The following is a 55,511-nucleotide window of genomic DNA, read 5'->3' on the forward strand; positions in this document are numbered from 1 at the left end:
ACTTGGACACAGCGAGGCCGGCGAACAGGCAGACCGGGAACAGGCAGGAGACCGCCTCGAGCCACCCGAACCGCAGGAATTGGAGGCAACCGGTCACGAAGCGTGGTCGAACGGCAGCGCGAACTCTCCAACTGGTCACAGACTGGAGACGTCGCTTGCCCTCGGCTGGTTCGGACGGATACATCAACGGCAAGCGATGGGGAGGTGCCGGGATGGATCCGAAGGTGGTCTACGAGACGGGACGTCTCGTGGTGCGCGACTGGGTGGACACCGACGAGGACCGCGTGTTCGACCTCTACCGGCGGTGGGAGGTGTCGCGCTGGCTCGGCGCGGAGCCCCGGGTGATGACGGCCCGGGACGCGGCGGCCCGGACGATCCAGCGCTGGAACGAGCGCAACAGGGACCCGCTGTTCGGCGTCTGGGCGGTGGAGGAGCGGTCGACGGCTGTGGTGGCCGGGACTGTCCTGCTCATCCCACTACCCGATCCGTCCGACGGGAGCGAGAGCAAAGGCGAGGTCGAGGTGGGCTGGCACCTCCACCCCGACGCCTGGGGCCGCGGCCTGGCGACGGAGGCGGCGCGGGGCGCGATCGCGCACGGATTCAAGGGCGGTCTCGCGGAGATCTACGCGGTCGTCCGCCCGGACAACGCCGCATCGCTGGCCGTCTGCCAACGGTTGGGGATGCGTCCGCTGGGCCGGACCACCCGCTGGTACGACGCGGAGCTCGAAGCGTTCCTGATCTGACCTCGGTACGACGCTCCACGGGGTGCGACCGGATGTCGGCGGACCGCTCGCCGCCGTACGGCGGGATGCTCGGCGTACCGCGGATTGGGGTACGGCGGGGTCGGCCGCGTACTCTTGACGCCCGTGGCACTCACCATTGGAATCGTCGGGCTCCCCAACGCGGGCAAGTCCACCCTGTTCAACGCGCTGACCAAGAACAACGTGCTCGCCGCGAACTACCCGTTCGCGACCATCGAGCCCAACGTTGGCGTGGTCGGCGTACCGGACGCGCGGCTGGGCAAGCTGGCTGAGGTGTTCGGATCCGCCAAGGTGATCCCCGCCACCGTCCAGTTCGTCGACATCGCCGGGATCGTCCGGGGCGCGTCGGAGGGTGAGGGCCTCGGCAACAAGTTCCTCAGCCACATCCGCGAGTCGGATGCGATCTGCCAGGTCACCCGCGTCTTCCGCGACGACGACGTCACCCACGTCGACGGCAAGGTCTCGCCGGCCGACGACATCTCCACCATCCAGACCGAGCTGATCCTGGCCGACCTGCAGACCGTCGAGAAGGCGATCCCGCGGCTGGAGAAGGAAGCCCGGCTGAAGAAGGAGAGCGCGGTCGTCCTCGAGGCGGTCCGGGCCGCCCAGAAGCACCTCGAGGCCGGTACGCCGATCATCGCCACCGACGTGGACCGCGCCTCGATCCGCGAACTGATGCTGATGACGGCCAAGCCGTACCTGTTCGTCTTCAACTGCGACGCCGACGAACTGTCCGACGAACCGCTGAAGCAGCAGATGCGAGACCTGGTCGCGCCGGCCGAGGCGATCTTCCTGGACGCGAAGTTCGAGGCGGAGTTGGTCGAGCTCGGCGACGAGGACGAGGCCCGCGAGATGCTCACCGAGATGGGCATCGACGAGCCCGGCCTGGACGTGCTGGCCCGGGTCGGTTTCGAGACGCTCGGCCTGCAGACGTACCTCACCGCCGGCCCGAAGGAAGCCCGCGCCTGGACCATCAAGCGCGGCGCCACCGCCCCCGAGGCCGCCGGCGTCATCCACACCGACTTCCAGCGCGGCTTCATCAAGGCCGAGATCGTCTCGTACCACGACCTGATCGAAGCCGGCTCCATGACCGCCGCCCGCTCCGCCGGCAAGGTCCGCATGGAAGGCAAGGACTACACCATGCAAGACGGCGACGTAGTCGAATTCCGCTTCAACGTGTAACAACTGTTGAGGTGTGGGGCCCACGGCACGGCTTGGGTGGTGCCCGCAAGTCGTGGTGGAGTTTCGCTGCAAGCTGTCGTCGTTGAGGTCAGAGGGCTGCTACTTGCTGGACTTCGGCGAGGATTCGCTCGGAGTCATGGCGGGCTCTGGTGAGTTGGCGTAGGTGCTTGCGGAGCTCGCGGCGGACCGACCAGGCTTCGGCCAGCGGTGCAGTTCGTTGTTCACCGCCTGGATCCGCCGCAGCTCGTCCGCACAGGTCGCTCGTGTCGCGTGCAGGAATGCCAAGTGTTGCCGGGTGCCCATGAGAACTCTCGCGCGCGGACGTGAGCGTACGGGCCCCATTCTCTGTTGCGACAGGAGCGTTGCCGGGCGAGTGGGGGTTCGGGTAGCGTCTTGGGGGCGTGGTTGGGGCTGCGTCGAGACTCGCCGGAAGGCTGGAAGCCACCCCTGGTGAGTTGCGTTCCCTTGTGGCCTGTGCGAGTCCGGGTCCGAGAGGACGCGTTGTGAGACATCTGCCTGATAACCCGAGTCTTGGGTTTCTTCGTCAAGAGGCCAAGGATCTGTTGGCCGCGCTCCGTGAGTCGAATCCGGGTGCGTCGCTGGCTGTGGCGCAACGGACGTTGGCGGTCGAATACGGTCTGCGCGAGTGGGCCGAGTTGAAGGCCGAGGTGGAACGTCGGGCTCTCGAGGCGCCCGCCGTACCCGATGGGCTTGCGGAGGGGTTGGCGACCGCGTTCGGGCTTGGGCGCGTCATCATGGCGGCGACGCCGGTCTCGTTCACTCCGATGGGGCGGTGCTGGTCGATCACGACCGACGAGGGACGTTGGCTGGCCGTCACCGTGTATCCGTGGATCACAGCGGCTCAGGCCGAACTCGGTTCCAAGCTCCGCGACGCAGCCGTAGCGGCCGGCGTCACCGCGCCGAAGCCGGTGCGCAGTCCTGAAGGCCGTCTCATCGAAACCGTGCAGGGACAGAACTGGCGCGTTCATGAGTGGATCGAGGTCGGACCGTCGCCGGTGGCTCCGACCCCGACAGCCGTGGCGCGCCGGGTCGGCGAGATCTTCGGAACGCTGCATTCGCTGGCCATTCCGAGCGATACGCCCGTCCACCCGTACGTCGTCATGCGGAAGTCCGAGGCCGAATGGGCGGAACTCCTCGGGCGAGCCCGTGCCGCCGGCAAGCCGTGGGCCGAGCAGCTCGCCGCGACCTTCCCGACGGTCCGCGAGTTGCAAACGATCGAGGCCGACTTCGACGGCGCCGAGTTCATTCTGTGCAACCAAGTCGTGAACCCCGAGAACGTCCGCCTGAGCCACAACGACCAACTCGTGGTCACCGAATGGGATTTCGCCGGCTCGATGACTCCCGAGTTCGAGGTCGCTTGGGCGCTCACCCACTGGACCCTGCGACCATCCATCAACCACACCGCGATCGCCGCGTTCCGGGACGGCTACATCCACGCCGCCGGCCACTGGCCGGACCTCACGCTGTCGTCGTTCGCGACCGCGGTGACCGGCTGGCTCAACTGGACCTACAACTCGATCTGCGAATCGATCAGCCCCACCGATCCCGACCACGCCAACTTCGCCGACCGCGAGTCCACTGACCTTCTCAACCACCCCATGACCCGCGCGTCCCTCAGCGAGCTACTTGCCAGCGCTCAAAGGTAGCGGGCGCAGCGCGCGGCACGACGGGCGACGAGGTCGGTCAAGCGACCCGGGAGTGTGTCTTCGAGAGCACGTACGGCTGGGTCCGCGGCTGCGGTGGCGAATGCGTCTGGGACGGTGGCGATCAGTCGTGCGGTGCGATCGCGGATCTCGGCCTCGGGTAGCTGAAGATCGGTTGCGAGCCGAGCCCAGGGGCTGCTGGCTGGGTTGACGGCGTAGCCGCTGCCGAACTTCATGGCCAGGCGCAACTTCTGCTCGGGGATCGAGTTGTAGGGCAGTGCGGAGGCCACGTCGTAGAACGGAGCAAGCCTGACCTGGCTTCCGAGCAGGAGGAGCGAGTAGTTCTTGGCGTGCGCATCGGTGCCGGCGATGATCCAGTTCCACACCAGTGCGTCGAGGAACGACAACGTCGCCTCTCGCGCCACCGAGCGTGGCATGACTCGCTGGAAGAGAGCCGCGACGTCTTTGGGCCCTGGCCCGCCTTCGTTCTGGTACTTGCGTACCGGATGGACTCCGAGCGCCTGGCACAGATCCTCCTGATGCAGGCGAAGTTGCCGTCTATCCCGTGACAGGCGGTCGTAGCGGGCGACGACGATCGCGCTCTGGTCCTCGAACCGCTCGACGCTGCTGCGGACCGCGAGCAGTCCGGCGGCACGCATCGCGGACAGGCAGAGGTGCTCGTTGAGGTCGTGGTTGTCCAGCCCTTCGATCGCCGGCTTCACGATGTGCGTTGTTGCCGTGGGCCCCTGTGGATCACCCCATCGATCCCCGTCCCGGAGGAGGGCGGTCTTCGCCTGAGCGCCGGCCAGGCTGAACCGACCAGCATGATCCGTGCCGAGCCACGTGGTGTGGTCCCGCTTGAGATCGCGCAGTCGCTGCGCGATCTGGGCCTCGGTCAGCCAGTCCACCTCCGACACGCCGGGACCGGCCGCCACCGGTAGGCGCTCCCGTGGGATCAGCCGGACGGCGCCTGGGCAGTCTTCACCGACTGGCGTCGCCAAAAGAGCGAAGGCCGAGCCGGCCGAGACATGGAACTCGCGCGACCATCGATTCAGTACGGCGTCGTTGTCCGGCAGCAGACCCCACAACCACGGGGTGATCCGGCTGTCGGTGTGCGAGGTCACCTGGGTCGGCATGGACACCGAGATCGGTGTGGCCGCGCTCCCGTTGGCGACGTACGCCTCGTCGTACTGGAAGGCGAGCTTGCCGTTCGAGAGTCGGGTCACGGTTCCCGCGACCTCGTCGCCGAGCAGGAGCCTGAGTTCAGTCGCGGTCATGCGGCTCCCGGTTGTACTCCTCCATCAGGGAGTCGAGGTCCAGTTCGGGTGCTGCCTTCGAGACAGCCTCGCCTGGAGCGCTCACGTCCACGATGAGCTCGAGCGCCGTGAGGACGGCGAGAACGCGGCCGAGTTCGACTGTCGGCTTGCCGTTCTCGAACTCGGCGAGCCAGACCCTGGACACACCTGCGGCCTCGGCCACCTTCACCTGCGACAAACCGAGGGCGCGGCGGCGTCCACGGGCCACAGCGCCCAGTTCGCCGGGAGTCCGGATGTCCACCTTCCACCTCCTTCGTACGTCGGCAGAGCTCAGGCCGACGTACGGCGAGAGCATCGGAATGCAAACGTACGGCGACCAAAGCAGAATGTAAACGTACGCTGGCATTCGCGCGGTGTCAACGTACGCTTACAAAATCCGTGGCGATCCTGAGGGGGCGTGCCTAGGGTCGAGGCATGGTTGATGACTTGTTTGGGGTTGGGCGGTTGGCGGGGGTTTATGACGCGTTGGATGCTGGGCGGGGGGATTTGGAGCACTACGTTGCGATGGTGGGGGAGTTCGGGGCGGAGCGGGTGCTGGATGTGGGGTGTGGGACGGGGGAGTTGGCCTGTTGGCTGGGGCGGCTCGGGGTCGAGGTGGTGGGGGTGGATCCGGCCGAGGCTTCGCTGGAGGTTGCTAAGGGCAAGGAGTTTGCCGAGCGGGTGCGGTGGATTCACGGGGATGCGACGACGTTGCCGCCGTTGGAGGTTGATCTGGCGGTGATGACGGGGAACGTGGCACAGGTGTTCCTGACGGATGAGGAGTGGGCGGGGACGCTACAGGGGGTGCGGGATGCGTTGCGGCCGGGTGGGCGGTTCGTGTTCGAGACGCGGGACCCGGCGCGGCGGGTGTGGGAGGAGTGGACCCGGGAGCACACGCACCAGGTGACGCCGGTCGCGGGAGGCGACACGGTGGAGAGTTGGTCTGATCTCACCGAGGTCGCGTTGCCGTTTGTGTCGTTTCGCGGCACGTATGTGTTCGCGTCGGACGGGGCTGTGCTGACGTCGGATTCGACATTGCGGTTTCGGGAGCGCGAGGAGATCGAGGAGTCGCTGAAGGCCGCCGGGTTCCGGGTGGACGACGTACGGGAGGCGCCGGATCGGCCCGGTAAGGAGTGGGTGTTCGTCAGCTCGAGGCTGTGAGTAGGGCCGTCAGGGTGTGGTGGGCGGTGCGGGACATGACGGGGTTGGTCTCGACGTAGTACCAGAGGCAGCCGATCGCCTGGGCGAAGGACCAGCCCATGCCGCGGCGCCATTCGTTGTCGTCGCTGCCGATCGCGGTCCGGAAGGCCGCGCGGGCGTCGGTGTCGAGGAGGTTCCAGGCCGGGGCGAGGTCGATGGCCGGGTCGGCGACGGTGAAGGTACCGACGTCGATGACGCCGGCGAGACGGCGGTTCTCGGCGAGCAGGTTGCCGGGCATCAGGTCGCGGTGGGTCCAGACGTCCGGTTCGGTCCGCGGCGTGGTGCGCAGGTCGGCCCAGAGCTTGCCGAGGGCATCGACGTCGATCATCCCGCGGCTGCGTTCCAGCCCGTCGGCGACGTCGTCGTCGTGAGTGATGAGTACGCCGCCGCGCCACGGGCCGGTGAACACGCGACCCTCGGTCGGCACGGCACGCAGTGCGCGCACGAACGTCGCCAGGTCCTTGGCGAATTCGATCGAGCCGGCGACGTCGGCGTCGTACGCGATCGTACCCGGCAGCCAGCTGTAGATGGCCCAGGGGAGTGGGTAGCCGTCGCTGGGCTCGCCGATCTCGATCGGTTCGGGAGTCGGGTACGGCGAGATCGCGTGTAGTCGGCGTGCGGCGTCGGCCTCCGCCTCGAGGTCTTTGCGCGCCTCGACCGGATCGCCGGGCTGGATCGGGAGCCTGGCGACCAGGTCGTCGCCGAGCCGGAACAGCGCGTTCACCGTGCCGTGTGAGTTGACGGGTTTGACGGTCAGACCGCTCCACGCCGGGAACTGGGACTGGACGAGCCGTGTCACCAGATCGGTCGTCACGTCCAGCTGTCCAGGATGCATCGCCACGCGGAGCAGTATCCGGGACGCACGCAACCGGCGCACACCAATTAGATGAGCAGCGCGGGAGCCATGCGGGCGGAACCGATGCCCCGGTCCGGCTTGCCGAGGCGGAAGCGGACCTTGCCTTTCAACACCGTGCCGGACTCGGCCTGACCGTCCACCAGTTGCTCGCCGGGAAACAACGTGAACGTCCATCGCTCGTTGTGCTCACAGTCCGGCGGTACGGCGCCACACTGCAACACCCGCGTACCCCACAGTTGCCGGGTCATCCACTGCCTGGTGTCACTCCCCAGTACGACGAAGTCCTGCGAGCGCACCACATCCTCGTAGCTCCCGAGGGACGGGCCATAGACGCCGACCACGCTCACGACGAGGCTCCACGGGCGCGTGCTCGGCAGCGCAGCTCCCGCGGGCAGTCGCTCGTCGAACACATCCGCTGCCGGCGCACCGACTTGAGCAGCCCGTACGGCGGCATCCACGGGCCGGCGTGTGTCCAAGGCATCCGGGGTCGGTACGAGGAGTGCGCCGTACTGGACCTCGTCAGCGAAGCGTGCGGAGCTGAAGTGGGCGGTCAGTGCTGTGGTTGCCTCCTCGGCCCGTTTCCATTCGGCCGGAGAGAACTCATCGAGCAGGTACTCGCGGGTGATCGCGGGGAGGCCCCGATCGCGGACGAGCCGGGCGATCGGGGCGCACGTTCTCCATCCGCTGGTGAGCAGCCGGTTGATCTCGCTTTCGGTGAAGTCGCTCATCCCGGCCGACGTTAGTGGTCGGCGCCGACAGTCAGTGGGTGGCGAGTGGTTTGGCGCGGTCGGTGGCGAGGCGGATGGCGAAGACTGCGAGGGCGGTGCCGGTGAGGTAGCGGTGGATGCGCATCCAGGTCGGGCGGCGGGCGAGGAAGACTGCGACCGAGCCGGCGGTGATGACGAAGATCGCGTTCACCGCGACGCCGACGGCGAGCTGGACCAGGCCGAGGACCAGGCTCTGGGCGCCGAGGTGGCCGCGCGACGGGTCGAGGAACTGGGGGAGCAGGGAGATGTAGAGGATGGCGATCTTCGGGTTCAGCAGGCAGGTGAGCAGGCCCATGCCGAACAGCTTCCGCGGCCGGTCCGGCTCCAGCTCCTGGGTCGCGAAGACCGAGCTGCCGCCGGGGCGGAAGGCGTTCCAGGCGAGCCAGAGCAGGTACGCCGCGCCGGCCAGCTTCAGCGTCAGGTAGATCTCGGGGACCAGCGCGAACAAGGTGGCGAGTCCGGCGCTGGCGGCCAGCAGATACACCAGGAACCCGACGCCGACACCGGCCAGCGACACGAGCCCGGCGCGGCGGCCCTGGGCGACCGACCGAGAGACCAGATAGATCATGTTCGGCCCGGGAATGATCACCAGGCCGAGTTCGACCAGCGCGATTCCGAGCATCGCCTCACCACTGACCAGCACCCGCATCCCCTTTCGTCGACTCGAACCTAACAATCTTCGCCGCGGCCGGGCGGGGTTTTTCCCGGGCTGAGACGGCGCGCGGTACGTTGCCGGGATGAGCGACCAGACGTGCATGCGCTGTGGTGAGCAGGTGGAGTCGAGTCGCGACGACTACGAGGTGTTCGAGCGGATGCACTGGGACTGCTTCCACTACGCCTACGAGCACGACCTCAACGGCGAAGTCCCCGAGTCCGTCGACTGCGGCATGCCCGGCTGCCCGTCCGGGGAGGGCTGAAGGGGCCCCTGGTGGTAATCCGTTCGCGGGCGGGTGTCACAGTTGGTTAGCTTGGGTGTGTACGCCTGACGGTTTGAAGGAGACGGTATGAGCGACAAGTCCAGCGAGCCGGCGGACGATCTGCAGAAGAAGTTCCGTGAAGCGCTCGAGAAGAAGAACGCCCATCACAACGCACACCCGGGGTCCGGGACGCGGCGTGAGGGTGTCGGCGAGGCGCACAACGACAAGCAGAAGCGCCAGTTCCGGCGCAAGTCCGGCAGCTGATTCCGCCAACTGTCCATCCATCCGCCTGAGCCCCGGGTTGCCGCCCGGGGCTCGACCTTTTCCAGCGCCTGGCCCTGTCAGGTGAGTAGGGCGGCGAGGCGGCCGAGTTCTGGGTTCCAGCCCTGGAGGTGGTTCGCTGAGTCTTCCTCGGTGGCGAAGCCGGTGTGCGTGAGCTGCATCTGGGTGCCTTCGGGGACCTCGCTCAGGTCGACCTGGACGCGGGTCGGCTCGTCGTCGGCGCCGTCCCACTTCCAGCTGAAGGCGAGTCGGTACGGCGCGTCGACCTCGAGGTAGGTGCCGCGGACGACGTGCGGTCCCATCTCGACCACGTAGTCGCCGCCGACCCGGACGTCGGCCTGGACCTTCAGCTCCAGGTCCGGGTTGGGGCAGTACCACTGGGTGAGCAGCTCCACTCGGGTCCAAGCGTCGTACACCTTGCGAATGGTTGCCGGTAGCACTCTTACGATCCGGATGTCAGGACCCATCCCCGCCTCCTCGCAGCAGCTCTTCCAGTCGGTCGACCGTGCGGTTCCAGTACGTCGTGAGGTCGCCAAGCCAATCTTCGACCTCGGCGAACGCCTCCGGCCGGATCGTGCACACGACCGTCCGGCCCACCTTGCGCCGGGTCACCAGCCCGGCGTCCACGAGCACTCCGACGTGCTTCGTCATCGCGGGCAGCGTGATCCGGTGCGGCTCGGCGAGCTCGCCCATGGTCGCGTCGCCCCGGCTCAGCCGGCTCACGATCGCCAGCCGGGTCGGGTCCGCCAGCGCCCCGAACGTCGTCGTCAGCACGGACAACACTTCACCAACTGGTTAAGTGTATGTCAAGCCCTCACAGCACGTCGGCGAGCAACGCGGCGGCTCGAGCGGCGCCGTCGGCGGCCACGGGGCGGTAGTCGGGTGACGTGGCCAGCGCTTTGGCGATGGTCTCAGCCAGCACGAGCGGGTCGGCGGCTTCGTCGTACGTGAGGCGGTGGCCGGCGTTGTAGTGATCCAGGCGCGCTGCGACGTGGAAGTTCTGCTCGAAGTGGTGCTGCAGCGGCACGTAGATGAAAGGCACCCGGGCCGCGGTCAGCTCCATGCACGTGGTGAGCCCGCCCTGGGTGATCGCGAGGTCCGCTGAGGCGAGGTGCCGGTGCAGGTCGGGCAGGTAGCCGCGCAGCGTCACCCCCGGGAGAGATGGGAAAGCAGCGGGATCGAGACGTGGGCCGGTGACGACGACGAAGTTCAGCCCGGGCACCAGGCGGCGGGCATGGGGAACCGCGTCGAGAACTCTGTGCAGCAAGGAGGATCCGACCCCAGAACCGCCGACCGTCACCACGCATAGGAGGCCGTCCGCCGGGTAGCCCAATGTCGTCCGATCGACGCGCGACGGGACGAAACCGGTGACGTACCCGGCGAAGTCGAAGTTGCGTTCGGTCCAGTCCCGGATCGTCGGCAGCCCGGGGCCGAAGGAGGCGTCGACGATGTCGTCCGGGTCGCCGACGAAGATCGACCGGTCCCGCAGCCGGGCGAACCGGGCCCGCTGCTCGATCATCTCGGCGTTGTAGTCCGCCGTCAGCCGTGCCTCGCGGGATCCGCCGTCCGGCATCGGCAGCCAGCCGACGAAGTCCGTCATCCACGCGTACGAGAACCGCTTGAGCTCCGGGTTCTCGTGCAGGAAGTAGTCCACGTCCCAGGCCTCGTCCCCGATCACCAGGTCGTACGGCCGCTCGGCCACGACATCGGCGAAGGTGAGGAAGTTCGCCACCAGGATCTCGTCCATCCGCCGGATCGCCTGGAACGCGTGCAGGTCGTGTTCACCCGCCTCGAACTCGATGTGTCCCGATTCACTGCAGAGGTACGACGACGCCGGGTGGACCGTCTCACCGGCGTCCTCGAGCACTCGCGTCACCGGGTGCTGCGCCAGCCAGTCGATCTCCAGGTCCGGGTGGTGCGTCCGCAGTTCGCGTGCGATCGCCAGGTCCCGGCGGGCGTGGCCGAGTCCGATCGGTGACGAGAGGTAGAGCGCCCGCTTCGGCCTGCTCATCGCTCGGACCCAGGTACGTCGTACCGGCCGCGGAGCGACCCGGTCGACGAAGTCGCGGAGCAGGTGGTTCACCATGACCGGGTCGCGAGCGTGTGGTGCGTGCCCACCGCCCTCCACCGTCACCAGCGAACCACCGGTCGCCTCAGCGAGCAGTGCACCCTCGCGATGCGGCCGGACCTTGTCCTGTCCGCCATGGATTACCAGCACCGGACAGGACACCTTGGTGAGCCGGTCCGGTTGCAGGTGGTCCTGCCGAGCTACCTCGGTGTCCACCAGCCGCTCCGGACCGATCTCACCTCCCCATCCGACGCAGTCCTCGATCTGCTTGGTGGAGTGCGGTTCGTTGAAGACTTGCTCGAAGAAGAACTCGAGGAAGTCGTCGTACCCGCCTTCGGTCCAGTAGTGGCGGTTGTACTTCGCCCAGCCCTCGGCGCTGTCGTGGCGCTCGTTGAACGTCCACTGCGTGCGCTCCTCCACCATTGGAGCCAGCCTGGTCGCCGGACCGATGCACACGACTCCCAGCACGCGGTCTGGCTGCTCCAAGGCCAACTGCAACGCCCACGGGCACCCTCGTGAGAACCCGACCAGCACGCAGGACTCGGTGCCGGTCGCGTCCAGTACGGCGAGCGCGTCCGCCACGAACTCGGAGTCGCTGTACGCCGCCGCACCCACCGGACGGTCGGAGCGACCGGAGCCGCGGCCGTCGAAGGTGATTACCCGGTAGCGCCGGGACAGGTAGGGGACCTGCGCCTTCCACAGGCGGGACGGCACGATCGACCACGTCGGCAGCAGTAGGACCGTCGGTCCCTCGGTGCCGTGTACGGCGTAGCCGATCGTCACCCCGTCACGCGTCACCGTCCCCTGCAGATCCGGTGTCAGCGCAGGTCTCTCCGTCATTGCCCCTGTCCCCCCTCAAAGCCTCAATGTCTCAGGGCCGTACTTCGAACACCAGGTTGAACGGCGTCTGCGCGACCGTGCGGAACCTGGTGAACCCGGCTGCCGTGGTGACGTCCCGGATCCGTGCCGGCCCGGCCTGAGTACCCAGTGCGAGACCGACCGGTTGGGAGAGGGATCCCGGCGTACAGAGCAAGGTGGAGAAGCCGTAGTACGCACGGCCGACCGGGTTCAGGTTGTCCTCGACCTTGTCGCCGGCCATGGGCTCGACCAGCAGCCAGGTGCCGTCTGGTGCGAGTGACTCGCGCACATGGCGGGCTGCGCCGACCGGGTCGCCCATGTCGTGCAGGGCGTCGAAGGTGGTCACCAGGTCGTACCCTGACCCGCTGAAACCGCCAGCCGGTGCCACCTCGAAGCGAATCTGCAGTCCTGCCTCGGCTGCACGCAGTCGGGCGGTCTCGATCGACTCCTGGTGGTAGTCCGAGCCGACGAACTCGGACCGCGGGAACGCCTCCGCCATCAGGATCGTGGAGGCACCGTGGCCGCAGCCGATGTCCGCCACCGTCGCACCGCGCTCCAGCTTCTCCACCACGCCGTCGAGTGCGGGCAGCCAGCTGGACAGCAGGTTCGCGTTGTACGAGGGCCGGAAGAACCGCTCGCATCCGACATGGACGTCGGAGGTGTGCTCGTGCCACCCGATCCCCGCACCGCTCCTGGCTGCCTCGATCGTCTGTGTGGTGTTGTGCACCGTGCCAAGCGCGATCTGGAAGAAGCCCGGCAAGTACGCCGGACTGTCCGGGTCAGTCATCGCCACGGTCTGCTCGGGCGGCAGCGTGTAGCGGCCGGTGCTCGGGTCGTACTCCACATACCCGCCCGCGGCCTGGCCGTTGAGCCATTCACGCGTGTAGTGCTCACTGGTATTGGTGCGCTCGGCCAGTTCCCCTGGCGTGGCGGGTCCGTCGTCGGCGAGTGTCTGGTAGTAGCCGAGTCGATCACCCATCACCACCAGCGCCGCGTTCAGTGTCGCCCCCACCTCGTCCACGGCCTTGAAGACAAACGCCATCAGCTTGTCGCCGTCGATCGCAATAGTCATTTCCTACGCCCCCTTGGTCAGATCAGTACGGCGAACCTAGGCAAGGCTGCTCACTCGTCGCATCAGGTGCCCCACCTGGTGCACACTGCGAGACATGCTGATCGGGCGGGAGGCCGAACGCCGGGTGATCGAGCAGCTGGTCGCGGGGGCGCGGGTGGGTGCGGCGGGCGTGCTGCTGGTCACCGGCGAGCCCGGCATCGGCAAGACCGCGCTGCTCGACGAGGCCGCCACCCTGACCACCGGACTCCGCCTACTCCGGGCCCGCGGTACTGAGGCCGAACAGGACGTCCCGTTCGGAGCTCTCCACCAACTCCTCCGCCCCGCCCTGGCCGCCCTCAGTCGCATCCCTCACCCGCAGCAGGCTGCTCTCTCAGCCGCGCTGGCGCTCAGCCCTGGGGAGAGCACAGCCGACAGATTCGCTGTCGGTGCAGCGACGCTCAGCCTGATCTGCCGGTACGCCGAAGACGCGCCGGTCGCCGTGATCGTCGATGACGCGCACCTGCTCGACCGTCCGTCAGCAGAGGCGTTGCTGTTCGCGGCCCGGCGATTCCTCGCCGATCCGATCATGGTGCTGATCGCTGCCCGGGAGCACGAGTCTCATCCGCTCGCAGAGGCCGATCTGCCCAGCCTCCCGCTCGGTGGTGTGCGGTTGGAGGCGGCACAGCAGTTGGTACACGGGTTGCCGGTCGACCTGGTCGCCCAACTGCACCGGACAGTGGCCGGGAACCCGTTGGCACTGCTGGAGTTGGCCGGCGATCCTGACGAGCTTCACCGACTCCCACCCGGTGTACCCGTGCCTGTCCCCGCGCTGCTTGCAGAAGCCTTTACTACCAGGGCAAACCGGCTCAGCCCGGCTGCACGTACCGCACTGCTCGTCGCGGCTGTCGACGATGGAGAGCTTGGTGTCGTGGCCAGAGCGTGCAAGGAACTGAGTGTCGACATCGCAGCCCTGTCTGAAGCGGAGACCGCCGCCCTGGTAGCCATTCGCGACGGTCGAGTCGAGTTCCGCCACCCACTGGTCCGGTCGGCGGTCTACACGAGTGCTGATCCGGCTGAGCGTCGTGCTGTGCACCGGGCGGTGGCGGGAGCTACGCAGGACGCGGACCGGCGGGCCTGGCACCTGTCCGAGACAGTGCTTGGCACTGATGACGACGTGGCCGCCAAGCTGGACGTGGCGGCAGGGCACGCTGCTGGTCGTGGAGCGCATGCTGTTGCGGCGACTGCGTACGAACGCGCTGCTCGGCTGACGGAAGCATTACAGGGCCGAGCACTCAGACTGGTCGCAGCTGGAGAGGCAGCGTGGTCCGCAGGGCTTCCGGACCGGGCGGACACCCTGCTGGATGAAGCGCTGGGGCTGCGGCCGCCGCCCACCACGAAGCTCCGCGCACAGGAGATCCGTGGCGACTTGGCGGCCAAGTGCGGCTCACCTGTTCGGGCACGCGACATCCTGCTTGCAGCCGCCGCGGAATGCGACGACGAAGCCGTAGCCACCGGACTGCTCGCCGACGCGGTCAACGCCTGCTTTCGCCTCTGCGACACAGCGTCAGCACTCCAAGCGGCAGAAGACATCGACCGACTGCTGCCTGCTGTCGAACGCCCAGGTCCACGCATCATCGGCCTGATGGCCAGCGGTGTCGCCAAGATCCTTGCCGGGCACGGCGGAACCGACCAGATTCGCGAGGCAGTGGCATTGGCCCCGTCGGAGGAGCTGGACCGCGACCACCGCCGGCAGGTGTGGATGGCGATCGCACCGCTGTTCCTCCGGGAGAGTGACACCGGTAGAGCACTGCTGCAGCAGGCGATGCTCGAGCGCCGTGACCAGGTCGCGTTGGGCGCTCTACCCGGTCTGCTGTTCGTGCTGGCCCGTGACGACGCCACCACTGATCGCTGGGCCGATGCAGCTACGTCGTACGACGAGGGGATCCGGCTGGCGCGGGAGACCGGTCAAACGAGTGAACTGGCGATGAATCTGGCCGGTCACGCCTGGCTGGCAGCGCACCAAGGCCGTGAGGAGTGTCAGACGCTTGCGGCTGAGGCTCTGCGCATCTCCACCGAGCGGGAGATCCACCTGGGCACGGTCTGGTCGTTGTTCGCGCTCGGTGACTACGAGCTGGGCCGTGGTGATCCAGCGGCCGCGCTACCGCAGTACGAGCGGCTGGTCGACGTACTGGCGTCCAACGGGCTCAAGGACCCTGATCTGTTGCCCGTACCGGAGTTGGTAGAGGCCTACCTGCGGTTGGGGCGGTCCGGCGATGCAGAGTCGGTGGCGCGGGAGTACGTCGTACTGACGCAAGAGAAGGGGCAGCCGTGGTCGCTGGCGCGGGCGGCTCGAGTGAGGGGAGTGGTGGACGAGAGCGAGGAGGAGTTCGAGAAGGCGCTCGGGTGGCATGCGGAGACGCTGGACGTGTTCGAGCGGGCCCGGACGCAGTTGGCGTACGGCGCGTGGCTACGGCGAGCGCGGAGACGTGTGGATGCACGGGCGCAGTTGCGGCCAGCCGTTGAAGCGTTTGATGCGCTGGGAGCCGCCGGCTGGGCTGACCAGGCGGCGACTGAGCTGAAGGCGACCGGGGAGACCGCACGGCGCAGAGTGCCAAGTACGGCGGACGACCTGACTCCACAGGAGCGTCAGATCGCCCTGCTACTCGCGGACGGGCAGAGCATCCGTGAGGCTGCGGCCAGGCTGTTCCTCAGCCCGAAGACCGTCGAGTACCACCTCCGCAAGGTCTACACGAAGCTCGGCATCCACTCACGTACCGAACTGGTACAGCACGTAGCGTTGCGGTGACAGCACGCACAGCCGAGAAGTACTGAACATCCGGTGAACCCCCGCTGAATCACATCGATGGGATTGCGGCGCATTTGGCATTCGATGGCATGCTTTCCCAGGTGACAGAGTTGATGGAGGCCGCGCGACAGCTCCTCAGCGTGGCGATGGCCTCGCATTGGCTGCTGCTCGTCCTGTTCCTGGCCGCCGCGATCGACGCTGTCTTCCCGATCATCCCGAGCGAAGGCCTGGTGGTCACGGCCGGTATGGCCGCTGCCGCGGGACACCAGAATCTGCTCCTCGTGATCGTGCTGGCGATGCTCGGCTCGGTCATCGGCGAGACCGTCTGCTACTTCATGGGTCGCGGTTCCGGCCCGGCACTGCACCGCTGGATGAAGCGGCAGGAGCGCAGACAGGCGATCTACGAGAAGGTGTCGGCCGCCCTGCATTCTCGCGGCGGGCTGATCCTGATGACGGTCCGCTACATCCCGGGCGCGCGGATGGTCGCCACGTTGACCGCCGGCGCCACCCGGTACTCGTTCAAGAAGTTCCTCATCTTCACCTTCGCCGGCGTCACGGTCGCCTACACGTACGTCGCTCTGCTCGGTTACCTCGGCGGTGACGCGTTCGCGCACGACTCGCTGAAGGCGCTCGGGTTCAGCCTGAGCCTGGCGTTCGTGATCGGCCTGGTGATCGAGACCTCGCGCCGGATCGCCAACAAGCGCCGCGCCGCCAAGGTCTCGGCCGGGTAACGATCACCGGGCGGGTTTCCGCGCGAAGGTGTGTCCCGCCCCAACCACACCCTGACGTGCGTCAGCAACCTCGAACTGGCTGAACAGGTACCGAAGGACAGGAGGTAGTGGCCAGGAGCCGAGGTGATTGGGCCGGGCTTACGCGTGGATCCGCTCGGCTGCGGCCAACACCTCCTGTCCTTCGGTCCCCTAGCGAGCGGAGCCGACCGGCCGGACGATGAGGGTGCTGAGGTCGACCTCGGCCGGCTGGGTCAGCGCGAACACGATCGTCGCCGCGAGCTGATCGGCGCTGATCCGGGGCCGACCAGGCTCGAGCCCGCCGACCGGGTCGGAGAACGCGGTCTCGACCGCACCCGGCGACACGAGCGTGACGCCAATGCCGTCAGGGGCGACGAGCTGGCGGATGTTCTCCGCGAGGCCGGTGACCGCGAACTTCGTCGCACCATAGATGTTGCCTGGTGTGTTCACATGCCCGGCCAGACTGCCGACCAGCACGATCCGCCCGCGGCTCTCGCGGAGCGCCGGCAGGCTGTAATGGATCAGCGCGGCCGGGCCGAGGACGTTGGTCAGGATCATGTGCCGCCAGCCCTCCGGATCGCCGTCCCCGACCGAGTCGTGGGTCGCGTACCCGGCATTGGCGACGATGTTGTCGAGCTGGCCGAACGCTCCGATCGTCCGCGTCACGGCATCCTCGGCCGCCGCGGGCTCGGCCGCGTCACCGGACACAGTCAGCAGCGTGGACGGGCTGCCGACCCCGGCCGCGAAGGCGTCGAGGCGGGACTTGTCCCGGCCGGTGACGGTGACCTGGTGGCCGAGTTCGAGCAGTTGCCGGGCCGCGGCGGCGCCGATGCCGCTGGACCCTCCGGTGATCAGCGTGACAGTCATACGACCGACGCTAGGTGCTAGAGCGGGCTCTAGGTCAAAGGCGGAGGTAGCCGTACGCGCTCTGCCAGGTGCCGCCGTCCTTGATCCGGCCGACCACCAGCCGCTGCAGCGTGGTGTCCTGCGGCAACTCGTCCAGCCGCTCCAGTCCATGGGTTCGGAAGGTGAAGAAGATCGCGCTGTCCTGGCTGTCGTTCGCTTCCCCGTACGGCGTGAAGCGGCGGCCGAACCGGACCATGTTCGACTCCGGCGGAAGGTTGTCGAGCAGGTACGGATCGATCAGCCAGGACCACAAGGTCGCGGTCTTCACCGGGTACTCCGGGAAGTAGCGCGGGAAGAACTCACGCGCCTGCGCGAGGCTGTCGTCGACCAGCTCGGGAGTCAGCGGACCGGACTCCGGGATGTGTACGCCGATCACCCATTCACCCGGCTCCGTCCCGGGCACCGGCTTGTCGGCCGGAACCTGGTGGAGCAGGTACTGCAGCCGGCCGAGCGCGTAGAGCTGGCCGGCCCAGTGGATAGTCATCCACCAGTGTGTCTGCAGGCCGTACTCACCGAAGGTCCGGCGGTGCACCTTCAACTGCTGTCCGAGGTCGGCGAGTGAGGCCCAGCTGATGTCGTCCGGAATACCTCGCTCGGCGTGGAAGCGCCGTACGTCCGGCAACGTCTCGAGGAACGCCTGGACCGAGTTGCGCGGGTCCTCGGGCATCCGCAGTTGCGGTTCGCTGCCGAGCTTGCCGATCTCTGCGCGCAACTGGTCGGCCAGATCCTTGACGACGGCCGGGTCCGCCTCGAAGGCCTCGGCCGCCTCGCGGTCCTCGTCGCTGAACCCCAGCAGGCGATACTCCTCGGCAGTCGTCACTCGCCAACGGTATCCGATCCAGCCGAGGGCAGAGACTTACCTGTCAGCCGGCGGCGGTGTCGATGTGGCGGGCGAGGACGAGGTCGTCCTCGGTGATGCCGCCGGCGTCGTGGCTGCTCACCCGGAAGGTGATGGTGGTCCAGCGGATGTCGATGTCCGGGTGGTGGTTCATCGACTCGGCCAGCTGGGCGACCGTGGCGACCAGGCGGATGCCGTCCATGAACGTCTCCCGCTTGACGCTGCGGACCAGCGCGTTGTCCGCGAACTTCCACTGCGGGAGGTGGTCGCGGATCGCTTGGTCGATCTGGTCGTCGGTCAGCAGGTCAGCCATGCGCCACACTCTAGACCCATCGGACGGGTGAGCAGCCCGAGGCGTCGGGTCAGCCGAGGCTGTTCCAGAAGGCGGGGCGATGCTCCTTCGCGTAGTCGACGGATCGGATCGCGTTCGGCGCGAGTGACTGCACGGTGTCCGGGGTGGTGAACTTCGGCCAGTCCGGCAGACCGTCGCCGTTCGGGTCGCTGCGATGCGCGAAGTTCGTCCAGTAGCCGATCATCGCGTCGGACAGGGCGAGCTGGTCCTTGGTCATCTCGGTCTTCCCGGTGCGGAACAGATACTGTACGTCGCCCGCATGCCAGGCGCCGGCCTGGAAACCCTTCGGGAACGGGATGTCCAACGGTGCGTTCCGGTCCGCGAACTCGTAGAACCACAGCGGGTTCTTTGCCGATAGCAACTGGTTCTGCTTCAGCTGGGCCTGCGCCCACATCCGGTCGGTCATCACCGCCGCCCAGGCCACGCCCGGGGTCGGGTAGTCCTTCAGTGGGTACTCGGCCAGGATCTTCGCGGCCTGGTTGCCGAAGGCTGTGCGGAGCAGTTCGGGGTACGCCGCCGCGGTGACCGGGGCGCCGGCCAGTTCGCGGAAGAACGCGACGAACGTTGTGTGCTCGTCTCGCGTCGTACCGGAGAGGATCGGGACGTTCGCGAACTCGCCGTCGGCCAGTGCCTGGGCCGGATCCGGCGGGTCATTGCCGAGGGCATACGGCTGGAAGATGTTCATCACCTGCGGCACTTCGAGCAGCTTGGCGACCGGGACCTCGCGCAAGCAGGCCATCTAGCTCACTCAAGCAAATGCTCAAGCCGGGCGGACGCGGCCGGCGGTGAGGAGGCCGAGGAGGGCGATCGTGGCGCTAGTGGTGATGATGGCGCCGAAGACCCACGGACGCGGGTTGGCGGCGTTGAGGGCGAGGAGGGTGCCACTGACGGCGAGGGCGGTGGCGATACTCATCGTGCCGGCCATCTGGGCCGCGCTGCTTTTGCGGCCGGAGTTGCCGGCGTCGGACAGGTCCAGCGTCAGCACCGACAGGCTGGACGAGCTCAGCCCCATCCCGACACCGGCGAAGGCCCAGCCGATCAGCCCGAACCAGGTCGTCGCATCCGTCCACGCCAGCAACGACGTGACCGCGAGGCCGGCGGCCATCAGCGCGAGACCGGATCGCAGCACGTTGACCCGGGCGATGCCGTGGTTCCGGCCCTGCAGCCAGGACCCGAACGCCCAACTCACCCCGGTGATCGATAGCGTCACCCCGGCCCGCGACGGACTGAAGTCATGCTGCAGCGTCAGCAACAGCGGCAGATACGCACCGGCCCCGGCGAACGCGGCACCACCCAGTCCCCGAACCGCCACCACCGCCGGAAACCCGCGCCGCGCCACGAAGGTCCCCTTCGGCATCACCCGTACGGCGGCCAACGCGAGCACCACCAGCGCCACCGGGATCGTGATCCCGCCGATCACCCAATGCGCCTGCAGGTGATCACCGGCCAGCGTCATCGAGAACAACGCGACCGACGCAGCGAGCGCCCAGGGAAGGGCGGACCGCCACGCCTCCAGCTCGGCCACATCCTCGGCGCTCCGCTCGGGCGCCGGTGAGTTCGCCGACTGCCGCATGGCCGGACCGAGCAGCATCCAGCTCGGCACGATCAGCAGGACCGCGCCCAGGAACACCCACCGCCAGCCGAACTGCTCGGTCACCACACCGGTCAGCACCGGACCAAGAACCGACGGCAGGATCCACATCGCGGCGAACAGCGAGAACATCTTCGGCCGCAGCACGGCGGGCAGCGCGCGGGCGACCAGCACCATCAGCGAGACGTCGAGCAGGCCCTCCGCGAAGCCGCTGAGCAGCCTTCCGGCGACCACCATCGGCATCGCGGCCGCCGTACCGACCAGCAACTGGGCCAGGGTGAACGCGATCGCGCCGGCCCTCAGGGTCGGGATCGGACCGCGACGGTCGGACCACAGGCCGGCGATCGCGAGCGAGATCAGGTAGCTCGCGTTCGGGGCCGCGTTGGCCAGCCCGAAGCTGCCGAGCGCGTCGAACTCGCGCACCATGGTCGGCAGCGCCGTGCCGACCGCGCGGTTCTCGAACGCGCCGAGGGTGACAAGCCCGATCACGCCGAGCACGAGCGGCAGGTGCCGGCCGCTGAACAGTCGTTGTGGGGTCGCGACAGATGTCGTGGTCGAGGACATGCCGCACATCCTCGAAGTTCAAGTTCACTTCAGGTCAAGTGCGACTGCTGTCGGGGAGCCGGAAGACCAGGACGAGCACCCGCAGCACCAGGACGGCGCAGATCACCAGCAGGTTGTAGCCGAACAGCTGGAACAGGCTCATCGTGTCGGTGATCTTCGGACCGCCCGGCGTCCCGAGCAACAGCACCGCCATCAGGCCGGCGGTGGCGCCGAGGATCGCGAGCAGGACCTGATGCAGCAGCGTGGTGATGTGCCGGCGGTCCCGGTCGTCGGCGAGCAACCGGACGTTCAGGCCCAGCCGGCCGCTCTCGGCCGCGGCGGCGATCCGGTCGATCCGCCGGGGGAGTCGCCGTAACATCGGCAACAACGTCGCGAGTTCCTCGGTCGCCGTACGGCGCAAGGCGTCCGGCGCGAGGCGGTCGGTGACATGGGCCGAGGCGAACTGGCGGGATGCCGCGACCAGGTCGAAGCCGGGCGAGATCCGGGAGATCGTCCCCTCGATGGTGGCCAGCGCCCGGAAGACCGCGGCCACCTCGGGCGGTACGCCGAGATCGTGCGAGGTGATGATCGTGAACAGGTCGTTGAACATGGCCGGCCCCAGCGCCACCCCGGCGGAGAGATGCCGGGTCATGAACTGGCCGACGGCGCGCTCCAGGCTCCGCTCGTCGATGACGTCGGGGCGGTACACGATCTCCAGCAGGGCGTCGGTCGCGGCGACCGGATCGGCGTGGTCGATCGCGAGCAGGAACCGTTGCAGTGCCTCCCGGGTGGCCGGATCGAGCCGGCCGACCGAGCCGAGGTCGAGCATGCCGATCCGGCCGTCGGCGAGGAGCAGGAAGTTGCCGGGATGCGGGTCGGCATGGAAGACACCGTCGATCGCGACCTGACCGATGATGCACTCGAACAGCACGCGGCCTAGCCGGGCGGCGTCCAGGCCGCGGTCGGCGATCGCCGGTGCGGCGTTGCCGAGACCGATACCGTCCAGCCGTTGCATCGTCAGCACCCGGCGGGTGGAGGCCTGTGGGTAGAGCTCGGGGACGACGAGGTCGTTGTTCGAGGCAACGGATCGGCCGGCCGCGACGGTGGTCATGTTGCCGGCCTCGACGGTGAAGTCGAGCTCCTCGCGCATCGCGTCGGCGAACCCGTCGGCGAGCGCCCGGACGCCCATCGACCGGCCCCAGTCGGTGTTCCGTTCGAGCATCCGGGCCAGCCGCCGGACGATGTCGAGATCGCGATCCACGACCGCGGCGATACCGGGCCGCTGGACCTTGACGACGACATCCGCACCCTCCGGCAGGCGAGCCGTGTACACCTGCGCGACCGAGGCGGCGGCGAGTGGGGCGGTGTCGAAGTCGCCGTACAACTGGTGTGGAGGTGCGCCGAGCTCCTCGGTGAGGACGGCCTCGATCTCAGGCCAGGGCGCGGTGGAGACCTGGTCCTGCAGGCGGCTCAGCTCGTTGGCGACCGAGGCGGGGATCACGTCGCTGCGAGTGGACAGCACCTGACCGAGCTTGACGAACGTGACACCGGCTTCGTCGAGGGCCAGGCGCAGTGATCGGGCCAGCTCGGCCTGGCCGGCGGCGTTCTCGCGGCCGGGGCGGCGACGGCCGCGGATGTACGGACCGAGGCCGTGCCGGATCGCGATCCGGAGGATCTGCAGGTAGCGCTTGGTCCGGGCGATCCGGCCGGTCACGTCACGGCGCAGATCGCGGGCCCGGGGCAACGAGCCGGTCGGGACGAGCGCTTCGGCGAGGACCAGGAAGATCAGGCCGGACAGCACCGAGCAGAGCGTGGTGAGGACGAGCAACGCGACAGCGGCGCCGCTCGGACCCTCGAACGGTGGCGGCCCGACCAGTCCCCTGGCGATCGGGTTGAACAGGGCAAGGGTGAGCCCGGCCCCCAGCGCCAGCCGGACCAGGCCGAACCGGACGCCCAGCAGGCGCTGCGCGACAGGCACGAAGATCAGCATGAAAATGACGATGTTGATCAGCCCGATCACCACGATGTCCATGGTTCGAACCCTAGGTGGTGAGCGGGTTGTGCCGGGTCACCCATGCGATGGAGGTGCCCCTGAACTGCAGAGAGCCCCCGGCGGAACACCGAGGGCTCTCTCAGACAGCTACGCCGGGCGGCGGCGGATCTTGTTGCCGAGCCAGACCAGTGGGTCGTACTTGCGGTCGGCAACGCGTTCCTTCATCGGGATCAGCGCGTTGTCGGTGATCTTGATGTGCTCGGGGCACACCTCGGTGCAGCACTTGGTGATGTTGCAGTAGCCGAGACCGTGCTGGTCCTGGGCCTCGTGCTGCCGGTCGGCAGCGTCGAGCGGGTGCATGTCCAGCTCGGCGATCCGCATCAGGAACCGGGGACCGGAGAAGTTCTCCTTGTTCTCCTCGTGGTCCCGGATCACGTGACAGGTGTTCTGGCACAGGAAGCACTCGATGCACTTGCGGAACTCCTGCGAGCGCTCCACGTCGACCTGCTGCATCCGGTACTCACCCGGCTTCACGTCCACCGGCGGCGTGAAGGCCGGGATCTCCCGGGCCTTGGTGTAGTTGTACGAGACGTCGGTGACGAGGTCCCGCATCACCGGGAAGGTGCGCATCGGGGTGACGGTGACGACCTCGTCCTCGGCGAATGTGTTCATCCGGCACATGCACATCAGCTTCGGCATGCCGTTGATCTCGGCGCTGCAGGAGCCGCACTTGCCGGCCTTGCAGTTCCACCGGACCGCCAGATCCGGAGCCTGCGTCGCCTGCAGCCGGTGGATGACGTCGAGGACGACCTCGCCCTCGTTCACCTCGACCTCGTAGTCCTTGAGGTCACCACCCTCGGAGTCTCCGCGCCAGACGCGGAATTTCCCTTTGTAACTCATCTGGCGGGCAACTCCTCTTCGGTCAGGTACTTCTTCAGCTCGTCCAGTTCGAACAGTTCCAGCAGGTCGTCACGCATCGGGATCTGGTCCTTCTGGACCACGTTCACCCCGCCGTCGGCGTCGAGCGAGCAGACCAGCAGCAGCTTGCGCCACTCGGCGTTCATGCCCGGGTAGTCGTCCCGGGTGTGACCGCCGCGCGACTCCTGCCGCAGCAGCGCCGCCTTCGCCACGCACTCCGACACGGTCAGCATGTTGCGCAGATCGAGGGCCAGGTGCCAGCCGGGGTTGAACTGACGGTGACCCTCCACCGTCATCTTCGCGATCCGGCCGCGGAACTCGGCCAGCCGGCCGAGCGCCTGCTCCATCTCCTCTTCCTTGCGGATGATGCCGACCAGGTCGTTCATCGACTGCTGCAGTTCCTGGTGGATCGTGTACGGGTTCTCGCCGCCCTCGAGCTCGAACGGCGCCAGCGCGTCGGCCGCCGCCGCGTCGATGTCGTCCTCGGAGATCTTCGGCCGGCCCTGCAGCGAGTCGACGTACATCGCCGCACCCATCCCGGCGCGGCGGCCGAACACCAGCAGGTCGGACAGCGAGTTGCCGCCCAGCCGGTTCGACCCGTGCATCCCGCCCGCGACCTCACCAGCCGCGAACAGGCCCGGTACGACGGACTGCGCAGTGTCCGGGTCGACCTCGACGCCGCCCATCACGTAGTGACAGGTCGGGCCGACCTCCATCGGCTCGGCGGTGATGTCGACGTCCGCCAGCTCCTTGAACTGGTGGTGCATCGACGGCAGCCGCCGGGTGATCTCCTCGGCCGGCAGCCGGGACGACACATCCAGGAAGACCCCGCCGTGCGGCGTACCGCGACCGGCCTTCACCTCGGAGTTGATCGCCCGGGCCACCTCGTCACGCGGCAGCAGCTCCGGTGGCCGCCGGTTGTTGTCCGGGTCCTTGTACCAGCGGTCCGCCTCCTCCTCGGTCTCCGCGTACTGCGCCCGGAACACGTCCGGCACGTACTCGAACATGAACCGCTTGCCCTCGGAGTTCTTCAGTACGCCGCCGTCGCCGCGGACCGACTCGGTGACCAGGATCCCCTTCACCGACGGCGGCCAGACCATGCCGGTCGGGTGGAACTGGATGAACTCCATGTTGATCAGCGTCGCGCCGGCCCGCATCGCCAGCGCGTGCCCGTCACCGGTGTACTCCCAGGAGTTCGAGGTGACCTTGAACGACTTGCCGACCCCGCCGGTCGCGAGGATCACGGCCGGTGCGTCGAACAGGATGAACCGGCCGGACTCGCGCCAGTAGCCGAAGGCACCGGAGATCGCGTCGCCGTCCTTGAGCAGTTCGGTGACGGTGCACTCGGCGTACACCTTGAGGTTGGCCTCGTAGTCGCCGGTCTCGCGGAAGTCCTCCTGCTGCAGCGAGACGATCTTCTGCTGCAGGGTCCGGATCAGCTCCAGGCCGGTCCGGTCGCCGACGTGGGCGAGCCGCGGGTAGGTGTGGCCGCCGAAGTTGCGCTGGCTGATCCGGCCGTCCGGGGTCCGGTCGAACAGGGCGCCGTACGTCTCGAGTTCCCAGACCCGGTCCGGGGCCTCCTGGGCGTGCAGCTCGGCCATCCGCCAGTTGTTCAGGAACTTGCCGCCGCGCATCGTGTCGCGGTAGTGGACCTGCCAGTTGTCGTTCGAGTTCGCGTTGCCCATCGCGGCCGCGCAGCCGCCCTCGGCCATCACGGTGTGTGCCTTGCCGAACAGCGACTTGCACACGATCGCGGTGCGCTTGCCCTGTTCGCGGGCCTCGATCGCCGCGCGCAGACCGGCGCCGCCGGCCCCGATCACGACGACGTCGTAGGAGTGTCGTTCGAGCTCAGTCATGACAGAGAAAGTCCCAAAGAATAGATGCTGCTCAGTTGAAGATGCGCAGGTCGGAGAACCAGCCGGCCGAGACCGCCATGATGTAGGCGTCGGTCAGGATCACGGTGAACAGCGACGTCATCGCGAACGTGCCGTGCTTGGGGTTCAGCTTGGACACGAAGGTCCAGTACCGGTAGCGCAGCGGGTGCTTGGAGAAGTTCTTCAGCCGGCCGCCGACGATGTGCCGGCAGGCGTGGCAGGACAGCGTGTACAGCCAGAGCATCACCAGGTTGACCCAGATGATCACCGTGCCCAGGCCGATGCCGAAGCCGCCGTCCTTGCCGTGGAAGGCGAGGATGCCGTCGTACACGTTGAGCAGACCGAAGATCAGCGCGCCGTAGAAGAAGTAGCGGTGCAGGTTCAGCGCGATCAGCGGGAACTTGCGCTCACCGGTGTACTTCTTGTGCGGCTCCGGGACCGCGCAGGCGGCCGGTGCGAAGAACAGCGACCGGTAGCCCGCCTTGCGGTAGTAGTAGCAGGTGCCGCGGAAGCCGGCCAGCACCGCGAAGGTGATGATGCTCAGCGGCAGGAACACCGGGAACTTGGGGAACCAGGTGCCCAGGTGACTGGAGCCCTCGACACAGGAGTCGCTGATGCAGGGGGAGTACAGCGGGGTGAGGTAATGGTAGTCGTCGACCCAGTACCACTTGTTCATGAAGATCCGGACCGTCGCGTAGACGATGAAGAAGCCCAGGATCACCCCGATCCGCAGCGGCGCCAGCCACCAGCGATCGGTTCGTGCGGTTTTCAGCCCGATCTGCGCGCGACCGGGTGCGCTTACTCCAGTCGCCATCAGAATCGTCCTCGCTTCGCTGCGGGCGATTCTGCTGGCGACTCGCCGCTGTGTTCAATTGTTCTCTCGCTGCGCTCGATCACGGGGCGTGCCTGTCCGGCGCGCCGAAGCCTTCGTGCTCCGCGTCTGTCCACATGGACGCGTCATACTCCACGTCGGGAATCTCCTCGAGTTCCTCCGGAACAGGTCCGGGTCTGTGACGGGGGTCGGGAGGGCCGAGCTCGGCCAGATCGTCGTTCAGCCTGGCCACGTCCGACACCAACCGGCGGATGCCGAGGGTGTCACCGTACTCCTGACTGAGTTTCCCGACGGCTGCATGCAGCGTCTCGAGCGCGCGGACGACTGCGGCAACGCCGCTGTTGCCCCCGCTATTGAACTCAGCACCCATGCCGACTCCAGTGATTGTTTTGTAGCTGTCAGTATGGGCACACTTTGCCCCTGCCAGGCGCCCAACGGAAGACCCTTCGGTACGGCGTGTTTCTAGTAAGGCTTACCTCAGTTGCCGAGCGCCGTCGGGTGCAGTAATGGAGTGAATCCCGCCTTCAGTACAACGAGATTCGCCGGTGGCGTGAGTACGGCGACCTCGTGCAGCCCGGGTGGCCGGACCGGATCGCCGTACCCCTGCCAGGACCAGGGCAGCACGTGGCGGTCGAGGATCAGGGCCGGGCGGCCGTCGTACCGGATCATCGCGCCGTCAGGGAGTTCGTCGAGCTCCCGGATGGTGGTGCGTTGCTGCCGGGTGCGTGGGTCGACGCGCTCGAGGTGGAGTTGTGCGTCCATCGCCGCAGCTCGCGGTCGCTCGTCCAGACCGCGACCGCTGGCCCACGCACCGGCGTACAGGAGGAAGTCCCTGCGGCGGCAGTAGTGGCACGGGCGATGGCCGGCCGCGAGGGCGACGGCCTCGTCGAAGAAGAACAGTGCGGTCCAGCGTCCCGGCGGCATCGGATCGCGCCGAACGCCCTTCCAGTCAAGGACGCAGCAGATCCACGCCTTGGATCGCCAGCGGGTGGTGCCGAGGCTGCGGTCGGGTCCGTGCAGCCTGCCGCGGTTGCCCATCAGCAGGCCGCGGCCCGGCTCGGCCACGATCTCCTGAGTGGGCAAAACCCTGTTCTGCAACGGCATACGGCTCATCCTGCCGGAGGCCGTCGACAGTTTTGCTTGTATTTGTGGAAGAGTCGCCGCGTGCAGACAGTCGTTGGAGTGGCCGTGATCCGGGCTGGTCTGGTGCTGGCGGCGTACCGGCCCGGACCTGACGGCGGGTGGGAGTTCCCGGGCGGCAAGGTCGAGCCGGGGGAGACCGAGGAACAGGCGGCGGTCCGGGAGATCCGCGAGGAACTCGACCTGGAGATCAAGATCGGGGCGTCACTCGGCCCGCCGGTCGGCATCTCCGAGCGCTATCGATTGCACGTCTACCTGGCCTCGATCGTGGCCGGGGAGCCGGTACTGCGGGAGCACGCGGAGCTCCGGTGGTTCGCCTGGGACGAGCTGGACGAGTCGGTGTGGCTGGTGCCGGACCGGCCGTTCGTCCGGGAGTTGCGCCGGCACCTCTGACAGTGGCTCTGAGTGGCGGAAGTCACATTGTCGATGAACTGTATGGGTCAACTGTATGGGTTGTACCTGGTGGGCGGTCTGGACCGAACGGGAGAATCTCCTCATCTGCACACACGGGGAGGAGTGAGGAATGTCGGTCTACCAGGTCGTCCCCGCGGTATCGAGGGACGACGTCGCCCCGGAGATCGTCTGTGATGTCTACGAGCTGGGGTCGCGACGGCGTGTCCCGGCGGCGGTGAAGGAGCTGACCAGTCGTCAGGTGGCGATCGGCCGGATGATGTCCACCGGCGCCAAGGACGCGGCGATCGCCCGCGAGCTGGGCCTGTCGCTGCGCACGGTCCGGGCCGAGATCAGTGCCCTGATCGCCGGTCTCGGTGCCAAGTCGCGCTTCCAGGCCGGCTGCCTGCTCGTCCGCCGCTTCGGCTGACCACCCTGCCAGGCACCCCGTTTTCTGTCCGAACGGCGACGTAGGCTTTCGGCATGAGTGAGCTTCCTGATCGCCGGCTGTTGCTGGTGCACGCCCACCCGGACGACGAGACGATCAACAACGGCGTGACGATGGCGCGCTACGTGGCCGAGGGTGCCGCGGTCACGCTGATCACCTGCACGCTCGGTGAAGAGGGTGAGGTGCTCGTCCCGGACCTGACCCACCTGGCCTCCGATCAGACCGACCAGCTCGGCGAGCACCGGATCGGTGAGCTCGCCGCCGCGATGGCCGAGCTCGGCGTCACCGACCACCGCTTCCTCGGCGGGCCCGGCAAGTACCGCGACACCGGGATGATCTACAACGACGAGGGCAACGCCGACGTCCCGCCGGACACCCGGAAGGACAGCTTCTGGCAGGCCGACCTGCTCGAGGCGGCGAACGACCTGATCCCGGTCATCCGCGAGACCCGGCCCCAGGTGCTGGTGACCTACGACCAGTACGGCAACTACGGCCACCCCGACCACATCCAGGCGCATCGCGTCGCCATGTACGCGGCCGCGCTCGCCGCCGCCCCGTCGTACCGGGAGGATCTCGGGGCGGCCTGGGACATCCCGAAGATCTACTGGGTGGCGATGGCCGAGTCCGGGATGCGGGAGAGTCTGCGGAAGCTGCGCGAGTCGGGTGACACGACGACGTTCGAGGGGCTGGATCCGGACGGGCCGCTCGGGCCGTTCGTCACCCCGGACAGGTACATCGACTGTGTCATCGAGGCCGGGGAGTTCCTGGACCAGAAGATGACCGCGATGAAGGCGCACGCCACCCAGATCACGGTCGACGGCCCGTTCTTCGCGTTGTCGAACAACAACGGCAACGAGATCTGGGGCTCGGAGGCGTACCGGCTGGTCAAGGGGACGGCCGCGCCCGGCCCGGACGGGGTGGAGCACGATCTGTTCGCCGGTCTTGAGTGACGGGATCCACATGCTGGGATGAGGCATCGGGCATAGGCTGCTGAGGTGTCGTCCTCGGACCCCAGTGGGAGTGTGGCGCCCGCGGAGTTCCGTGCGGCGCTGGGACGGTTCGCGTCCGGGATCACCATCATGAGCACGCTCCAGGACGGGGTCGCGCACGCGATGACGGCGAACGCGTTCACGTCCCTCTCGCTCGATCCGCCGCTGGTGCTGGTCTGCGTCGACAAGGGTGTCCGGATGCATGCCGCGGTCCAGGAGTGCGGGTACTGGGCGATGTCGGTGCTCGCCGCGGACCAGCAGCCGATCGCCGACCGGTTCGCCCGGTCGGGCCGGGATCTGTACACCCAGTTCGACGGCATCGGTACGACGGCCGGCCCGAAGACCGGCTGCCCAGTGATCGAGGGAGCGCTCTCGTGGCTGGAGTGCCGGACCTGGGCGACGTACGACGGTGGCGACCACACGATCGTGGTCGGGGAGGTCCTCAGCCTGGGCGTTCCCGAGTCTGACGATCACGCAGCGTTGATCTACTACGCCGGCGGTTACCGAGAGCTACCAGGCCTCTAGGTCCGGACGGGCGGGCCGGGCCTGCCCCGACGGTCGGAGTGGGCTGCCCCTTCCCGTAGGATGTGCCCTTGTGCCCCGTGCGGGCGCAGCCTGTGTACACGGCTTCGAGCAGGAGGACTCTGTCCGGTGGGGAGAAAGCAGCTCGCGGGGATCATCGCCGCGGCGGGGCTTGGTGTGCTCGTGGTGGGGTACGGGGCGGCGTTCGCGTTCGCCGGTGACAAGATCCCCGGCGACACGACCGTGCTCGGCATCCTGCTCGGCGGCCTGTCCGAGAAAGACGCCAAGGCGAAGCTCGAGGCCGGCCTGAAGGACCGCCTGGCCCAGCCGGTCACGCTGAAGGCGGGTGAGTCGACGTACAAGGTGGACCCGGTCGAGGCCGGGCTCAGCGTGGACGTCGATGCAACCGTCGATGCCACGGGCGCGGGCCGCAGCCTGGCCCCGGGCCACATCTGGCAGGCCCTCACCGGTGGTGACGCGGTCCAGCCGGTGATCAAGAAGGACGACACGAAGCTGCAGGCGGCCATCGCCAAGCTCGCGAAGCAGGTGAACCGGCCGGCCACCGAGGGCACCATCACGTTCAAGGACGCCAAGCCGGTCCAGCACGCGCCGGCCGACGGGCTGCAGCTGGACAACGCGAAGGCGACCAGCACGCTGCTCGCCGCGTACCCGGCCGACGCCACGCCGGACGAGCTCGCCGTCGCGGTGACCAAGCCGCAGGCCGGGACCGAGGCGATCGAGAAGGCGATGACGGAGTACGCCGAACCGGCGATGTCGGGCCCGATCCGGCTGACCGTCGGGTCGAAGTCGGTCGAGTTGCGGCCGTCCGAGATCGCACCGGCGCTGACGCTCACGGCCACGAACGGCGAGTTCACCCCGACGCTGAACCGCAAGGTGCTCGAGCCGCTGTTCCAGGAGCGGTTCAAGGCGCTGGAGACGCTGCCGAAGGACGCGACGGTGCAGATCGTCGGCGCCGGGCCGAAGGTGATCCCGGCCGTCGACGGCATGGTGGTGGACCGGGCCAAGGTGCTGCCGGCGATCATCGCGATCCTGCCCAAGCCGGTCGGCGAGCGGCGGGCCGCGGTCCCCCTCACCCAGACCAAGGCGGCGGTGACCACCGAGGCCGCGTCGGCGCTCGGGATCAAGGAAGTGATGGGGCAGTTCACCACCCAGTTCCCGCACGCGCCGTACCGCAACGTCAACATCGGCACCGCGGCGCGCAAGATCAACGGCACGCTGCTGAAGTCGAACGAGATGTTCAGCCTGAACAAGATCGTCGGTGAGCGGACCAAGGAGAACGGGTTCACCGAGGGCAACATCATCAGCGGCGGCAAGTTCGTCCTGGACCTCGGCGGCGGCGTCTCGCAGTCGGCCACGACCACCTTCAACGCGGCCTTCTTCGCCGGGCTGAAGGATGTCGAGCACAAGGCGCACAGCGTCTACATCAGCCGCTACCCGATCGGCCGGGAGGCGACCGTCGCCTGGCCGTCGGTGGACATGAAGTTCCTGAACGACTCCGGTCACGGGATCTTGGTGCAGACGATCTTCAAGGCGTCCACGCCGGGCAGCGCCGGCAGCATCACGGTGAAGATCTGGGGCACCAAGGTCTGGGACATCACCGCGGGGCAGTCGGGCAAGACGAACCCCCGGCAGCCGAAGGTGGTCTACAACACCGCTGCCGACTGCCGCCCGCAGGCGCCGACCGCCGGGTTCGACATCACCGTCTACCGGTACTTCGCGCAGAACGGCGTCCGGAAGAAGACCGAGTCCTTCGTGACCAAGTACAACGCGGCCGACGACATCCGCTGCGGCCCCAAGCCCGGTACCACCCCGCCGCCCGCCAGCACCACCCCACCAGGCATGGGCAGGCCCACCACCGGCGCCACCACCCGCCCACCGAACTGATCCACCCAGTTACGTCCGAAGAACTGAGGCCTATAGCCCACACTTCTTCGGACGTAACTGGTCTGTGGTCAGTTCTGCAGTTGGGCCGCGATCTGGTTGAAGAGGTCTTCGCCGATCACCGCGCCCTCACGTCGTACCTGGGCCGGGTCGATCCGTAGTACCCGGTCCAGCCGGACCTCGCTGCGGCGGCCGTCCTTGTCCCAGGAGCCGCTGCCGATGTCCAGCCAGACGCGACCCCAGCGGGCCTCGTCGGCGGCATCGCGGTCGTGGTCCTTGCTGGTCAGGATCAGCGCCAGCAACCACGGCCCGTCCGACCCCACCACCAGCACCGGACGGTCCTTGCCCCGGTTGTGGTCCTCCTCGAACGGCACCCAGGTCCACACGATCTCGCCCGGATCCGCCACCCCGTCGTCCGGGTGCGGCGTGTACTCCACGTGCACCGCTCCCTCGAAGTCCCCCGCGTACTCCGGCCGCTCCGCCACGTGATCCGCCATGGGACCCGAGACTAACCGTTGGTGAGATACCTGTAGCGGTAGGCGGGCTGGTACCCGAGGTTGCTGTACGTGGTGACAGCCGCCGTGTTCTCCTCCAGGACCTCCAGGTAGGTACGACGACCGCCGAGCGGCCCTGACCAGCGGGCCAGCCCCTGGAGGAGCGCCGTACCGAGGCCTCGACGGCGGTACGACGGGTCGACCCGAATCGCGTCCACCCCGAGCCAATGGCCTGTCATCGAGCCCCGGCCGACCGCGACCGCCACGCCGTCCAGGCTGATCGAGGCGAACACGGCCTTCGGGGCACCCTCCATCACGGTCGGGGCAGGCTCGGGCACCGGCCCGTCCAACGCGGCCGCGTACCAGGCCTCATCGGGTTGCTCAGCGATCAGGACGTCGTACGCCGGGGAAGCGTTCACGTGGTCGAGGGTGGTGTGCATGACGAGGACGTCGGACTGGCCCGGGCGGGCGTCGGTCCACCCAGCGGCAATGAATTCGGCCTCCTCGGGGCTGCCGAGCCGGACCAGCGCGAGCGGTGGCAGGCCGCGCTCGTCGTAGAAGGCCTCAGCGTGCTTGAGGGCCTCGGGAATGGGCATTCCGGGGTCTCCCGCGGGCAGCAGCGAGTTGGCCCGGCCGGTCCAACCCGACGATGCCCGCAGCAACCACTGGCCGACGTACGACGTTTCGACCGCGGGCCGGCCCAGTGCGGTGGTGAGGAAGAGCTGCTCCACGTCGACCGGCCGCAGCGGCATCTCCGGGATCGTTTTCGCCGCTGTCACATCGCTGACATGAATCTCGTGCAGACTGCTGTCAACGTGGCGAACGACAAGGCCTTCGGGGTCCCAGGACTGCAGTACGCCGATCACGTCGGTGAGCCCGCCCGGTATCCGGTGCCGGACGACGACACGGTGGCCGATATCACGGGCCTTAAGTCCCGTTTTGGGGCCTGACACGATGCGGACTCCTGGCAGAGTGGGCGAAGTACTACCGTGATACTAGATACCTGCATCACAGCATCGCAGCACCCCAAGACCAGCGCTGCGCTTGCCTGCCATAGGAGGAGTAGCAGTGACCTACGTCATCGCGCAGCCGTGTGTTGACCTGAAGGACCTCGCCTGTGTCGAGGAATGCCCCGTCGACTGCATCTACGAGGGCAACCGGATGCTGTACATCCACCCTGACGAGTGCGTCGACTGCGGAGCGTGCGAGCCGGTCTGTCCGGTAGAGGCGATCTACTACGAGGACGACACTCCGGAGCAGTGGAAGGACTACTACACCGCGAACGTCGACTTCTTCAACGACCTGGGCTCTCCGGGTGGTGCGTCCAAGCTCGGCAAGATCGACAAGGACCACCCCTTCATCGAGGCCCTGCCCCCGCAGGAACACGACGAGTAAGGCTCTGAGTGCTGTCTGGGGTGGGTGTTTGCCCACCCCAGACCTCAGAACTCCGCGCGCACCGAGGCTTTGGCGAGGGCCTTCTCGTCGGCGAGCCTGAAGCCGATGGCGGCCAGGATCGAGCCGGGAACGCCCCAGACGAAGGTCGTGATCAGTGCCTCGATGACGGCCGACCGTGCGGTTGCCTCCGACGAGGCCGACATCAGGCCCGCGGCCGCATGCAAGCCACCGTCCAGGCCGACGCCGAGCAGCAGATAGCCGACGATGATCAGCAGCCGGCCGAACCGATCCCGCCCGCCGCGTTTCCTGGCCCCGCGCCAGAAGTACCGGCCGATGGTGAACACGATGATCCCCCAGAAGGCCAGCGCCATCCCGTCGGCGACCGCCACCGGCGGCCCGTCACCCCTGAACGGGTCGAAGCCCCGGACGATCTCGACCGCCGTCGCGAGTCCGTAGATGGTCAGGCCGCAGCCTGCCACGATCAACAACACACCGACCAGGTTGAACAAGACGTTCGGCCGGTGTCGTGCCCCCAGATTCTCCATGCACCCAGCGTGAGCGCCTACCTTCAGACAGTCTTCAGACGCTACTGCTCCTGGACGTCGACGTGCACATGGTCGAGGTGACGGAGGATGGCCGAATCGCCGGAGCGGGCGGGTGGGGTGTAGTCGCGCCAGCCGTTGTCGGAGCGGCGTCCGGCGGTCCAGATCTTGTCGCTGAAGATGATCGTGCGGATGTTGAGCAGCTCCGCCCGCGCGACCAGGTACTGCGCCATCGCCCAGCCCTTGGTCGTGTTGGCCGTCGACACCGGCCGCACGAAGACGTCCACTGCCCGGCCCTCGTAGTGCGCAGAGCCCTCCATGTGCCCGGACCGGATCCCGCCCGGCGCGTATCCGCCGGTCGACAGCTTCCCGAAGGTCAGCAGCAGATCCCGCCGTACGGCGTCCGCCCGCGGGGTCAACCCGTTCCGCCCCATCGTCTGGGCGTCCACCGAATCCGTGTCCACGGTGCAGCTGAAGACCGCCTTCGACTGCCCGGTCAGCGCTGACGCGAGGATCCGAGCGTCGTCTTCATGATCCGCGTAGGCGTTGGGGAACGCGCTCCGCTGCACCCGGTCGGCCGCGACTGTCACCGCGAGCTTCTGGTAGTTCGGGATCTTCACCAGCGCGTCGTAGAACTTCCCGGCCGCGTAGTGCGGATCCCGCACCTGCGCCGCCGTACCCCAGCCCTGCGACGGCCGCTGCTGGAACAACCCGAGCGAATCCCGGTCGCCGTGTGCCAGGTTCCGCAGTCCCGACTCCTGGTACGCCGTCGCCAGCGCGATCGTCGCGGCCCGCGCCGGCAACCCACGCCGTACGGCGACACCCGCGATGATCGCCGCCGACTCGGCCTGTTCCGGCTCCAGTACGACGGTCGCGCCGTTGACCGTGGCCTCGCACTGCTCCTTCGGCGGCAGCAGCGGCCCGAAGTCCTGGTTGCCGACCCACGCGATCGCGACGCCGACGGCCAGGGCCACCGCGCCCAGTGCGCTCACGGCAACGACGGCGCCCCGCTTCATCGGCATACCGCTCCCAACGTTCGGGGGCGGGGCTGGGGTTCCTGTCGTTGGGTCACGAAGTGGTTGACGTGCTGAACGTCATGATGGTTGGCGGCGTCATCCGTTTGGCGACGAGGATCATCCGTTTGGCGTAGAGCCTCACGCGTTGGCGTGGAGTGCTTCGTTGAGCGCGATGCCCTCACCCTTGCGGGGGCGAGCCTCGACGGCGCCGGTGACCGAGTTGCGGAGGTACAGCAGGCCCGGCTGGCCGGACAGGTCGCGGGCCTTGACCACGCTGCCGTCCGGGAGGGTGACCTTGGTGCCGGCGGTCACGTACAGGCCGGCCTCGACCACGCAGTCGTCGCCGAGCGAGATCCCGGTGCCGCCGTTCGCGCCGAGCAGGCAGCGCTTGCCGATCGACACGACCTGCGTGCCGCCGCCGGACAGCGTGCCCATGATCGACGAGCCGGCGCCGATGTCGCTGCCGTCGTCGACCACCACTCCGGCCACGATCCGTCCTTCGACCATCGACGTACCGAGGGTGCCGGCGTTGAAGTTGATGAATCCCTCGTGCATGACGGTGGTCCCGGCGGCCACGTGGGCGCCGAGCCGGACCCGGTCGGCGTCGGCGATCCGGACACCACTCGGGACGACGTAGTCCGTCATCCGCGGGAACTTGTCGACACTCGTCACGGTCAGGTACTGACCGGCGGCGCGCGCCCGCAGCCGGACCTGCTCGATCTCGTCGACCGGGACCGGGCCGAGTGACGTCCAGGCGTTGTTCGGCAGCGCGCCGAAGATGCCGTCCAGGTTGACCCCGTGCGGGCGAACCAGCCGGTGCGACAGCAGGTGCAGCCGCAGGTACGCGTCCGCGGTGCTGCCGTCGGGGGCCTCGTCCAGCGCGATCTCGGCCGCGACGACCTCACGCCGTACCTGCCGCAACTCGTCATTGCCCTCAGCAGCGATCAGCTCGGCAGGCGCCTTGGCGTCGGCCGGCTTGGCGCCGAGCTCAGGCGCCGGGTACCAGACATCGAGGACGGTCCCGGTGACAGTAACGGTGGCGAGGCCGAAGCCCCAGGCGTGCGTGGCGTTCTCGGTCATGCCTCCACCTCGCTGGCGCTCGGCTCCGGCACGACCGAGACCTCGACTGTGTTGTCTGTTCGCTCGCTTCGCTCGCTCATACCCAAAGCCTGCCAGACGGCTCCAGACCTTCTTCACCCCGACCGGCATCCGAGCGCTCCCTTGGAAAGGCCTGTGAAACCCCGGGCGCGGGCGGGCGGCACGTGATGTACTGGTCGGCCGTCGTCGTGAAAGGGGTTTCCGGATGCGTCCCGCCTGGCTCGAGACCGTCGCCGTACCAGTTCTCCAGACAACCGAGGCGCCGGCGGTTGAGGCGTTGCATGGGGAGTTGCTGCGGGAGTGGGGTTCGTCGGAGGTGTGGCGGCTGTCGTACGGCCTGCGCAGCGTGATCGTGAAGCGTGGGACGGACGGCCAGTACGGCGAGGGCGCGATGTACGAGCGGTTCGTCGTCCCGCTGGATCTCCCAGCGCCTCGGCTGATCCACTCCGGCGACGGCGTTCTGGTGCTCGCGGATGTTGGCCGGGTGACGCTGGAGCAGGAGCCGACGGCCGAGGGGTTCGTGGCGGGCGCGGAGCTGCTCGCGACGATCCGGGGGCGATCGGTGGAGGGCCGGAGTGAGTTCTCGCCGGAGCGGGTGAAGGAGATGGCGGATCGGATCGGGCGGATCGGCTTCGACGTCGCTCCGCTCACCGAGGCGCTGGCTGGGTTGCACCGGGACGCGCCGACGGCCGTTGTCCACGGCGACTTCGTCCCCAAGAACCTGGTCACCGACGGCGCGCGCTGGACCGCGATCGACTGGCCGGGCGCCTACCTGGCCCCGCACCTCAGCGACCTGTACACGTTGATCCGCGACGCGGTCGCGCTCGGCCATGACCGCGAGCCGATCATTGCCCGCTACATCGATGCCACCGGCACCGATCGGGCCCTGGTGGAGCGTCAGGTGCTGGTCGGCGGCGGCTGCTTCTACCTGGTCGCGTTGAAGTTCATCGTCGAGGAAGGTCTGCGGACCATCCCCGAGTCGAAGAACTGGATCGACGGCCTGCTCGCCGAACTCGAGGACGTGGTCGGAGCGCTGGCGTGAAGCTCCTCGTCCTCGGCGGCACCAAGAACCTCGGCCGCCACGTGGTCGAGGCCGCTCTCCGCGACGGCCACGACGTGACGCTCTTCAACCGCGGCCGCACCAATCCGTCGCTGTTCCCGTCGGTGCGCCGGCTGACCGGCGATCGCTCGGCCCCGGATGCTCTGGCGGCGGGGGAGTGGGACGGCGTGATCGACATGTCCGGCTTCCTGGTTCACGACGTACGACGAAGTGCCGAACTGCTCCGGGATCGCGTCGGTCACTACACCTACATGTCGTCGATCGCCGTCTACGCCAGCAAGATCACTCCGGGGATGACGGAGGACGCGCCACTTCTACCCTGGCCGGACGGCGCGCCCGAGGACCACTTCACCATGGACCTCTACGGCCCTTCCAAGGTCCGCTGCGAATCGTTGCTCAAGGCCCACTTCGCCGACCGCACGGCCGTCGTACGCTCCGGCTTCGTCGTCGGCCCCTACAACCCGGACTTCGGCAACTGGGGCGAGGCGCTCGCCCACGGCAAGACGCTCGAATGCGCTGCCCGCCCCGACCAACCCATCCAGCACATCGACGCCCGCGACCTGGCCGCCTTCCTGCTCCACCTCACGGTCGACCAGATCCCCGGCCCGTTCAACGCCGTCAGCCCGTCCACCACCATGTCCGCCCTGGCCGACGCCTGGCGCTCCGCCGTACCTGATCCAGGGCCAGTGGACTGGTCACCGGCGGTGGATCGCTTCCACCTACCGCACGACGGCACCAACGACGGCACCTTCCAACTAACCAACACCCGAGCCATGACCGCCGGCCTAACCCTCCGCCCACCCCAAACCACAGCCCACGACTACATAACCTGGCTCCGCGAGGGCAACACCCCACCCCCACCCCCGCACTAACCACCTTGAGAACCCACCAACCACAAACCCCCCCGAAATCTGGTCGGTGGCTTCCCAAGGTCCCGGGAGCCCGCGGATGAGTCGCCGCGGAGCGGTGTTCTTTACTTCTTTTTCTTGCGGGGGGATGAGGTGGCGCGGATGTGGAGTTCGGTGCGGAGGGTGACGGTGGATGGGGGGCGGCCGGGGGAGGCTATCCGGTCTTTGAGTAGCAGGCCGGCGGTGCGGCCTAGTTCGTAGGTGGGCTGGGCGACGGTGGTGAGGCTGGGGACGACGAGGTCGGCCCAGGGGATGTCGTCGAAGCCGACGACGGCGATGTCGGCGGGGGCCCGGACGCCCTTCTTGGCAAGGCATTCGAGGGCGCCGACCGTCATCAGGTTGTTGGTGACGAACAGGGCCTCGGGTGGTTCGGGGAGTTCGAGCAGGCTCTCCATCGCGGCGTACCCGCCGGCCTCGCGGAAGTCGGCGTGCCGGACCAGCTCCTTGTCGTAGCGGATCCCGCCGGCCCGCAGTGCTGCCCGGTAGCCGGCCAGCCGGTCCATCGCCGTACTGACCTTGCGTGGACCGGTGATGCACGCGATCCGCTGGTAGCCGCCGTCGATCAGGTGCTTCACGCCCTCGTGAGCGCCGTGCTCGTTGTCGACCAGCACGGTGTCCGCTTCGACGCCGTCGACCCGGCGGTCGATCAGCACCATCGGGAGTTTCGCGTCCGCGAGTAGCTTCACGCCGTCCGCCGTACTGGTCGGGGAGATGACCACGCCGGCCATCTGCTCGGTCAGCACCGCCGATGCGTATGCCGCCTCCTTGGCCGGGTCCTCGTCGGAGTTGCACAGTACGACGTGATAGCCCTCGGTCTGGGCGACGTCCTCGAGGCCGCGGACCAGTGAGGTGAAGAACGGGTTCTCGATGTCGGAGATGACAACGGCCCACAGGTTCGTACTGGATTTGCGAAGGTTTCTGGCCACGCCGTTCGGGCGGTAACCCAGTTCCGCCACCGCGGCGCGCACCTTCTCGGACAGCTCCGGATCCACGTTCCGTCGCCCGCTCAGCACGCGCGACACGGTGGCCGGAGACACGCCGGATCTACGCGCGACGTCGTAGATCGTCGTCATGCCTGCTCCCCGCTGGAGTCCAGTTGATCGTCTGGATCGCACTCTAGCTCCGATCCGGGGAAAAGGATCTCACGAGGACGGCGGTCCGACGCCGAAGGCCGCCTCATCGAGGAGTGCAAGGGCAGCCAAGCGGTCGGGGGCGGAGTCGGCGGCGCCGTTCACGGTGGTCGACAACGCACCGGCCGCGTTGGCCAGTCGTACGGCGTCAACGAGCTGAGCACCCGATGCGAGTGACGCGGCCAGCGACCCACAGAAGGCATCGCCGGCGCCGACCGTGTCCACTGTTGCCACCCGGTGCGGCTCGATCCAGACCTCTTCCCGGGCCCGACGGTCGACAACAAACGCGCCACGCGATCCGAGGGTCACCACACAACCGAGCAGGTCCCACTCGTCCGCGAGTTTGCGCGCGATCACCGGCACCTGCGACTCGTCGTCGCAGTCCAGTCCAGTGAGCGCGGCCGCCTCGACCTCGTTCGGGACCAGGATGTCGACGTACGGCGCCAGCGAAGAAGAGACCGGGCCGACCGGCGCCGGCGTGAGGATCGTGGTGACACCCGCGGTCGAGGCGAACTGGAGGGCAGCTCGGCTCGCCTCGACCGGGAGTTCCAGTTGCACGCTGAGCACAGTGCTCGCGGTCAGTACGTCGGCCGCCGCTTCAACATCGGCGGGAGTGATCGCGGCGTTCGCGCGGGACACGATGATGATCGAGTTGCCGCCGTCCGGCAGGACCAGCGGCAGTCCGACCCCGGTGCCGAGCGACGGATGCCGGACGACCCACGCGGTGTCGACACCGTCGGACTCGAGTAGTTCAAGGAACTCTTCGCCGTACCGGTCCTCGCCGATCGTTCCGACGATCGCAGTCCGTGCCCCCATCCGCGCGGCCGCGACCGCCTGGTTGACGCCCTTGCCGCCAAGGAACTCCGCGAACCCGGTGCCGTGCAGCGTCTCGCCCGGCAATGGCCGCCGGTCCGCGGTCGCGACCAAGTCCTTCATGAACGAGCCGAGCACGCACACGTCGTACCGGCTCATGCGTCTTCCCCGAGGAGTCGCCGGCCGAGTGCGCCCGATGGATGGAAGCGGGCGAAGTCGTGGTGACTGAAGTCCCGCAGTACGACGAGAGCGCAGGCCAGTGCGTCACCCATCGCGAGCGCGGCCGTGGTCGATGCGGTCGGGGCGAGGTTCAGCGGATCCGCCTCGCGCAACACCATCGTGTCCAGCGTGTACGTCGAGATCCGTGCCAGCGTGGACTCTTCGTTACCGGTCATCGCGATCACCGGGACCTCGCGCTCGCGCACCATCCGGGCGAATGCGCACACCTCCGCGGTCTCGCCGGATGCGGACAGGGCCAGGACGAGATCGCGCGTCGTCACCGCACCGGAGTCGCCGTGTAGTGCGTCGCCGGAGTGGATGAAGGTGGCCGGCGTACCGATGCTGGCCAGGGTGGCGGCGATCTTCCGGCCGACCAGCCCGGACTTGCCGAGGCCCGTCACCACCAGGTGACCCTCGCAGCCGGCGACCGCGATCAGCACGTCCAGGAAGACCCCGTCCAGCCGGTCCGCCAGCGCCGACACGGCCGCGGCCTCGGTCTCGATCGCGTTCCGCGCCGCCTGCAGCCCCAACGCGACCAGATCCCGGGGTGCCTCGACACCGCCACGATTCGGCACAACTGGCATCAAGAACCCTCTCATCTCAGAAATCGATTTCCGCAGACTAGGCAGCGGGGTCGGGCAGTGTCAACGTCTGCACCCTCGTCGAAACCTCGCCCACACGGGGAAATCCGGGCAGTTGATCAGATCGACACCGGTCCGGCTCTTGACCGGCCAGATCGGCACTCGTAGATTGCGAGAAATCGATTGCCCTGAAAACGGTTCCAACCCGGTCGGCCGTTCGAGACAACACCCCTGGAGCACCTGATGGCCGCAACACCCTTCCCTGCCAGCGAGAACAGCCCTGCGACGCCGGTCAGCCGGCGGACGATCCTGCGCGGCGGACTCGGCGCCCTCGCCGCCTCGGCGGTCGGTGGACCGTTGCTGACCGCCTGTGGTGGTGACGAATCCGGCGGCAACGCCAAGGAGATGTCGTTCTGGAACTTCTACGGTCCGTCCGACGACCAGGGGCCGCAGAGCAAGTGGTTCATCTCCGTCGTCGACGAGTGGAACAAGAACAACGACGTCAAGGTCAAGCTGCGCTACATCCCCGGTAAGGACTACCTGAACGGCACCACCCTGCAGACCGCCTTCCAGTCGGGGCAGGGTCCGGACATCTTCCTGATCAGTCCCGGTGACTTCCTCCGCTACTACAACGGCGGCGTCCTGCAGGATCTCGGCTCGGCGCTGTCGGAGGAGTCCAAGGCCGACTACCTGCCCGGCCTGCTCGAGGCGCGCAGCGTGGACGGCAAGGTCTACGGCCTGCCGATGGAGATCGAGCCGCTCGCGATGTACTACAGCGAGACCGCGTTCGAGAAGGCCGGCCTGTCCGAGGCCGACCTGCCGAAGACGTGGGAGCAGACTCTCGCGGTCGCGGAGAAGTTGACCGGCAAGGACCGGTACGGCGTGATGTTCGAGACGCTGCCCGGTTACTACCAGAACTTCACCTGGTACCCGTTCCTCTGGCAGGGCGACGGTACGGCGATCAAGGACGGCAAGGTCGCGTTCGACTCGCCGGCCGCCGTACAGGCACTGAAGTTCTGGCAGGACACCATTCAGAACAAGGTGGCGCCGCGCAAGGCGCTCGGTGACGGTGGTGGTGACGTGGTGTCCAACCTCGGCTCCGGTGCGGCCGCGATGCAGCAGAGCGGGATCTGGGCGGTCGCGGACATGCGGGCCAAGGCGAAGAACTTCAAGTACGGGATCATCCCGCACCCGACGCCCGACGGCGGGAAGCCGGCCACCGACCTCGGCGGCTGGGCCTTCGTCGCCAACGCCAAGGGCAAGAACCCCGGGGCCGCGGCCAAGTTCATCGCGTGGGCACTCGGCTCGACCGATGCCGCGGGCGTCGAGCGGCAACGGCAGTGGAACACCGTGGTGAAGACCAACGTGCCGCCGCGCAAGTCGGTGCAGCAGGCCGCGGACGCCAAGGGCGCGTTCGCCGAAGGTGCGCTGAAGAAGTTCGTCAGCGAGATCGCGCCGACTGGCAAGCCGGAGCCGCGGTTCCCACCGGAGGTGTACCAGCCGATCGCCGACGCCATCCAGGCCTGCCAGCTGAACGCGGCCGACCCGGGGAAGGCAGCGGCTGATGCAGCGGCCCGGATCGACACGTTCCTGAAGACCTACCAGGGCGCGCCCATCAGCTGATGGTGACCACGACAGCTCCCCCGTCCAAGCCCCTGGTGAGGGCTTCGGCTTCCCGTGGCAAGGCTCCGCTGACCCGGAAACGGCGCGAGGCGCTGGCGGCGTACGCCTTCCTCGCACCGGACGCCATCGGTTTGCTGATCTTCGTCGCGCTGCCGATGGTGCTCGCCTTCGGGGTCGCGTTCTTCAAGGTCGACGGCTTCGGCAACTACCAGTACGTCGGTCTGGACAACTACAAGCTGATGGCCGGTGACGACCAGTTGTGGGCGTCGCTCAAGGTCACCGCGATGTACGTCGTCACGTTCGTACCGCTCGCCTTCGTGGTCAGCTTCGCGCTGGCGATGCTGGTCCGCAATCACTTCCGCGGGATCGGCTGGGTCCGGTCCGCGTTCTTCCTGCCGCACGTGGTCAGCCTCGTCGTCGTCGGTCTGATCTGGCAGTTCCTGCTGGTGGACAAGCGCGGTGCGCTCTCGAAGCTGCTGGCGCCGTTCGGCCTCAGCGACGTGTCGTTCCTCGGTACGCCGTCACTTGCCCTCGGCACCTATGTCGTGATCAGCGTCTGGTTCGTGATGGGCTACCAGATGCTGGTGCTGCTGGCCGGTCTCAAAGATGTCCCGAAGGAGCTCGAGGACGCGGCCCAGATCGACGGCGCGAGCACCTGGCAACGGTTCCGCTACGTGATCTGGCCGCTGATGCGACCGACGAGCTTCTTCGTGGTGGTGAACTCGACGATCGGTGCGGTCACCGGTCTGCAGGCGTTCGACCTGGTCTTCGTCCTGACCCACGGCGGTCCGGCCCGGGCCACCAGCACCGTCGTCCTCTACGTCTACGAGCAGGCCTTCACCTTCAACAACATGGGGTACGCCGCCGCGCTGACCACCGTGGTCGTCGCGATCCTGGTGGCCTGTACCGGCCTGATGTTCGCCTTCACGAAGGGAGGCCGTTTCGATGAGGACTAGATTCTTCTTCCCGGTCCTGGCCCATGTGCTGGCGATCATCGCGGTGGCGCCACTGCTCTGGATCCTGATCAGCGCGCTGAAGCCGGCCGAGGACGTGTTCTCGTTCGGCTGGCCGACGCGATGGACGCTGGACAACCTGCAGTACGTGCTGTTCAAGATCCCGATGCCGACGTTCCTGATGAACAGCGCGATCGTCTCGGTGGTCGTCACCGTGGTGGCCCTGTTCTTCCACTCGATGGCGGCGTACGCGCTGGCCCGGCTGCGATTCCCCGGTCGCGGGATCATCTTCTCCGGCATCATGTCGACGCTGCTCGTCTCGCTGCCGGTCATCCTGGTGCCGCTGTTCCTGGTGGCCAAGCAACTCGGTCTGCTGGACAGCTACGCCGGCCTGATCGTGCCGAGCATCTTCCATGCCTTCGGCATCTTCCTGCTCCGGCAGTACTACCTGAACATCCCGCGCGAGCTGGAAGAGGCCGCCGACCTGGACGGCTGCGGCTACTGGCGCCGCTACTGGAGTGTCATCCTGCCGCTCAGCCGGCCGGTGCTGGCCTCGCTGTCGGTGCTGTTCTTCCTGGCCAACTGGAACGCGTTCCTCTGGCCGCTGACCATCACCCGGAACCCGGACCTGCGGGTGATCCAGCTCGGCATGTCCGGCATGCAGGGTCAGTACGCCTCGGCGTGGAACCTCATCCTCGCGGCCGCCGTGATCGCGGCCCTCCCGACCGTCGTGGTGTTCGTCGCGGGTCAGCGCCGGCTGGTCGACGCGATGAAGACGACCGGTCTCAAGTGAAGGGCCTTGTTTCATGAAGCGTGGGGCTTTGCTTGCTGTTCTGCCGCTGGTCTTCGGGTCGGCGGCGCTCCTCGACCATTCCGCTGCCGAGGTGGTTGCCGACAGCACCTCGATCGGCACCGCCCAGGTTGAGTCCAAGGGGATGCCGAGCCAGAGTGACGGCGACCTGTGGCCGTCCTGCTGGGCCGGCAACGACAAGCTGTACGCCGCCAACGGCGACGGCAAGGGGTTCAGCCTGGACCAGGACTTCGCCGACATCGCGGTCAACGAGATCACCGGTTCCCCCGGAGACCTCTCCGGTACGACGATCTCGAAGGGCGACCAGGTCGGGTCGATCTGGAGTGGTGCCGGGTACAACCGCAAACCGACCGGCATGGTCTGTGTCGGGGACACGATCTACCTGGCGGTCCAGGATCTGGCTCTCGACTTCAACGACGTACCGGCGGCGACGATCCTCAAGTCGACCGATCACGGCCGGACCTGGACATGGGACAAGCACAAGCCGATGTTCGCCGATCACGTGTTCACGACGGTCTGGTTCGCGGACTTCGGCAAGGGTGGCGCGCTCGCGCCGGACGGGTATGTCTACGCCTACGGGCTGGACGGGAACTGGCGGGACTCGTTCGACGACACCGTCGCGGATCCGCAGAGCGTGTTCATGGCGCGGGTTCCTCGCGGCAAGGTCCAGGATCGTGGCGCCTGGGAGTTCTATGCCGGGGGCAACGATCGGGGCAAGCCGTCGTGGACGTCGAAGATCGGTGAGCGGAAGCCGGTGCTCACTGATCAGCGCCGGCTGTATGCGCAGACGTACGGGACGAACGCGTCGAACCTGAGTGTGATCAGCCAAGGTGGGGTCACGTACCTGGCGCAGCAGAAGCGATATGTCTACACGTCCTGGACGGAGTACACCTTCGAGTTCTACGAGTCGGCGACGCCGTGGGGGCCGTGGAAACACTTCCTCAGCAAGGACTTCGGCGGGTATCCGTGGTCGACCTCGAAGTACGGCGGGTACGGCGTGACGATCCCGTCCAAGTTCGTCCAGCCGGACGGGAAGACGATGTACGTGCAGGCGAACGTCTGTCCGTGCGGTGGTGGTGGGATCGGTACGTCGGTCTACAACTTCAACCTGCGCAAGCTCGTGCTGACGCCGTCCGTGCCGAGTGCGGCGAGCAATCTGCCTGGTGATGCCAACTTGGCGGCCGCCTCGACCGGCGCTGTGGCGATCTCCAAGTCGACGCAGTCGGGCAGCCGCGCGCTGATGAACGACGGTGCTCTGACCGGGAGCGAGACCGACTTCGATGACGAGGTGAAGGGCGCGTCGTGGTGGGGTTACACCTGGCCGGGAAAGCACAAGGTCAACCGGGTCGAGTTCACGTCTGGAGCGGTGTCGGCCGAGGGCGGGTACTTCACCGGCCGGCCGCGGGTCCAGGTGAAGGTCGACGGCTCGTGGGTGGAGGTCGCCGCGCAGACGGTCTCACCTGCTTATCCGGGTGACGCGTCGGCGGGTGCTAACACGACGTACACCATCACGTTCCCTGTGCAGGAAACGGACGGTGTGCGGGTGATCGGTTTGCCGGGTGGGACCCGCAGTTACACCTCGGTGTCCGAGTTGGCGGTCCGGTACGTCGCTCAACTCGCGGACGGTGGATTCGAGGGAACAGGCGGTGGCAAACCGGCGTGGCTCTTCGAGGGTACGGCGGCCAACGGTGTCGACCGCGGTCTCGGCTTCGCCCACTCCGGCGCCAACAACGGCTGGATCCGCTGCACCTGCACCGGCTGGAGCGCCCTCTACCAAACCGTGCCGGTCAACCCAGGAACGACGTACACCTTCGGCTCCTGGATCAACGCCTCCGCCGGCCTCCCCGCCGACCAGGGCCGCTTCGGCGTCCGCCTAGGCACCCAGGACCTCGCCTCGAAGACCTTCGGCGCCTCCACCGGCTACGTCCACCACGAGCTCACCGTCACAGTCCCACCCAACATCCACGAACTAACCGTCTACGCCGGCTTCAACGCCCCCAACACCGACACCTGGATCCAGGTCGACGACTTCACCGTCGAGTGATCCGCGGGCGGGTTGTTGTTAGGGCCAGGGGAGGAGGTTGGGGGTTGGGCCGGTGATTGGGGTGGGTGGGGTGCGGCCGGCGTACCACGCGGTGAGGGCTGGGAGGGTGCCGGTGAGGACGACCTCTTCGCCGGTGCCGGTTTCCCAGGTGGTGCCGTCGGTTGCGCGGAGGATCAGGTGGGTGCCTTCGGGGGCGCGGGCGCGGAGGAAGTCGAGGAGGTGGAGGCAGAACTCCTTCGGCCATTCGTCGGCGGTCGGCTCCAGGGCCAGATCGACGGTGTGTACGGCGAGTTCGCGCCAGGTCGCGTCGATCGCGGCGGCCAGGTTGCTGTTGCGGTGCATGACCGGGCGTTCCCAGTCGTCGGGACCGACCTTGTCCCAGGCTGCGAGCAGTGCGGTCGTCGCCTCGAGCACGTGCTGTTTCAGCTCGGCGGCAGAGCGGCCGGCGCCGGCTTCGATTCCGGCATCACGGGCCGGGCGCCCACCGTCGTACACCTCGACCAAGCGACCCTGGAGCGCTTCCTCCACCTGCCGCGTCATCGCCTCGGAGAAGTTCGCGATGTGCGTGATGACGTGCCCCCGGGACCAGCCGGGCAGCGCGGAGTCCGCGCGGGCGGTGTCGTCGTCGAGGTCTGCGAGCACAGAGTTCAGCCGCGCGGCGGCGGTCTTGACGTCGTTCAGGGCCACGAGCGCTCCTTGGTCCAGGGAAGTGAGCCTAACGGCAGATTCAGCCTTTCGCGTTAGAACAATATGACAAGCGATCACATGGCACCAACTGGATATCCCATTAGACTGCCGCCATGAGTGGGCTGGCCTTCGCCGTCGCGGCGACGCTTCGGCATGACGGGAACGGCAGTGTCGCGGACCTTCTCGCGACGCCTGCCCAGGCCGCAGCCTGGGTCGAGCAGCACCACGAACTCGTCACCGACGTACTCGGCCGGCCGCTCGAGGGTGCCGATGATGCGCGCGACGAGCTGCTGCGGATCCGTCGAGCGATCCGGACGCTGTTCGCGCGAGCGGTCGCGCCGGCGCCGCCGAGCAAGGCAGACGCGCACCTGTTGATGGATGCGGACGGCGCGCTCCGGATGGTCAACCGAGCCGCGGACCGGCTCGGAACGCTGCAGCTGGACTGGCCCGACGACGGCGTCCCGGTGACCCGATGGGCGGGTCGGACGGTCGACCCGGTGGCGCTGCTGGTCGGCGCGGTGGGCCGGTCCACGATCGACTTCCTCTCCGGTCCCGACCTGCCCCGGCTGCGCGCGTGCCCGGCGGCGCGGTGCGTCAGGTACTTCCTGCAGGATGACCCGAGGCAGACCTGGTGCTCCCCGTCCTGCGGCAACCGCGAGCGCGTCAACCGGCACTACCGCCGCCGTCACGGCGCCCCCAGCCAGTCAGAGTCAGATCCTGGGGGAGCCCGCGACTAGCCTGTGTGCCATGACCAGCGCCCGTTTCAAAGACTTGTGCGTGGACGTGTCGTGCCCGAGTGCGATGGTCGCGTTCTGGGGGCGGGTGCTCGGCTTGACCGCGCCCGCCGACAACCCGAACGTGCTGGTCGGCGACGTGCCGGAGAAGACCATCTGGATGTGTACGGTCCCGGAGCCGCGGACCGTCAAACAGCGGGTGCACCTGGATGTGCACACCGGCTCGATCGACGATCTGGTGCGCGAGGGCGCGACGGTGCAGAAGCCCGCGACGGGCGAGCAGCACTGGACCGTGATGGAGGACCCGGAGGGCGGTGAGTTCTGCGGCTTCGTCCGCGACACCGTCCCGGCGTACCGACTGATGGAGCTCGTGGTCGACTCGGCCGATCCGGAGGCGCAGGCGCGCTGGTGGGCCGGCGTGGTCGGCGGCGACGTTTCGAGTACGCCGGGCAAGCCGTGGTACTGGCTGGAGAACGTGCCGGGCCTGCCGTTCCCGTACTGGGTGTTCGTCCCGGTGCCGGAGCCGAAGACGGTGAAGAACCGGATCCACTGGGATGTCACCGCGCCCGCCCTGCAGCCGGTGCTCGACGCCGGTGCGACACTGCTGCGGCCCAAGGACGACGAGATCGGCTGGCATGTCTGCGCCGACCCCGAGGGCAATGAGTTCTGCGTATTCCTACCACCGGCAGAGGATTCCTGATGGGCAAGCTCGACCTGACCGCGTCCGGCCCGGACCTGACCGAGGCGCTGGTGAATCTCCAGTCGGTCAGTGGGACCGAGGAGGAGCTGGCGGACAAGATCGAGGCGGCGCTGTCGCGGTACCCGCATCTGAAGGTGTTCCGGCACGGGAACACCGTGGTCGCACGCACCGACCTCGGCCGGGACGAGCGGATCGTCGTGGCCGGGCACATCGACACCGTGCCGCTGAACGACAACCTCCCGGCCCGGCGCGCGGACGGCCTGATCCACGGGCTCGGAGCCTGCGACATGAAGGGCGGTCTCGCGGTCGGGCTCCGACTCGCGGCGACGTTGCCTGAGCCGAACCGGGACGTCACCTATGTCTTCTACGACTGCGAAGAGGTCGAGGCCGAGCGGAACGGCCTGTTCCAGCTGACCCGGTCGAACCCGGAGCTTCTCGAGGGCGTCTTCGCGGTCGTCATGGAGCCGTCGAACGCGGTCGTCGAGGCAGGCTGCCAAGGCACGATGCGGGTCGAGATCACCACGCGCGGCGCCCGGGCGCACTCGGCCCGGTCCTGGATGGGGTCGAACGCGATCCACGCCGCGGGCGAGATCCTCGCGCGACTGGCGGCGTACGAGCCGCGCCGGGTGCCGATCGACGGGCTGGAGTACCGCGAAGGGCTGAACGCGGTCGGCATCCACGGTGGTGTCGCGGGCAACGTCGTACCCGATCTGTGCACCGTCGAGGTCAACTACCGGTTCGCGCCGAGCCGGTCGGAGGCGGAGGCCGAGGCGCATCTGCGCGAGGTGTTCGACGGGTTCGAGTTGGCCGTCACCGACTCGGCGCCGGGCGGGTTGCCGGGGCTGGAGCGGCCGGCCGCAGCGGCGTTCCTGCAGGTGGTCGGCGGTGAGCCGCAGCCGAAGTTCGGGTGGACCGACGTCGCCCGGTTCACGCTGCTCGGCGTACCGGCGGTGAACTACGGGCCGGGCGACCCGCTGTACGCGCACAAGCAGGACGAGTTCGTCCCGGAGGCGGAGATCGAGCAGTGTGAACAGCGGCTGAGGGCCTGGTTGACGGCATAGGTACTCCTGGTGCCGGGCCTCGCCTCGGCAGGCCGCTGGTAAATGTCCGCACTAATCTGGAGGCATGGCAGAACCCTCGATCCACCCCGACCGTCCGGTCGGCCAGCAGCAGCGCGGCCCGATCGTGATGCGCCGCAACCAGGTGCAGCAATCCACCTCCGAGCAGCGGCTGCTGGACAGCCGTGGCCCGTCGGACTGGGTGCACACCGACCCGTGGCGGGTGCTGCGGATCCAGTCGGAGTTCATCGAGGGGTTCGGCATGCTGGCCGAGCTCGGCGCGGCGATCAGCGTGTTCGGCTCGGCCCGGACCAGGCCGGACGACCCGATGTACATCGCCGCCGAGGAGCTCGGCGGGAAGCTGGTCGGCGCCGGTTACGCGGTGATCACCGGTGGTGGACCGGGCGTGATGGAGGCGGCGAACAAGGGTGCCTCCGAGGCCGGCGGCGTCTCGGTCGGGCTCGGGATCGAGCTGCCCTTCGAGAACGGCCTGAACGAGTGGGTCGACGTCGGGATGAACTTCCGCTACTTCTTCACCCGCAAGACGATGTTCGTGAAATACGCCCAGGGGTTCGTGGTGATGCCGGGCGGGTTCGGCACGCTGGACGAGCTGTTCGAGGCACTCACGCTGGCGCAGACGCGGAAGGTCACGTCGTTCCCGGTCGTTCTGTTCGGTACGTCGTACTGGAGCGGACTGGTCGACTGGTTGCGCGAGACGATGCTCGCGGACGGGAAGATCTCGGCGGCCGACCTGGACATGTTCGTGGTGACCGACGACGTGGACGAGGCGATCAGCTACATCCTCAAGTCCGGCGAGCTGGCCGACGCGGCGGCCGAGGAAGCAGCGGCGGCGGCCGCCCGGGACGTGGCCGATGCCGACAACCCGGAGGCCCGCGAACGGCGCGAGGCGCACCGGCTCGGGTCGGACGGCAGCTGAGGTTTCGGACCTGGTTCGGGCCGAATCCGGCTCCGATTGTGCGGGTGACTTCGTCGGCATGGCACGATCGGTCCCGTGATGTGGTTCTTCGGGCTGGTCGTGGTGCTGTTGATCGGGGCTGTCGCGGTGGTCGCCTCGGGTCGTTGGGGTGCCATGAGTACGGCGTACGACGATCGGCCCGACCTCAGCGTCCCGGCCCGGCAGACGCTGACCGCTAGCGATATCGAGGCGGCCCGGTTCGGCGTCGGCCTGCGCGGCTACCGGATGGACGAGGTCGACTCACTGCTCGAGCGGGTCGCCCGCGAGGTGGCCGAGCGGGACCGGCGGATCGCCGACCTGGAGCGCGCGGTGTCGCCGATCATCGACGGGCCCGGGTTCTCGTCGAGCGGTGACTACGACCCGTCGGACTTCGACGACACCGGCGTACAGAAGCCGATCCTGGTCGGCGGGGACTTCCCGGAACCGGCCGGCGAGCCCGACACCGCGGAGCAGACCGCGGTCGAGGAGCCTGTCGACTCTCCCGCCGAGTCGGCGGCTGTTGCCGAGCAGGTTGTCGGGTCGGATGAGTCTGAGCCGGACACGCGGGAAGTGCCGGTCGCGGAGTCCTCTGGGGCGGGCGACGAGTACGAGCGTCTGCAGGCCGAGGCACGCGCCATGCTGGAAGCACAGTCCCAGCCCGGCACGCCCCGCAGCACGCCGTCAGCACCCTCGACACCGGATCAGGCGGGTTCCGCGGAGACCGACTCCCCTCAGGCGCAGGCAGCCGCCACGCAGCAGCCGATCGTCCTACAACAACCCGAGCCCACGCCGCCCCAACAGCGGCAGCCCGACCCGCAGCAGCCGGATCCCCGCGCACAGCCCGACCCCTACACGCCGCAGCAACCCGAGCCGTACGCACCCCAGCAGTCCGAGCCGAGCGCACAGCAGCAGTCTGACTCCCACACGCCACCGCAGTCCGAGCCGTATGCGCAGCAGCAGCCCAAGGCGTACGAGCGGCAGCAACCTGAGTCGCCCGCGCAGCAGCAGGCCGAGCCGTATGAGCAGCAAGCCGAGTCGTACGCGCCTCAGCAGCCCGAGTCGTTCGCGCCGCGGGGGCAGGAGCCGTACGTTGCTCAGCAGCCTGAGCTGTACCGGCCGGAGCAGTTCTCCGCGCAGCGGTCTTACGAGTCGCAGTCCTACGACCAGCAGCAGGCAGACTCGTACGACGCTCAGCAGCCACAGCCCTGGTTCCCGGCCGAGCCCGCGCCGTCCGCCGGCGCCCAGACGCAGGCAGCCTCACAGCCCGAGCAGCAGGCGACTCCGCGGCCCGACCAGCAGCCCGAGCCGCAGGTAGCTCCGCAGTCCGAGCCACAGGTGGGTCAGCAGTCCGAGCATCAGGCGGCTCCGGTTGAGCCTCAGCAGGCTCCGCCGGCGCAGAGCGCGCAGGCCGCTCCTGCGCCGCAGTGGACGCTTCCCGAGGCCGCCCCTCAGTGGCAGCAGGCGGCACCTCCGCCACCCGCTCAGAATTACACCGAGCAGCCACCGGCACAGGCGTCGTACTCCGAGCAGCCCCAGGCCCAGTCATACCCGGAGCAGCAGACCCAGGCCGAGTCGTACCCGGAGCAGCAGTCCTACGCCCACGAGCAGCCGGCTGAGCAGCAGCCGTACACCCAGCAGCCGGCCCAGCAGCCGTACGCTCAGCAGCAGCCGGCCCAGGAGCCGGTCGCGCAGCAGCCACCGGCGCAGGAGCCGTACGCTCGGCAGCAAGCGGCTGAGCAGCGGCCGGTGCAGCAGGAGGCTGGGGCGTTGTGGCAGCCGCAGGCGGCCGGGCCCGGCGAGGAGCCGTACATTCCTCTGCCGCCGACCCAGCAGCCCCCAGCGCAGCAGCAACAGCAGCAGACTCAGCAGCCGTCGACCGCGCAGCAACAGCCGGAGCACGGCCAGCAGTATCCGCAGCAAGCCCAGCAGCAGCCGCAACAGGCCCAGCAGTATCCGGAGCAGGCTCAGCAGGGTCCCGCTCAGAACGCGCAGCTCCCGCAGCAGGCCCAGCAGCCTCAGCAGCAGGGGCAGCAGGAAGGGTGGCAGTTCTGGCCGCCGGCTGACGAGCAGCCGGCTGCGCCCCAGTGGCCGGCTCAGGGGCAGCAGCCTGCGGGACCTCCGCAGAACGGCCAGGGGCATCAGCAGGGTGCCTACCCGTCACCTCAGCAAGGTGATTACCCGGCGCCCGACCAGGGCGACTACCCGACGGCCGAGCAGCGGTATGTGGAGCCTGAGCAGGGTCGGGAGCAGGACGGGTATCCGGCACCTGATCAGGGTGCGTATCAGCGGCCGAGCTGATCTGCTCAGCCGATGAATGCCCGCATCTGCCACGCCGAGGCGTCAATCGACCTGCCGCTCGATCCGCAGACCGCCTGGGACGTCGTCGTCGACTGGGAACGGCAGTCGCGCTGGATGCTGCTCACCCGCGTGTGGGCAACCGAGAACGACGGCACCGGGATCGGCGGTGGAGTCGCGGCACGAACTTCTGTCGGTGCCGTGGGGTTCACTGACCACATGGTCATCACACACTGGGATCCACCGCGCGAATGCACGGTGAAACACCTGGGCACCGTCGTCCGCGGTACCGGCACGTTCGCAGTCACGCCCACCGCAGGAGCCGGTAGCACGTTCACCTGGTCGGAGGACGTCGTACCGCCGCTGGGAAGGCTCGGCGTCGCTGTGTGGCCGGTGGTTCGGCTGGCGCTAGAGCTGACGATGCGGATGTCGTTGCGGCGGCTCGTGCGGGAGGTGGCGCGGTGACGGTGATCGGGTCGGACGGGCAGCCGCGGTGTGGGTGGGCGACCTCGGCGCCGGAGTACGTCGAGTACCACGACAACGAGTGGGGCAAGGAGATCCGCGACGACGTCGGACTGTTCGAGCGGATGACGCTGGAAGGGTTCCAGTCCGGGCTGTCGTGGATCACCATCCTGCGCAAGCGGGAGAACTTCCGGGCCGCGTTCGCGCACTTCGACCCGACGGTGATCGCGAAGTACGACGTCGACGACTTCGAGCGTTTGATGGCCGATCCCGGGATCGTCCGCAACCGGCTGAAGATCAACGCGACGATCTCCAACGCGCGTGCGCTGCTGGAGCTGGACGACGGCGAGTTCACCGAGTTGCTGTGGTCCTTCCAGCCGGCCGAGCGCAAGGCTCCGAAGACGCTCGCCGATGTGCCGGCCACCACGCCGGAGTCCGTCGCGATGTCCAAAGCCTTGAAGAAGAAGGGCTTTGTCTTCGTCGGCCCCACCACCGCCTACGCCCTGATGCAGGCGACAGGGATCGTGAACGACCACCTCTCCACCTGCATCGCCCGCTGATCTTCAGGGGGAGAGAAGCACGCGGCGACCTGCGTCGCGAGGTGGTCAACCTGTATAGCCCAGTAACTCGAACAGGCAGTTTTTAGAGCCGTTGATCCGATGCACGTGCAGCGGACATGTGCATCTGCAAGGCCTGCAAAAGAATGTCGAAAATGCCCCAAGACAAACGGCTGAACGAGTTGTGTTCCGGGCACTGAACGTGATGAGGTGTTCAGCGGGCTCCCCGTCTGTCAGGTGGTTGTCCGGCCGTGACTCGCCCGGCCGGAACGCGGCCGGGGAGCCCACCAAACTTTCTACGGCGCCTTGTTCTCGCCCTCCGCAGTGAAGGCCGTGCGGAACACATCCGTGTTCGTCAGCCCCGACACCTGGGTACCGGTTTGCGTCGTGGTCAAGTACACGTTGGCTTCAGCAAACGGGTCGGCCGCATCGTCGTCCGCCGTACCGAACTGTCGAGTCCACGTGCGGTTGTGGTCGGGGGAGTACTTCGTCAGGACGCCGTCGAACTTGCCGATGCTCGTCTCCAACGCGCCGTCGGTGAACCCGGCGACGTACACGTTCCCCGCGCCGTCGACCGCAACCCCAGCACCCTTGTCGTTGCCCGTCGTACCGAACTGATCCCGCCACGTCAGAACCCCATCCCCGTCGACGCGCGCAACGATGATGTCCTTGTCGCCGGCCAACGCACCCGAGAAGTCGCCCGCGCTGTAGCCCGCCAGATACACGCCGCCAGCGGGATCGGCCGCCAGCCCCCACACTTCGTCAGACGCAGCGGTCCCGAACTGCTTCAGCCACACCGCATCGCCATCAACTGAGTAACGCGTGACGAACCCATCGACCCCGCCCGCCGACGTGCCGAGAGCACCGGCCGTCATCCCTGCCAGGTAAACCGATCCGCCGGACACCGCGACCGCCATGCCCTTCTCCTCGCCGGCACTCCCGGCCTGCCGAAGCCAGACCTGCTGGCCCTCGCCATCCAGCCGCGCGAGAAACACATCCTTGTCACCCGCATTCGTCCCACCCAATGAGCCCTTGGTGTAGCCGCCGAGGTAGATCGCATCCCCGTCGACGGCCACCGAGTAGCTCCGATCAGCAACCCCGGGTACGCCGAACTGCTTCAACCATCGTTGATTGCCGGCAGCGTCGTACTGCACCGCGAACGCGTCATCCGTTGCGTTCCCCGCATGCGTGCCGTCGAGATTCCCGGTCGTGTATCCGGTCACTACGACCCGACCCTGCGCATCGACCGCCACGCCGTACGCGCGTTCCGTCCCACTCGTTCCGATCGAGCGCGTCCACTCCCGCGTCCCGTCCGATGCGTACTTGGTCAGCGCCACGTCCTTGCCACCCGCGTACGGCGAACCGTCCAGCGACCCCTCGACCGCGACCGCCTGATAGACGTTGCCTGAGGCATCAGTCGCGATCCCGCCGGCCCGGTCCTCACCGGCGGTCCCGGTGATCGTTGCCTTCATCGGTACGGCGGGCGGCTTGCCGACGTACTGGAAGATGTACTTCGCCCCGTCGGCGAACGTCGGCCCCCAGACGTCCCAGTCGTGCCCGCCGTCGACGACGCGGAACTCCGAGGTCAGGTTCGGCACCCGCACCGCCTGGTTGAACACGACGTGCGCCTCGAAGTCGAGGTCGTGGGTGTAGTCGGCCGGCTTCGGGTTCTTCCATTCGTC

At 67.9% G+C, this 55,511-nt stretch carries 58 protein-coding genes (2 of these 58 cut by a window edge); 27 read left to right on the forward strand and 31 right to left on the reverse strand.

Going from position 1 to position 55,511, the window contains the following annotated elements:
* On the reverse strand, positions 1-97 hold the 5' end (the start) of the coding sequence (locus tag V9K99_RS20740; protein ID WP_337007372.1) for a DUF817 domain-containing protein. Its footprint begins 758 nt before the window's first position; the window shows 97 of its 855 coding nt (coding positions 1-97); it begins with the start codon at positions 95-97; the stop codon falls past the left edge of the window.
* Positions 98-212: 115 nt separating this feature from the next.
* Here V9K99_RS20740 and V9K99_RS20745 point away from each other — a divergent pair, with 115 nt between their 5' ends.
* From V9K99_RS20745 to V9K99_RS20755, 3 genes are all read left to right on the forward strand, one after another.
* Complete coding sequence (locus tag V9K99_RS20745; RefSeq protein WP_337007370.1) at positions 213-743, forward strand: GNAT family N-acetyltransferase; 531 nt, start codon at positions 213-215, stop codon at positions 741-743.
* Between the two features lie 123 nt (positions 744-866).
* Entirely contained in the window at positions 867-1,943 is a 1,077-nt protein-coding gene (ychF, locus tag V9K99_RS20750; protein ID WP_337007368.1) for a redox-regulated ATPase YchF, read from the forward strand.
* Between the two features lie 563 nt (positions 1,944-2,506).
* A complete protein-coding gene (locus V9K99_RS20755; RefSeq protein ID WP_337007366.1) occupies positions 2,507-3,610 on the forward strand; it encodes a phosphotransferase enzyme family protein in 1,104 nt (367 codons plus the stop codon).
* Here the strand turns inward: V9K99_RS20755 and V9K99_RS20760 are convergent.
* Positions 3,601-4,884, reverse strand: a complete 1,284-nt coding sequence (locus tag V9K99_RS20760; protein WP_337007364.1) for a type II toxin-antitoxin system HipA family toxin — start codon at positions 4,882-4,884, stop codon at positions 3,601-3,603. The genes V9K99_RS20755 and V9K99_RS20760 overlap by 10 nt on opposite strands.
* On the reverse strand, positions 4,871-5,164 hold the full coding sequence (locus tag V9K99_RS20765) for a helix-turn-helix domain-containing protein (protein WP_337007362.1): 294 nt from the start codon (positions 5,162-5,164) through the stop codon (positions 4,871-4,873). Before V9K99_RS20765 ends, V9K99_RS20760 begins: the two co-directional genes overlap by 14 nt.
* A gap of 263 nt (positions 5,165-5,427) precedes the next feature.
* Here V9K99_RS20765 and V9K99_RS20770 point away from each other — a divergent pair, with 263 nt between their 5' ends.
* The gene (locus tag V9K99_RS20770) at positions 5,428-6,063 is read left to right on the forward strand and encodes a class I SAM-dependent methyltransferase (RefSeq protein ID WP_337007360.1); all 636 of its coding nucleotides are present in this window, start codon (positions 5,428-5,430) and stop codon (positions 6,061-6,063) included.
* Here the strand turns inward: V9K99_RS20770 and V9K99_RS20775 are convergent.
* Genes V9K99_RS20775 through V9K99_RS20785 form a run of 3 tightly spaced genes read right to left on the reverse strand, consistent with a single transcriptional unit; the run spans position 6,047 to position 8,368 of the window.
* Entirely contained in the window at positions 6,047-6,937 is an 891-nt protein-coding gene (locus tag V9K99_RS20775) for an aminoglycoside phosphotransferase family protein (RefSeq protein WP_337007484.1), read from the reverse strand. The genes V9K99_RS20770 and V9K99_RS20775 overlap by 17 nt on opposite strands.
* Positions 6,938-6,984: 47 nt before the next feature.
* Positions 6,985-7,686: a hypothetical protein gene (locus V9K99_RS20780; RefSeq protein ID WP_337007358.1), complete on the reverse strand. Its 702-nt coding sequence runs from the start codon at positions 7,684-7,686 to the stop codon at positions 6,985-6,987.
* A gap of 31 nt (positions 7,687-7,717) precedes the next feature.
* Complete coding sequence (locus V9K99_RS20785) at positions 7,718-8,368, reverse strand: LysE family translocator (RefSeq protein WP_337007356.1); 651 nt, start codon at positions 8,366-8,368, stop codon at positions 7,718-7,720.
* Positions 8,369-8,462: 94 nt separating this feature from the next.
* Here V9K99_RS20785 and V9K99_RS20790 point away from each other — a divergent pair, with 94 nt between their 5' ends.
* Positions 8,463-8,642, forward strand: coding sequence for a hypothetical protein (locus V9K99_RS20790; protein WP_337007354.1), 180 nt, complete (start codon positions 8,463-8,465; stop codon positions 8,640-8,642).
* A gap of 87 nt (positions 8,643-8,729) precedes the next feature.
* Entirely contained in the window at positions 8,730-8,906 is a 177-nt protein-coding gene (locus V9K99_RS20795; RefSeq protein WP_158441106.1) for a DUF5302 domain-containing protein, read from the forward strand.
* A gap of 77 nt (positions 8,907-8,983) precedes the next feature.
* Here the strand turns inward: V9K99_RS20795 and V9K99_RS20800 are convergent, their stop codons facing one another.
* Genes V9K99_RS20800 through V9K99_RS20815 form a run of 4 tightly spaced genes read right to left on the reverse strand, consistent with a single transcriptional unit; the run spans position 8,984 to position 12,922 of the window.
* Complete coding sequence (locus tag V9K99_RS20800; RefSeq protein ID WP_337007348.1) at positions 8,984-9,391, reverse strand: SRPBCC family protein; 408 nt, start codon at positions 9,389-9,391, stop codon at positions 8,984-8,986.
* Entirely contained in the window at positions 9,381-9,698 is a 318-nt protein-coding gene (locus tag V9K99_RS20805; protein ID WP_337007346.1) for an ArsR/SmtB family transcription factor, read from the reverse strand. The genes V9K99_RS20800 and V9K99_RS20805 overlap by 11 nt, the downstream gene beginning before the upstream one ends.
* A gap of 40 nt (positions 9,699-9,738) precedes the next feature.
* Complete coding sequence (locus V9K99_RS20810) at positions 9,739-11,832, reverse strand: alpha/beta fold hydrolase (RefSeq protein WP_337007344.1); 2,094 nt, start codon at positions 11,830-11,832, stop codon at positions 9,739-9,741.
* Between the two features lie 31 nt (positions 11,833-11,863).
* Positions 11,864-12,922, reverse strand: a complete 1,059-nt coding sequence (locus V9K99_RS20815) for a class I SAM-dependent methyltransferase (protein WP_337007343.1) — start codon at positions 12,920-12,922, stop codon at positions 11,864-11,866.
* A 94-nt stretch (positions 12,923-13,016) separates the two neighbouring features.
* Here V9K99_RS20815 and V9K99_RS20820 point away from each other — a divergent pair, with 94 nt between their 5' ends.
* The gene (locus V9K99_RS20820) at positions 13,017-15,707 is read left to right on the forward strand and encodes a helix-turn-helix transcriptional regulator (RefSeq protein ID WP_337007340.1); all 2,691 of its coding nucleotides are present in this window, start codon (positions 13,017-13,019) and stop codon (positions 15,705-15,707) included.
* Positions 15,708-15,808: 101 nt separating this feature from the next.
* Positions 15,809-16,438: a DedA family protein gene (locus tag V9K99_RS20825; protein WP_337007338.1), complete on the forward strand. Its 630-nt coding sequence runs from the start codon at positions 15,809-15,811 to the stop codon at positions 16,436-16,438.
* 189 nt (positions 16,439-16,627) lie between these two features.
* Here the strand turns inward: V9K99_RS20825 and V9K99_RS20830 are convergent, their stop codons facing one another.
* The 11 genes from V9K99_RS20830 to V9K99_RS20880 form a co-directional block, all read right to left on the reverse strand.
* Positions 16,628-17,323: an SDR family oxidoreductase gene (locus tag V9K99_RS20830; RefSeq protein WP_337007336.1), complete on the reverse strand. Its 696-nt coding sequence runs from the start codon at positions 17,321-17,323 to the stop codon at positions 16,628-16,630.
* A gap of 34 nt (positions 17,324-17,357) precedes the next feature.
* Positions 17,358-18,182 (reverse strand): acyltransferase domain-containing protein, encoded by an 825-nt coding sequence (locus tag V9K99_RS20835; protein ID WP_337007334.1) that lies wholly within the window; start codon positions 18,180-18,182, stop codon positions 17,358-17,360.
* Between the two features lie 43 nt (positions 18,183-18,225).
* A complete protein-coding gene (locus V9K99_RS20840; protein ID WP_337007332.1) occupies positions 18,226-18,513 on the reverse strand; it encodes a 4a-hydroxytetrahydrobiopterin dehydratase in 288 nt (95 codons plus the stop codon).
* A 49-nt stretch (positions 18,514-18,562) separates the two neighbouring features.
* Positions 18,563-19,291 carry a carboxylesterase family protein gene (locus V9K99_RS20845; protein ID WP_337007330.1) on the reverse strand — a complete coding sequence of 243 codons (729 nt, stop codon included), beginning with the start codon at positions 19,289-19,291 and terminating at the stop codon, positions 18,563-18,565.
* A 21-nt stretch (positions 19,292-19,312) separates the two neighbouring features.
* On the reverse strand, positions 19,313-20,707 hold the full coding sequence (locus V9K99_RS20850; protein WP_337007328.1) for an MFS transporter: 1,395 nt from the start codon (positions 20,705-20,707) through the stop codon (positions 19,313-19,315).
* Positions 20,708-20,741: 34 nt separating this feature from the next.
* Positions 20,742-22,718, reverse strand: a complete 1,977-nt coding sequence (locus tag V9K99_RS20855) for an ABC1 kinase family protein (RefSeq protein ID WP_337007326.1) — start codon at positions 22,716-22,718, stop codon at positions 20,742-20,744.
* Positions 22,719-22,826: 108 nt separating this feature from the next.
* A complete protein-coding gene (locus V9K99_RS20860; protein WP_337007324.1) occupies positions 22,827-23,579 on the reverse strand; it encodes a succinate dehydrogenase/fumarate reductase iron-sulfur subunit in 753 nt (250 codons plus the stop codon).
* Entirely contained in the window at positions 23,576-25,453 is a 1,878-nt protein-coding gene (locus tag V9K99_RS20865; protein ID WP_337007322.1) for a fumarate reductase/succinate dehydrogenase flavoprotein subunit, read from the reverse strand. Before V9K99_RS20865 ends, V9K99_RS20860 begins: the two co-directional genes overlap by 4 nt.
* Positions 25,454-25,484: 31 nt before the next feature.
* Entirely contained in the window at positions 25,485-26,285 is an 801-nt protein-coding gene (locus V9K99_RS20870; RefSeq protein ID WP_337007320.1) for a hypothetical protein, read from the reverse strand.
* A 79-nt stretch (positions 26,286-26,364) separates the two neighbouring features.
* Positions 26,365-26,673 carry a hypothetical protein gene (locus tag V9K99_RS20875; protein WP_337007319.1) on the reverse strand — a complete coding sequence of 103 codons (309 nt, stop codon included), beginning with the start codon at positions 26,671-26,673 and terminating at the stop codon, positions 26,365-26,367.
* 107 nt (positions 26,674-26,780) lie between these two features.
* A complete protein-coding gene (locus V9K99_RS20880; RefSeq protein WP_337007317.1) occupies positions 26,781-27,407 on the reverse strand; it encodes a hypothetical protein in 627 nt (208 codons plus the stop codon).
* Between the two features lie 60 nt (positions 27,408-27,467).
* Between V9K99_RS20880 and V9K99_RS20885 the strand changes: the two genes are divergently transcribed.
* From V9K99_RS20885 to V9K99_RS20905, 5 genes are all read left to right on the forward strand, one after another.
* A complete protein-coding gene (locus tag V9K99_RS20885) occupies positions 27,468-27,836 on the forward strand; it encodes a (deoxy)nucleoside triphosphate pyrophosphohydrolase (RefSeq protein WP_337007315.1) in 369 nt (122 codons plus the stop codon).
* Positions 27,837-27,966: 130 nt separating this feature from the next.
* On the forward strand, positions 27,967-28,263 hold the full coding sequence (locus tag V9K99_RS20890; RefSeq protein WP_337007313.1) for a LuxR C-terminal-related transcriptional regulator: 297 nt from the start codon (positions 27,967-27,969) through the stop codon (positions 28,261-28,263).
* Positions 28,264-28,316: 53 nt separating this feature from the next.
* Positions 28,317-29,231 carry an N-acetyl-1-D-myo-inositol-2-amino-2-deoxy-alpha-D-glucopyranoside deacetylase gene (gene mshB, locus V9K99_RS20895; RefSeq protein WP_337007311.1) on the forward strand — a complete coding sequence of 305 codons (915 nt, stop codon included), beginning with the start codon at positions 28,317-28,319 and terminating at the stop codon, positions 29,229-29,231.
* 45 nt (positions 29,232-29,276) lie between these two features.
* Entirely contained in the window at positions 29,277-29,795 is a 519-nt protein-coding gene (locus V9K99_RS20900; RefSeq protein WP_337007310.1) for a flavin reductase family protein, read from the forward strand.
* Positions 29,796-29,921: 126 nt separating this feature from the next.
* Entirely contained in the window at positions 29,922-31,697 is a 1,776-nt protein-coding gene (locus V9K99_RS20905) for a VanW family protein (RefSeq protein ID WP_337007309.1), read from the forward strand.
* A gap of 68 nt (positions 31,698-31,765) precedes the next feature.
* On the opposite strand, the gene V9K99_RS20910 is transcribed toward V9K99_RS20905, so the two are convergent.
* Together V9K99_RS20910 and V9K99_RS20915 are read right to left on the reverse strand one after the other, a co-directional pair.
* A complete protein-coding gene (locus tag V9K99_RS20910; RefSeq protein WP_337007307.1) occupies positions 31,766-32,191 on the reverse strand; it encodes a type II toxin-antitoxin system PemK/MazF family toxin in 426 nt (141 codons plus the stop codon).
* Between the two features lie 11 nt (positions 32,192-32,202).
* Positions 32,203-33,141, reverse strand: a complete 939-nt coding sequence (locus tag V9K99_RS20915; RefSeq protein ID WP_443137095.1) for a GNAT family N-acetyltransferase — start codon at positions 33,139-33,141, stop codon at positions 32,203-32,205.
* Between the two features lie 115 nt (positions 33,142-33,256).
* Here V9K99_RS20915 and fdxA point away from each other — a divergent pair, with 115 nt between their 5' ends.
* Positions 33,257-33,583, forward strand: coding sequence for a ferredoxin (gene fdxA / locus V9K99_RS20925; RefSeq protein ID WP_337007300.1), 327 nt, complete (start codon positions 33,257-33,259; stop codon positions 33,581-33,583).
* Positions 33,584-33,627: 44 nt separating this feature from the next.
* On the opposite strand, the gene V9K99_RS20930 is transcribed toward fdxA, so the two are convergent.
* The 3 genes from V9K99_RS20930 to dapD all read right to left on the reverse strand — a co-directional run bounded on the left by V9K99_RS20930 (position 33,628) and on the right by dapD (position 36,221).
* Positions 33,628-34,128 carry a hypothetical protein gene (locus V9K99_RS20930; protein WP_337007297.1) on the reverse strand — a complete coding sequence of 167 codons (501 nt, stop codon included), beginning with the start codon at positions 34,126-34,128 and terminating at the stop codon, positions 33,628-33,630.
* Between the two features lie 41 nt (positions 34,129-34,169).
* A complete protein-coding gene (locus V9K99_RS20935) occupies positions 34,170-35,147 on the reverse strand; it encodes a hypothetical protein (protein WP_337007295.1) in 978 nt (325 codons plus the stop codon).
* A 132-nt stretch (positions 35,148-35,279) separates the two neighbouring features.
* Positions 35,280-36,221, reverse strand: a complete 942-nt coding sequence (gene dapD / locus V9K99_RS20940; protein ID WP_337007293.1) for a 2,3,4,5-tetrahydropyridine-2,6-dicarboxylate N-succinyltransferase — start codon at positions 36,219-36,221, stop codon at positions 35,280-35,282.
* A gap of 223 nt (positions 36,222-36,444) precedes the next feature.
* On the opposite strand from dapD, the gene V9K99_RS20945 reads away from it, so the two are divergent.
* Positions 36,445-37,281: a phosphotransferase family protein gene (locus tag V9K99_RS20945; RefSeq protein WP_337007291.1), complete on the forward strand. Its 837-nt coding sequence runs from the start codon at positions 36,445-36,447 to the stop codon at positions 37,279-37,281.
* Positions 37,278-38,171, forward strand: coding sequence for an NAD-dependent dehydratase (locus V9K99_RS20950; RefSeq protein WP_337007289.1), 894 nt, complete (start codon positions 37,278-37,280; stop codon positions 38,169-38,171). The genes V9K99_RS20945 and V9K99_RS20950 overlap by 4 nt, the downstream gene beginning before the upstream one ends.
* Before the next feature lie 101 nt (positions 38,172-38,272).
* On the opposite strand, the gene V9K99_RS20955 is transcribed toward V9K99_RS20950, so the two are convergent.
* The 3 genes from V9K99_RS20955 to V9K99_RS20965 all read right to left on the reverse strand — a co-directional run bounded on the left by V9K99_RS20955 (position 38,273) and on the right by V9K99_RS20965 (position 40,953).
* Positions 38,273-39,280 carry a LacI family DNA-binding transcriptional regulator gene (locus V9K99_RS20955; RefSeq protein WP_337007287.1) on the reverse strand — a complete coding sequence of 336 codons (1,008 nt, stop codon included), beginning with the start codon at positions 39,278-39,280 and terminating at the stop codon, positions 38,273-38,275.
* A gap of 69 nt (positions 39,281-39,349) precedes the next feature.
* Complete coding sequence (locus tag V9K99_RS20960; protein ID WP_337007285.1) at positions 39,350-40,309, reverse strand: ribokinase; 960 nt, start codon at positions 40,307-40,309, stop codon at positions 39,350-39,352.
* A complete protein-coding gene (locus V9K99_RS20965) occupies positions 40,306-40,953 on the reverse strand; it encodes a KpsF/GutQ family sugar-phosphate isomerase (RefSeq protein ID WP_337007283.1) in 648 nt (215 codons plus the stop codon). The genes V9K99_RS20960 and V9K99_RS20965 overlap by 4 nt, the downstream gene beginning before the upstream one ends.
* A 240-nt stretch (positions 40,954-41,193) precedes the next feature.
* On the opposite strand from V9K99_RS20965, the gene V9K99_RS20970 reads away from it, so the two are divergent.
* Genes V9K99_RS20970 through V9K99_RS20985 form a run of 4 tightly spaced genes read left to right on the forward strand, consistent with a single transcriptional unit; the run spans position 41,194 to position 46,381 of the window.
* Positions 41,194-42,573, forward strand: coding sequence for an ABC transporter substrate-binding protein (locus V9K99_RS20970; RefSeq protein ID WP_337007281.1), 1,380 nt, complete (start codon positions 41,194-41,196; stop codon positions 42,571-42,573).
* Between the two features lie 35 nt (positions 42,574-42,608).
* Positions 42,609-43,529 carry a carbohydrate ABC transporter permease gene (locus tag V9K99_RS20975; RefSeq protein WP_337007279.1) on the forward strand — a complete coding sequence of 307 codons (921 nt, stop codon included), beginning with the start codon at positions 42,609-42,611 and terminating at the stop codon, positions 43,527-43,529.
* Positions 43,519-44,319 (forward strand): carbohydrate ABC transporter permease, encoded by an 801-nt coding sequence (locus V9K99_RS20980; RefSeq protein ID WP_337007277.1) that lies wholly within the window; start codon positions 43,519-43,521, stop codon positions 44,317-44,319. Before V9K99_RS20975 ends, V9K99_RS20980 begins: the two co-directional genes overlap by 11 nt.
* Before the next feature lie 13 nt (positions 44,320-44,332).
* Positions 44,333-46,381, forward strand: a complete 2,049-nt coding sequence (locus V9K99_RS20985) for a DUF4185 domain-containing protein (RefSeq protein ID WP_337007275.1) — start codon at positions 44,333-44,335, stop codon at positions 46,379-46,381.
* 18 nt (positions 46,382-46,399) lie between these two features.
* On the opposite strand, the gene V9K99_RS20990 is transcribed toward V9K99_RS20985, so the two are convergent.
* Complete coding sequence (locus V9K99_RS20990) at positions 46,400-47,068, reverse strand: maleylpyruvate isomerase family mycothiol-dependent enzyme (RefSeq protein ID WP_337007273.1); 669 nt, start codon at positions 47,066-47,068, stop codon at positions 46,400-46,402.
* A 113-nt stretch (positions 47,069-47,181) separates the two neighbouring features.
* On the opposite strand from V9K99_RS20990, the gene V9K99_RS20995 reads away from it, so the two are divergent.
* From V9K99_RS20995 to V9K99_RS21025, 7 genes are all read left to right on the forward strand, one after another.
* Entirely contained in the window at positions 47,182-47,805 is a 624-nt protein-coding gene (locus tag V9K99_RS20995; RefSeq protein WP_337007271.1) for a CGNR zinc finger domain-containing protein, read from the forward strand.
* Between the two features lie 10 nt (positions 47,806-47,815).
* On the forward strand, positions 47,816-48,502 hold the full coding sequence (locus V9K99_RS21000; RefSeq protein ID WP_337007269.1) for a VOC family protein: 687 nt from the start codon (positions 47,816-47,818) through the stop codon (positions 48,500-48,502).
* Positions 48,502-49,563 carry a succinyl-diaminopimelate desuccinylase gene (dapE, locus tag V9K99_RS21005; protein WP_337007268.1) on the forward strand — a complete coding sequence of 354 codons (1,062 nt, stop codon included), beginning with the start codon at positions 48,502-48,504 and terminating at the stop codon, positions 49,561-49,563. The genes V9K99_RS21000 and dapE overlap by 1 nt, the downstream gene beginning before the upstream one ends.
* 64 nt (positions 49,564-49,627) lie before the next feature.
* On the forward strand, positions 49,628-50,497 hold the full coding sequence (locus V9K99_RS21010) for a TIGR00730 family Rossman fold protein (RefSeq protein ID WP_337007267.1): 870 nt from the start codon (positions 49,628-49,630) through the stop codon (positions 50,495-50,497).
* A gap of 78 nt (positions 50,498-50,575) precedes the next feature.
* Positions 50,576-52,813, forward strand: a complete 2,238-nt coding sequence (locus tag V9K99_RS21015) for a DivIVA domain-containing protein (protein ID WP_337336406.1) — start codon at positions 50,576-50,578, stop codon at positions 52,811-52,813.
* A gap of 12 nt (positions 52,814-52,825) precedes the next feature.
* Positions 52,826-53,275, forward strand: coding sequence for an SRPBCC family protein (locus V9K99_RS21020; protein WP_337007263.1), 450 nt, complete (start codon positions 52,826-52,828; stop codon positions 53,273-53,275).
* Positions 53,272-53,832 (forward strand): DNA-3-methyladenine glycosylase I, encoded by a 561-nt coding sequence (locus V9K99_RS21025; RefSeq protein ID WP_337007261.1) that lies wholly within the window; start codon positions 53,272-53,274, stop codon positions 53,830-53,832. The genes V9K99_RS21020 and V9K99_RS21025 overlap by 4 nt, the downstream gene beginning before the upstream one ends.
* Positions 53,833-54,125: 293 nt before the next feature.
* Here V9K99_RS21025 and V9K99_RS21030 read toward each other — a convergent pair whose 3' ends face one another.
* Positions 54,126-55,511, reverse strand: partial view of an alpha/beta hydrolase-fold protein gene (locus V9K99_RS21030; RefSeq protein ID WP_337007259.1) — the 3' portion only. It continues 729 nt past the right edge of the window; the window shows 1,386 of its 2,115 coding nt (coding positions 730-2,115); its start codon lies beyond the right edge, outside the window — the gene reads right to left on this strand; it ends in the stop codon at positions 54,126-54,128.

The organism is Kribbella sp. CCNWLW201, from assembly GCF_037203805.1.
Lineage (GTDB): Bacteria > Actinomycetota > Actinomycetes > Propionibacteriales > Kribbellaceae > Kribbella.

Excerpts from the sequence above, each read along its gene's own strand:
- V9K99_RS20775 (WP_337007484.1), bottom strand. The coding sequence starts at position 6,937 with ATGCATCCTGGACAGCTGGACGTGACGACCGATCTGGTGACACGGCTC.
- V9K99_RS20965 (WP_337007283.1), bottom strand. The coding sequence starts at position 40,953 with ATGCCAGTTGTGCCGAATCGTGGCGGTGTCGAGGCACCCCGGGATCTG.
- V9K99_RS20795 (WP_158441106.1), top strand. The coding sequence starts at position 8,730 with ATGAGCGACAAGTCCAGCGAGCCGGCGGACGATCTGCAGAAGAAGTTC.
- V9K99_RS20865 (WP_337007322.1), bottom strand. The coding sequence starts at position 25,453 with ATGACTGAGCTCGAACGACACTCCTACGACGTCGTCGTGATCGGGGCC.
- V9K99_RS20815 (WP_337007343.1), bottom strand. The coding sequence starts at position 12,922 with ATGACTATTGCGATCGACGGCGACAAGCTGATGGCGTTTGTCTTCAAG.
- V9K99_RS21010 (WP_337007267.1), top strand. The coding sequence starts at position 49,628 with ATGGCAGAACCCTCGATCCACCCCGACCGTCCGGTCGGCCAGCAGCAG.
- V9K99_RS21015 (WP_337336406.1), top strand. The coding sequence starts at position 50,576 with ATGTGGTTCTTCGGGCTGGTCGTGGTGCTGTTGATCGGGGCTGTCGCG.
- V9K99_RS20790 (WP_337007354.1), top strand. The coding sequence starts at position 8,463 with ATGAGCGACCAGACGTGCATGCGCTGTGGTGAGCAGGTGGAGTCGAGT.
- V9K99_RS20935 (WP_337007295.1), bottom strand. The coding sequence starts at position 35,147 with ATGCCGATGAAGCGGGGCGCCGTCGTTGCCGTGAGCGCACTGGGCGCG.
- V9K99_RS20890 (WP_337007313.1), top strand. The coding sequence starts at position 27,967 with ATGTCGGTCTACCAGGTCGTCCCCGCGGTATCGAGGGACGACGTCGCC.
- V9K99_RS20970 (WP_337007281.1), top strand. The coding sequence starts at position 41,194 with ATGGCCGCAACACCCTTCCCTGCCAGCGAGAACAGCCCTGCGACGCCG.
- V9K99_RS20875 (WP_337007319.1), bottom strand. The coding sequence starts at position 26,673 with ATGGGTGCTGAGTTCAATAGCGGGGGCAACAGCGGCGTTGCCGCAGTC.
- V9K99_RS20910 (WP_337007307.1), bottom strand. The coding sequence starts at position 32,191 with ATGGCGGATCACGTGGCGGAGCGGCCGGAGTACGCGGGGGACTTCGAG.
- V9K99_RS20845 (WP_337007330.1), bottom strand. The coding sequence starts at position 19,291 with ATGGCCTGCTTGCGCGAGGTCCCGGTCGCCAAGCTGCTCGAAGTGCCG.
- V9K99_RS20980 (WP_337007277.1), top strand. The coding sequence starts at position 43,519 with ATGAGGACTAGATTCTTCTTCCCGGTCCTGGCCCATGTGCTGGCGATC.
- V9K99_RS20930 (WP_337007297.1), bottom strand. The coding sequence starts at position 34,128 with ATGGAGAATCTGGGGGCACGACACCGGCCGAACGTCTTGTTCAACCTG.
- V9K99_RS20995 (WP_337007271.1), top strand. The coding sequence starts at position 47,182 with ATGAGTGGGCTGGCCTTCGCCGTCGCGGCGACGCTTCGGCATGACGGG.
- dapE (WP_337007268.1), top strand. The coding sequence starts at position 48,502 with ATGGGCAAGCTCGACCTGACCGCGTCCGGCCCGGACCTGACCGAGGCG.
- V9K99_RS20810 (WP_337007344.1), bottom strand. The coding sequence starts at position 11,832 with ATGACGGAGAGACCTGCGCTGACACCGGATCTGCAGGGGACGGTGACG.
- V9K99_RS20870 (WP_337007320.1), bottom strand. The coding sequence starts at position 26,285 with ATGGCGACTGGAGTAAGCGCACCCGGTCGCGCGCAGATCGGGCTGAAA.
- V9K99_RS20745 (WP_337007370.1), top strand. The coding sequence starts at position 213 with ATGGATCCGAAGGTGGTCTACGAGACGGGACGTCTCGTGGTGCGCGAC.
- V9K99_RS20945 (WP_337007291.1), top strand. The coding sequence starts at position 36,445 with ATGCGTCCCGCCTGGCTCGAGACCGTCGCCGTACCAGTTCTCCAGACA.
- mshB (WP_337007311.1), top strand. The coding sequence starts at position 28,317 with ATGAGTGAGCTTCCTGATCGCCGGCTGTTGCTGGTGCACGCCCACCCG.
- dapD (WP_337007293.1), bottom strand. The coding sequence starts at position 36,221 with ATGACCGAGAACGCCACGCACGCCTGGGGCTTCGGCCTCGCCACCGTT.
- V9K99_RS20860 (WP_337007324.1), bottom strand. The coding sequence starts at position 23,579 with ATGAGTTACAAAGGGAAATTCCGCGTCTGGCGCGGAGACTCCGAGGGT.
- V9K99_RS20820 (WP_337007340.1), top strand. The coding sequence starts at position 13,017 with ATGCTGATCGGGCGGGAGGCCGAACGCCGGGTGATCGAGCAGCTGGTC.
- V9K99_RS20880 (WP_337007317.1), bottom strand. The coding sequence starts at position 27,407 with ATGCCGTTGCAGAACAGGGTTTTGCCCACTCAGGAGATCGTGGCCGAG.
- V9K99_RS20955 (WP_337007287.1), bottom strand. The coding sequence starts at position 39,280 with ATGACGACGATCTACGACGTCGCGCGTAGATCCGGCGTGTCTCCGGCC.
- V9K99_RS20800 (WP_337007348.1), bottom strand. The coding sequence starts at position 9,391 with ATGGGTCCTGACATCCGGATCGTAAGAGTGCTACCGGCAACCATTCGC.
- V9K99_RS20960 (WP_337007285.1), bottom strand. The coding sequence starts at position 40,309 with ATGAGCCGGTACGACGTGTGCGTGCTCGGCTCGTTCATGAAGGACTTG.
- V9K99_RS20780 (WP_337007358.1), bottom strand. The coding sequence starts at position 7,686 with ATGAGCGACTTCACCGAAAGCGAGATCAACCGGCTGCTCACCAGCGGA.
- V9K99_RS20770 (WP_337007360.1), top strand. The coding sequence starts at position 5,428 with ATGGTGGGGGAGTTCGGGGCGGAGCGGGTGCTGGATGTGGGGTGTGGG.
- V9K99_RS20855 (WP_337007326.1), bottom strand. The coding sequence starts at position 22,718 with ATGGACATCGTGGTGATCGGGCTGATCAACATCGTCATTTTCATGCTG.
- V9K99_RS20850 (WP_337007328.1), bottom strand. The coding sequence starts at position 20,707 with ATGTCCTCGACCACGACATCTGTCGCGACCCCACAACGACTGTTCAGC.
- V9K99_RS20985 (WP_337007275.1), top strand. The coding sequence starts at position 44,333 with ATGAAGCGTGGGGCTTTGCTTGCTGTTCTGCCGCTGGTCTTCGGGTCG.
- V9K99_RS20830 (WP_337007336.1), bottom strand. The coding sequence starts at position 17,323 with ATGACTGTCACGCTGATCACCGGAGGGTCCAGCGGCATCGGCGCCGCC.
- V9K99_RS20760 (WP_337007364.1), bottom strand. The coding sequence starts at position 4,884 with ATGACCGCGACTGAACTCAGGCTCCTGCTCGGCGACGAGGTCGCGGGA.
- V9K99_RS20840 (WP_337007332.1), bottom strand. The coding sequence starts at position 18,513 with ATGGCTGACCTGCTGACCGACGACCAGATCGACCAAGCGATCCGCGAC.
- V9K99_RS21000 (WP_337007269.1), top strand. The coding sequence starts at position 47,816 with ATGACCAGCGCCCGTTTCAAAGACTTGTGCGTGGACGTGTCGTGCCCG.
- V9K99_RS21020 (WP_337007263.1), top strand. The coding sequence starts at position 52,826 with ATGAATGCCCGCATCTGCCACGCCGAGGCGTCAATCGACCTGCCGCTC.